General features: G+C 71.3%; 52 protein-coding genes (2 of these 52 only partly in view). 37 read left to right on the forward strand and 15 right to left on the reverse strand.

Annotation, left to right across the window (positions count from 1 at the left end):
- Positions 1-95 carry the 3' end of a YceI family protein gene (locus AB0I04_RS32450; protein WP_360893042.1) on the forward strand. The gene continues 202 nt to the left of window position 1, outside the view, so 95 of the gene's 297 nt are visible here — the last part of the coding sequence; the start codon falls outside the window, past its left edge; it ends in the stop codon at positions 93-95.
- Between the two features lie 53 nt (positions 96-148).
- Here AB0I04_RS32450 and AB0I04_RS32455 read toward each other — a convergent pair whose 3' ends face one another.
- The 3 genes from AB0I04_RS32455 to AB0I04_RS32465 form a co-directional block, all read right to left on the reverse strand.
- Positions 149-1909: a biotin carboxylase N-terminal domain-containing protein gene (locus AB0I04_RS32455; protein WP_360893045.1), complete on the reverse strand. Its 1761-nt coding sequence runs from the start codon at positions 1907-1909 to the stop codon at positions 149-151.
- A 139-nt stretch (positions 1910-2048) separates the two neighbouring features.
- Positions 2049-2774, reverse strand: coding sequence for a class I SAM-dependent methyltransferase (locus AB0I04_RS32460; RefSeq protein WP_360893048.1), 726 nt, complete (start codon positions 2772-2774; stop codon positions 2049-2051).
- A 95-nt stretch (positions 2775-2869) separates the two neighbouring features.
- Positions 2870-3307, reverse strand: a complete 438-nt coding sequence (locus AB0I04_RS32465; protein WP_360893050.1) for a hypothetical protein — start codon at positions 3305-3307, stop codon at positions 2870-2872.
- A 113-nt stretch (positions 3308-3420) separates the two neighbouring features.
- Between AB0I04_RS32465 and AB0I04_RS32470 the strand changes: the two genes are divergently transcribed.
- The 3 genes from AB0I04_RS32470 (at position 3421) to AB0I04_RS32480 (ending at position 6254) form a co-directional block, all read left to right on the forward strand.
- Complete coding sequence (locus tag AB0I04_RS32470) at positions 3421-4029, forward strand: hypothetical protein (protein ID WP_360893053.1); 609 nt, start codon at positions 3421-3423, stop codon at positions 4027-4029.
- A gap of 275 nt (positions 4030-4304) precedes the next feature.
- Entirely contained in the window at positions 4305-5555 is a 1251-nt protein-coding gene (locus AB0I04_RS32475) for an MFS transporter (protein WP_360893056.1), read from the forward strand.
- 429 nt (positions 5556-5984) lie between these two features.
- Positions 5985-6254, forward strand: a complete 270-nt coding sequence (locus tag AB0I04_RS32480; protein ID WP_360893059.1) for a WXG100 family type VII secretion target — start codon at positions 5985-5987, stop codon at positions 6252-6254.
- A gap of 66 nt (positions 6255-6320) precedes the next feature.
- Here the strand turns inward: AB0I04_RS32480 and AB0I04_RS32485 are convergent, their stop codons facing one another.
- On the reverse strand, positions 6321-10562 hold the full coding sequence (locus AB0I04_RS32485; RefSeq protein WP_360893062.1) for an FtsK/SpoIIIE domain-containing protein: 4242 nt from the start codon (positions 10560-10562) through the stop codon (positions 6321-6323).
- A gap of 437 nt (positions 10563-10999) precedes the next feature.
- Between AB0I04_RS32485 and AB0I04_RS32490 the strand changes: the two genes are divergently transcribed.
- The 10 genes from AB0I04_RS32490 (at position 11000) to AB0I04_RS32535 (ending at position 20637) form a co-directional block, all read left to right on the forward strand.
- The gene (locus tag AB0I04_RS32490) at positions 11000-11866 is read left to right on the forward strand and encodes a hypothetical protein (RefSeq protein ID WP_360893065.1); all 867 of its coding nucleotides are present in this window, start codon (positions 11000-11002) and stop codon (positions 11864-11866) included.
- Positions 11866-12759 carry a hypothetical protein gene (locus AB0I04_RS32495; RefSeq protein WP_360893068.1) on the forward strand — a complete coding sequence of 298 codons (894 nt, stop codon included), beginning with the start codon at positions 11866-11868 and terminating at the stop codon, positions 12757-12759. Before AB0I04_RS32490 ends, AB0I04_RS32495 begins: the two co-directional genes overlap by 1 nt.
- Positions 12740-14041, forward strand: a complete 1302-nt coding sequence (locus AB0I04_RS32500) for an ATPase, T2SS/T4P/T4SS family (RefSeq protein ID WP_360893071.1) — start codon at positions 12740-12742, stop codon at positions 14039-14041. The genes AB0I04_RS32495 and AB0I04_RS32500 overlap by 20 nt, the downstream gene beginning before the upstream one ends.
- Positions 14038-15003, forward strand: a complete 966-nt coding sequence (locus AB0I04_RS32505) for a type II secretion system F family protein (protein WP_360893074.1) — start codon at positions 14038-14040, stop codon at positions 15001-15003. The genes AB0I04_RS32500 and AB0I04_RS32505 overlap by 4 nt, the downstream gene beginning before the upstream one ends.
- Positions 15000-15914, forward strand: a complete 915-nt coding sequence (locus AB0I04_RS32510; RefSeq protein WP_360893077.1) for a type II secretion system F family protein — start codon at positions 15000-15002, stop codon at positions 15912-15914. The genes AB0I04_RS32505 and AB0I04_RS32510 overlap by 4 nt, the downstream gene beginning before the upstream one ends.
- A 41-nt stretch (positions 15915-15955) precedes the next feature.
- Positions 15956-16177, forward strand: coding sequence for a hypothetical protein (locus AB0I04_RS32515; RefSeq protein WP_252841020.1), 222 nt, complete (start codon positions 15956-15958; stop codon positions 16175-16177).
- A 7-nt stretch (positions 16178-16184) separates the two neighbouring features.
- The gene (locus AB0I04_RS32520) at positions 16185-16607 is read left to right on the forward strand and encodes a TadE/TadG family type IV pilus assembly protein (RefSeq protein WP_360893081.1); all 423 of its coding nucleotides are present in this window, start codon (positions 16185-16187) and stop codon (positions 16605-16607) included.
- Positions 16604-17071 carry a TadE family protein gene (locus AB0I04_RS32525; RefSeq protein WP_360893084.1) on the forward strand — a complete coding sequence of 156 codons (468 nt, stop codon included), beginning with the start codon at positions 16604-16606 and terminating at the stop codon, positions 17069-17071. The genes AB0I04_RS32520 and AB0I04_RS32525 overlap by 4 nt, the downstream gene beginning before the upstream one ends.
- Before the next feature lie 17 nt (positions 17072-17088).
- Positions 17089-17508, forward strand: coding sequence for a Tad domain-containing protein (locus tag AB0I04_RS32530; RefSeq protein ID WP_360893087.1), 420 nt, complete (start codon positions 17089-17091; stop codon positions 17506-17508).
- 66 nt (positions 17509-17574) lie between these two features.
- Positions 17575-20637 carry a hypothetical protein gene (locus tag AB0I04_RS32535; RefSeq protein WP_360893090.1) on the forward strand — a complete coding sequence of 1021 codons (3063 nt, stop codon included), beginning with the start codon at positions 17575-17577 and terminating at the stop codon, positions 20635-20637.
- Between the two features lie 21 nt (positions 20638-20658).
- On the opposite strand, the gene AB0I04_RS32540 is transcribed toward AB0I04_RS32535, so the two are convergent.
- The 3 genes from AB0I04_RS32540 to AB0I04_RS32550 form a co-directional block, all read right to left on the reverse strand.
- Positions 20659-21852 carry a hypothetical protein gene (locus AB0I04_RS32540; RefSeq protein ID WP_360893092.1) on the reverse strand — a complete coding sequence of 398 codons (1194 nt, stop codon included), beginning with the start codon at positions 21850-21852 and terminating at the stop codon, positions 20659-20661.
- A 288-nt stretch (positions 21853-22140) separates the two neighbouring features.
- Positions 22141-22356, reverse strand: a complete 216-nt coding sequence (locus AB0I04_RS32545) for an acyl-CoA carboxylase subunit epsilon (RefSeq protein ID WP_360893095.1) — start codon at positions 22354-22356, stop codon at positions 22141-22143.
- A gap of 10 nt (positions 22357-22366) precedes the next feature.
- A complete protein-coding gene (locus AB0I04_RS32550; protein WP_360893097.1) occupies positions 22367-23971 on the reverse strand; it encodes an acyl-CoA carboxylase subunit beta in 1605 nt (534 codons plus the stop codon).
- Positions 23972-24119: 148 nt separating this feature from the next.
- Here AB0I04_RS32550 and AB0I04_RS32555 point away from each other — a divergent pair, with 148 nt between their 5' ends.
- The 11 genes from AB0I04_RS32555 to AB0I04_RS32605 all read left to right on the forward strand — a co-directional run bounded on the left by AB0I04_RS32555 (position 24120) and on the right by AB0I04_RS32605 (position 37562).
- A complete protein-coding gene (locus tag AB0I04_RS32555) occupies positions 24120-26696 on the forward strand; it encodes a phosphoenolpyruvate carboxylase (protein WP_360893226.1) in 2577 nt (858 codons plus the stop codon).
- A gap of 47 nt (positions 26697-26743) precedes the next feature.
- Entirely contained in the window at positions 26744-27187 is a 444-nt protein-coding gene (locus tag AB0I04_RS32560) for a GNAT family N-acetyltransferase (RefSeq protein ID WP_360893100.1), read from the forward strand.
- A 72-nt stretch (positions 27188-27259) separates the two neighbouring features.
- Positions 27260-28228: an NYN domain-containing protein gene (locus tag AB0I04_RS32565; RefSeq protein ID WP_360893103.1), complete on the forward strand. Its 969-nt coding sequence runs from the start codon at positions 27260-27262 to the stop codon at positions 28226-28228.
- Between the two features lie 84 nt (positions 28229-28312).
- Positions 28313-29143: a biotin--[acetyl-CoA-carboxylase] ligase gene (locus AB0I04_RS32570; RefSeq protein ID WP_360893106.1), complete on the forward strand. Its 831-nt coding sequence runs from the start codon at positions 28313-28315 to the stop codon at positions 29141-29143.
- Between the two features lie 139 nt (positions 29144-29282).
- Positions 29283-29543 carry a hypothetical protein gene (locus AB0I04_RS32575; protein WP_360893109.1) on the forward strand — a complete coding sequence of 87 codons (261 nt, stop codon included), beginning with the start codon at positions 29283-29285 and terminating at the stop codon, positions 29541-29543.
- A gap of 103 nt (positions 29544-29646) precedes the next feature.
- Positions 29647-32193: an FtsK/SpoIIIE domain-containing protein gene (locus AB0I04_RS32580; protein WP_360893112.1), complete on the forward strand. Its 2547-nt coding sequence runs from the start codon at positions 29647-29649 to the stop codon at positions 32191-32193.
- Entirely contained in the window at positions 32190-32822 is a 633-nt protein-coding gene (locus AB0I04_RS32585) for a hypothetical protein (RefSeq protein WP_360893115.1), read from the forward strand. The genes AB0I04_RS32580 and AB0I04_RS32585 overlap by 4 nt, the downstream gene beginning before the upstream one ends.
- Before the next feature lie 49 nt (positions 32823-32871).
- Positions 32872-33381, forward strand: coding sequence for a PH domain-containing protein (locus tag AB0I04_RS32590; protein ID WP_360893118.1), 510 nt, complete (start codon positions 32872-32874; stop codon positions 33379-33381).
- The gene (locus AB0I04_RS32595) at positions 33382-34377 is read left to right on the forward strand and encodes an adenylate/guanylate cyclase domain-containing protein (RefSeq protein WP_360893121.1); all 996 of its coding nucleotides are present in this window, start codon (positions 33382-33384) and stop codon (positions 34375-34377) included.
- Between the two features lie 247 nt (positions 34378-34624).
- Complete coding sequence (locus tag AB0I04_RS32600; protein WP_360893124.1) at positions 34625-36694, forward strand: RNA degradosome polyphosphate kinase; 2070 nt, start codon at positions 34625-34627, stop codon at positions 36692-36694.
- Positions 36684-37562, forward strand: a complete 879-nt coding sequence (locus AB0I04_RS32605) for an NUDIX hydrolase (protein ID WP_360893127.1) — start codon at positions 36684-36686, stop codon at positions 37560-37562. The genes AB0I04_RS32600 and AB0I04_RS32605 overlap by 11 nt, the downstream gene beginning before the upstream one ends.
- A gap of 12 nt (positions 37563-37574) precedes the next feature.
- On the opposite strand, the gene AB0I04_RS32610 is transcribed toward AB0I04_RS32605, so the two are convergent.
- Positions 37575-38711, reverse strand: a complete 1137-nt coding sequence (locus tag AB0I04_RS32610) for an epoxide hydrolase family protein (protein ID WP_360893130.1) — start codon at positions 38709-38711, stop codon at positions 37575-37577.
- A 240-nt stretch (positions 38712-38951) separates the two neighbouring features.
- Here AB0I04_RS32610 and AB0I04_RS32615 point away from each other — a divergent pair, with 240 nt between their 5' ends.
- The 8 genes from AB0I04_RS32615 (at position 38952) to AB0I04_RS32650 (ending at position 46186) form a co-directional block, all read left to right on the forward strand.
- Positions 38952-39959, forward strand: a complete 1008-nt coding sequence (locus AB0I04_RS32615) for a DUF4331 family protein (protein WP_360893133.1) — start codon at positions 38952-38954, stop codon at positions 39957-39959.
- A gap of 171 nt (positions 39960-40130) precedes the next feature.
- Entirely contained in the window at positions 40131-41951 is a 1821-nt protein-coding gene (locus AB0I04_RS32620) for a helix-turn-helix domain-containing protein (RefSeq protein ID WP_360893136.1), read from the forward strand.
- A 473-nt stretch (positions 41952-42424) separates the two neighbouring features.
- Complete coding sequence (locus AB0I04_RS32625; protein ID WP_360893139.1) at positions 42425-43759, forward strand: ATP-binding protein; 1335 nt, start codon at positions 42425-42427, stop codon at positions 43757-43759.
- Positions 43760-43790: 31 nt separating this feature from the next.
- Positions 43791-44222 (forward strand): roadblock/LC7 domain-containing protein, encoded by a 432-nt coding sequence (locus tag AB0I04_RS32630; RefSeq protein ID WP_360893142.1) that lies wholly within the window; start codon positions 43791-43793, stop codon positions 44220-44222.
- A gap of 2 nt (positions 44223-44224) precedes the next feature.
- A complete protein-coding gene (locus tag AB0I04_RS32635; protein ID WP_360893144.1) occupies positions 44225-44590 on the forward strand; it encodes a DUF742 domain-containing protein in 366 nt (121 codons plus the stop codon).
- Positions 44571-45152, forward strand: coding sequence for an ATP/GTP-binding protein (locus AB0I04_RS32640; RefSeq protein ID WP_360893147.1), 582 nt, complete (start codon positions 44571-44573; stop codon positions 45150-45152). Before AB0I04_RS32635 ends, AB0I04_RS32640 begins: the two co-directional genes overlap by 20 nt.
- Positions 45153-45212: 60 nt before the next feature.
- Entirely contained in the window at positions 45213-45800 is a 588-nt protein-coding gene (locus tag AB0I04_RS32645; RefSeq protein ID WP_360893149.1) for a GAF domain-containing protein, read from the forward strand.
- Positions 45797-46186 carry an arabinofuranosidase catalytic domain-containing protein gene (locus AB0I04_RS32650; protein WP_360893152.1) on the forward strand — a complete coding sequence of 130 codons (390 nt, stop codon included), beginning with the start codon at positions 45797-45799 and terminating at the stop codon, positions 46184-46186. Before AB0I04_RS32645 ends, AB0I04_RS32650 begins: the two co-directional genes overlap by 4 nt.
- Before the next feature lie 90 nt (positions 46187-46276).
- Here AB0I04_RS32650 and AB0I04_RS32655 read toward each other — a convergent pair whose 3' ends face one another.
- Positions 46277-46705, reverse strand: coding sequence for a hypothetical protein (locus AB0I04_RS32655; RefSeq protein WP_360893155.1), 429 nt, complete (start codon positions 46703-46705; stop codon positions 46277-46279).
- A gap of 80 nt (positions 46706-46785) precedes the next feature.
- Positions 46786-47493: an SDR family NAD(P)-dependent oxidoreductase gene (locus AB0I04_RS32660; protein ID WP_360893158.1), complete on the reverse strand. Its 708-nt coding sequence runs from the start codon at positions 47491-47493 to the stop codon at positions 46786-46788.
- A gap of 102 nt (positions 47494-47595) precedes the next feature.
- Between AB0I04_RS32660 and AB0I04_RS32665 the strand changes: the two genes are divergently transcribed.
- Positions 47596-48435, forward strand: coding sequence for a helix-turn-helix transcriptional regulator (locus AB0I04_RS32665; protein ID WP_360893160.1), 840 nt, complete (start codon positions 47596-47598; stop codon positions 48433-48435).
- Positions 48436-48471: 36 nt separating this feature from the next.
- Here the strand turns inward: AB0I04_RS32665 and AB0I04_RS32670 are convergent, their stop codons facing one another.
- The 3 genes from AB0I04_RS32670 to AB0I04_RS32680 form a co-directional block, all read right to left on the reverse strand.
- Positions 48472-49653, reverse strand: a complete 1182-nt coding sequence (locus tag AB0I04_RS32670; RefSeq protein WP_360893163.1) for a DUF2786 domain-containing protein — start codon at positions 49651-49653, stop codon at positions 48472-48474.
- A 93-nt stretch (positions 49654-49746) separates the two neighbouring features.
- Complete coding sequence (bfr, locus tag AB0I04_RS32675; protein ID WP_360893166.1) at positions 49747-50226, reverse strand: bacterioferritin; 480 nt, start codon at positions 50224-50226, stop codon at positions 49747-49749.
- A 205-nt stretch (positions 50227-50431) separates the two neighbouring features.
- Complete coding sequence (locus AB0I04_RS32680; RefSeq protein ID WP_360893169.1) at positions 50432-50656, reverse strand: (2Fe-2S)-binding protein; 225 nt, start codon at positions 50654-50656, stop codon at positions 50432-50434.
- 134 nt (positions 50657-50790) lie between these two features.
- Between AB0I04_RS32680 and glgX the strand changes: the two genes are divergently transcribed.
- The 3 genes from glgX to treZ are packed head-to-tail and all read left to right on the forward strand — an operon-like array spanning position 50791 to position 56871.
- The gene (glgX, locus tag AB0I04_RS32685) at positions 50791-52884 is read left to right on the forward strand and encodes a glycogen debranching protein GlgX (protein WP_360893172.1); all 2094 of its coding nucleotides are present in this window, start codon (positions 50791-50793) and stop codon (positions 52882-52884) included.
- Positions 52877-55150: a malto-oligosyltrehalose synthase gene (gene treY / locus AB0I04_RS32690; RefSeq protein WP_360893175.1), complete on the forward strand. Its 2274-nt coding sequence runs from the start codon at positions 52877-52879 to the stop codon at positions 55148-55150. Before glgX ends, treY begins: the two co-directional genes overlap by 8 nt.
- Positions 55147-56871 (forward strand): malto-oligosyltrehalose trehalohydrolase, encoded by a 1725-nt coding sequence (treZ, locus tag AB0I04_RS32695; RefSeq protein ID WP_360893178.1) that lies wholly within the window; start codon positions 55147-55149, stop codon positions 56869-56871. The genes treY and treZ overlap by 4 nt, the downstream gene beginning before the upstream one ends.
- A 5-nt stretch (positions 56872-56876) precedes the next feature.
- Here treZ and AB0I04_RS32700 read toward each other — a convergent pair whose 3' ends face one another.
- Together AB0I04_RS32700 and AB0I04_RS32705 are read right to left on the reverse strand one after the other, a co-directional pair.
- The gene (locus AB0I04_RS32700) at positions 56877-57338 is read right to left on the reverse strand and encodes a hypothetical protein (RefSeq protein ID WP_360893181.1); all 462 of its coding nucleotides are present in this window, start codon (positions 57336-57338) and stop codon (positions 56877-56879) included.
- A 219-nt stretch (positions 57339-57557) separates the two neighbouring features.
- Positions 57558-57671 carry the 3' end of a helix-turn-helix domain-containing protein gene (locus AB0I04_RS32705; protein ID WP_360893184.1) on the reverse strand. The gene runs 903 nt beyond the window's last position, so only the last 114 of its 1017 coding nucleotides appear in the window; its start codon lies off the right edge, out of view; the stop codon is at positions 57558-57560.

A 57671-nucleotide genomic window follows, 5' to 3' on the forward strand; every position in this document is an offset into this window, starting at 1 on the left:
GAGTCGGCGACAACAGCCCACTGCCCGGCGGCGGCATCGGACTGAGCGACAAGGTCCAGATCACACTGGAGATCGAGGCCGTCCTGCAAAAGTAGTCTCCGCCCAGGGCGATCGCCCCGGGCGTGTCTCACGATCTACTGGACGAGCTCTAGGAGTCCTTGATCTCGCAGATGACGGCGCCGTTGGAGACCGTCTGGCCGACCTCCGCGGACAGCCCGGTGACGGTGCCCGCCTTGTGCGCCGTGAGCGGCTGCTCCATCTTCATGGCCTCGAGAACCACGATGGTGGCTCCCACCTCGACCGTTGCGCCGTCCTCGACGAGGATCTTGACGATCGTGCCCTGCATCGGGCTGACCAGGGAGTCTCCACCGGCGGCCGCCGCGCCGCCCTTCTTACCGCCACGTCGCCGGGCCGGGGTCGCACGGCCGGACCCGGAGGCGCCGGTGGAGGCGGTGGCGCCCAGCCCGGCGGGGAGCACCACCTCAATGCGCTTGCCGCCGACCTCGACGGTGACCCTCTCCCGCTCGGCGGCCTCTTCGGTCTCCACCGCCGCGTCGTACGGCGGGATCGTGTTGTCGAACTCGGTCTCGATCCAGCGCGTGTGCACCCGGAACGGCGCGTCGACGAACGCCGGATCCTCGATGACCGTGCGGTGGAACGGGATGACCGTGGGCATTCCGCCGACCTCGAACTCCGCGAGCGCGCGCCGGGCACGCTGGAGCGCCTCCGTCCGGTTCGCGCCCGTGACGATCAGCTTCGCGATCATCGAGTCGTACATCTGCGGGACCGTCATGCCCTGCTCGAAGCCCGAGTCGAGGCGTACACCCGGCCCGCTCGGGGAGCTCCAGCGGGTGATCGTTCCCGGCGCGGGCAGGAAGTTGCGGCCGGCGTCCTCCGCGTTGATGCGGAACTCGATCGAGTGCCCGCGCAGCGCCGGGTCGTCGTACCCCAGCTCCTCGCCCTCGGCGACGCGGAACATCTCGCGGACCAGATCCACGCCGGCGACCTCCTCGGTCACCGGGTGTTCGACCTGCAGACGGGTGTTCACCTCGAGGAACGAGATCGTGCCGTCCTGGCCGACGAGGAACTCGCAGGTCCCCGCGCCGACGTACCCGGCCTCCCGCAGGATCGCCTTCGAGCTGGAGTACAGGGTCGCCAGCTGCTCCTCGGACAGGAACGGCGCCGGGGCCTCCTCCACCAGCTTCTGGTGCCGGCGCTGCAGCGAGCAGTCACGCGTCGAGACCACGACGACGTTGCCGTGCTGGTCGGCGAGGCACTGGGTCTCCACGTGACGCGGCTTGTCGAGGTACCGCTCGACGAAGCACTCCCCGCGCCCGAAGGAGGCGACCGCCTCGCGGACGGCCGATTCGTACAGCTCGGGGACCTCCTCGAGCGTACGGGCCACCTTCAACCCACGGCCTCCGCCGCCGAACGCCGCCTTGATGGCGATCGGCAGCCCGTGCTCGCGAGCGAACTCCACGACCTCGTCGGCGCCCCCGACCGGGTCCTTGGTGCCCGCGACCAGCGGAGCGCCGACCTTCTGCGCGATGTGCCGCGCCTGCACCTTGTCGCCGAGCGCCACGATCGCGCTCGGCGGCGGGCCGATCCAGGTCAGCCCGGCGTCGATCACCGCCTCGGCGAACCCGGCGTTCTCGGCGAGGAACCCGTACCCGGGATGCACGGCGTCGGCGCCACTCTCCTTGGCGATCCGAAGCAGCTTGTCGATGTCGAGGTAGGTCTCGGCGGCGGTCTGCCCGCCCAGCGCGTACGCCTCGTCGGCGACCCGCGTGTGGAGCCCGTCCAGGTCCGGCTCGGAGTAGACGGCGACACTGCCGATTCCGGCGTCCCTGCACGCCCGTGCGATACGGACGGCGATCTCACCCCGGTTGGCGATCAGGACCTTGCGCACGTACGACTCCTCGCTCTTGCCGACCGACCGAGTTTAAGCAACCCGGCTTCTCTCATGCTCAAGGGCCGTCGGGTTATGGCGATCTCCAATGTAACCAACCACTTGCTCGGGCGTCCCGGCGGTCGCCGCCCACGGGGTCTTAGGCCAGGGCGATGAGCCGGTAGAGAGGGTCGGGCCGAGCCACCTCCTGGTCCGGCAGCGAGGCCAGCTCATCGGCGATCCGTGCCGGATCGGCCGCGCGAGCCCAGGGGATCCGGCCCTCCAGAATCCGCTCGCGCCACTGCCGCGGACTCCGGCCCTGCCCGATCCCGGCGAAGGTCGTCTCTCCGACCACCCGAAGACCGTGCCCGGCCGCCGACGCGACCACGCGGTCCACGTGGTCGGGCCCCTTCGGGACGTACGCACTCCGCACGGCCGCCGTCACCGCGGCGACATCGCTGTCGACGGCGAAGGCGGCCTGGTTCTTGTCCACCGTGGTGATCAGGACGCCTCCGGCCCGGAGCACACGCGCGGCCTCGGCGAGAACCGGCGCCGCGTCGTCGAGCAGGTGGAGCAGCCAGACGACCACGACGGCGTCCGCGCGGGCGGACCCGACCGGAAGACGCGCCCCGTCGCCCAGGGCCACGGCACCGGACAGCCGAGTCGAGGCGACTGCGGCCATGCCCTGTGAGCGATCGACGCCGACCACCCGACGCCCGGGACGGGTCAGCCGCCTGGTCACGATCCCGGTGCCGCACGCGACGTCCAACAGAACGCGCGTGTCCTCCGGCAGCAACCGCTCGACGGCCCCGGCGGCGGCCACGGCCCGCGCCTCTCCACCTCGGGACGCGTCGTACCCCGCGGCCTCGCGGTCATAGTCCAGCACGACGACAACGTACCGAAATCAGCCACTAAATGGCTTATCGGGTGTTGTACGGGCGCGAATCCGCCTTTTTCGGATGCTGAGTTCACCCATGGAGGTCAGCGGGAGCGCGAGGCGATGAGCTCCGCGTAGCGTTCCCGGAACTGCGGCAACCGCTGTGCGAGATCACTCAGCACCGACACCATCTCGTTCGCGTCACGAAAGGGATAGCACTCAGAGTGCAGAGCGAGGTGCACCCGTACGACGTCCTCCCCGTCACGCAACCATGACTCCAGGGTGCGTTGCATCGATGCGCCGTTCTCGGTGCCCGACCAGGCGGCGACTCCCAGATAGATATCCGCGTCGTCCAACGAGGTTCGCCCGGCGACCACGGCATCGGCGACAAGGTCCGCGATGTCCTCCGAACCCAGCACCACCATCAGGTTTTCGATGGCCGCACACAGCCCGTCGGTCGGCCCTCCATAGGGGCCTTCCTCCATCAGCGGGCGCACGGCCAGCAGCCTGCCGAGTGCCGCCTCCTGCGCCGACTCGATCATCCATACCTCCGTAGGCGGTCCGTTCCCGGCCGGCCGCAGAGCTTCGCGGCGGGTAATCCCGATGAGGCGGGATATCGTACGGGCGGGTGAAGCGCTTCGGCAGGAGACACCGCATGCCACGGACGTTCGCTGCCGAGCGCGGTTGGACCTGCGGCATCTCGCGCAAGGAGGAAAGCGCGCTCCTCGAACGACTTCGTGGGGAGCCGTTCCACCCACCTGAGCGGGCCCCGGACGCGTTTCCGTACCCGGTGCTCGGTCGCCACCGGCACCGGCTGTGGGACGTGATGCGCGGTGCGTATCGCGACCGGTCCGCGGTCGTCTTCGGATACAGGCGTGAGCAGGAGATCCTCGATGACAGCTTCGGCCGCCGCGGCTGGGAGAACTCGTCCTACTGGATCGCCGCCCTGCTTGACCTGCCCGCTCCGGTGCCGCGCCTGCAGGTGACGCCTCGCACGTCGGTGCCACCCGAGCGACCGGGTGTCGAGACCGGCGATCCGCGGGTGGATGGGCGATTCCACGTCCACACCAACGACCCCACATGGGCGGGCGGGGCGCTGCGCGAGCTGGCCCCGGTTCTGCTCGACGGGCCCGCTCAGGCGTGGCGCATCTCGGGCACGTCCATTCTGACGTGGAGTAATGCCGACGGCATTCCACTCGCCCACGTCGAGGCCACACTGGATCGACTGTCCACGATCGCCGGCCGCCTAGCGCCATCAGCCTGAAGCACGCGGTTCACGCGGCACCGGCCGTTTCTGGTCCTGTCCGCCAGGGCAAGGGCTCCCGCCGTAATTCTCCGTGTCCGCTCGAGGATTTGCCTTCGAGGCCTCCCCGGCAATGTGCCGAGCAAGAAGCTCGGAAACCAGCATGCGATCATGGTGATTTCCGATGCCATTCCGGTAATGCGCGACGCCGACCGTACTCGATGACCGAACTTCTCATCCGTCCATGACGAGCCCGCAGGTGCCATCGTCGGGGCGGGACGCCGGAGGGAGAAGTAATGCGCCCGAGTGCCGCCGGGGCGCTCGCCGTCCTGCGAGAACGTGACTTCCGGCGATTCTTCATCGGTCAGTCGGCGTCGCTGCTCGGCGACGGCATGGTCGGCGTCGCACTGGCGTTCGCGGTCCTCGGCCTCACCGGGTCGCCCGCAGATCTCGGGTACGTTTTGGCGGCTAAGACGATCACCCTCATCGCGGGCCTGCTGGTCGGCGGTGTTATCGCCGACCGGCTGCCCCGCCGCCGGATCATGGTGGTCGCCGACCTGGCGCGCTTCCTCGGGCAGGGAACGATGGCCGCGTTGCTGATCAGCGGTCACGCGACGATCTGGGAACTGGCGGCCCTCCAAGCCGTGCACGGCGCGGCGAGCGCCGTGTTCAACCCCGCGTCCACCGGCCTCGTTCCCGCCATCGTCACCGGCGGGCGCCTTCAACAGGCCAACGCGCTGCGTGGGCTGGCGATCTCGATAGGGAAGATCGCCGGTCCCGTCCTGGCCGGCCTCTTGCTCGCGCTGGCCGGCCCCGGATGGGCGATCGCCGCCGACGCGGCCACCTTCGCGCTCAGCGCGATCATGCTCACCCGGCTACGACCACCCGCGCACCGGCCGCCACCCGCTCAGTCCGTCGTACGCGACCTGCGGGAGGGCTGGACGGAGTTCAGCTCCAGGCCCTGGCTGCTGACGCTCGTCACCACGGCGTCGCTCACCAACCTGCTGTTCGCGGCGTTCTACGTACTCGGCCCGGCGATCACCGCCCGGTCATCCGGTGGGCCGGCGGAATGGGCCACCATCCAGGCCGTCATCGGTGCCGGGTCCCTCATCGGTGGCATCGCAGCCCTGCACCTCCACCCGCGACGCCCACTGCGTACCGGCGTGCTCGCCATCGCCCTCTGTGCGCTGCCCACCCTCGGTCTCGCCGGTCGCCTCCCCGTCATCGCCGTGGCCGGCCTCGCACTCCTCTGCGGCCTCGGGATGACGGTCTTCAACACCTTCATGGAGACGGCCCTCCAACACCACGTCCCCGCGGGTGCCCTGTCCCGGGTCAGCGCCTACGACTGGTTCGGGTCCTTCGCCTGTCAGCCCATCGGCCAGGCCACGGCCGGTCCGCTCGCGGCGGGACTCGGCGCCCACGCGGCCCTTTGGTTGACGGGCGTCCTGCAGTTCCTCGTCGCCCTGGGTGCCCTCACGGTCCCCGCGATCCGCCGCCTCCCGGCCGGAACCCCTGACGCGCCGACCCCCGTCCACCAAGAGTCCTGAGTACGGCTTTCGGGAACGAGTGAGTTTAGGTCGGCCGAACTGGTCCGAGAATCGGTGATATCACCTCGGTGGTCAGGCTGTGGAGTTATGTACGTCATGGCCGCTGTTGTTCGATCTTGTCGCAGGTCGGTGGCCGGAAGCGGACAGGGGGAAGGGTTCCGTGGGTGCGGCTGTCAATGCTTAATTGGCACGGCAATCTGAAAAGGGACCACTAAGAGTAGTGAGGTCACGTTCCAGATTGGGAGCGTCCCTCACTGCGCCGGCTCGGGCCGCCCCTGGGGTCGGAGCGATGGGGAAGCGCCGCGCTCAGCGTGGCCTGTTGCGACCTGGTCGTCCGCGGTGTCGCCCCGCATGGCCCGCACCGGTGCGACGGGGCATCGGAATCGACCGAGCGACGCGGAAGCGACAGCGAACGGAAGGAGATGGCTGATGGGTGGCATCTACGGCGGCGATCCCGAGGCCATGAAGAGGCTTGCCAGTCTCTTCCAGAAGCACGGCCACGAGCTCGACCAGATCATCAGAGACCTCAACTCGAACACTCAGAGCAGCCAGAGCATCTGGCAGGGGCCGGGCGCCAACCGGTTCCGCGAGGCATGGGCGCAGGCGAAGCCGTCGTTCGACAAGATGGTCATCGCCTTCCAGGAGGCGCACAAGGACATCAACAGCCGAGCCGAGGGCTTCCGAAACGTCGGCAAGTAGTCGCTTCCCGACACGGGGTGCCGCGGGCTGCGGCACCCCGCGCGTGCGTGCTGACCTGCAAAACGCTCAACGGTGTCCCTGCACGGCGGCTACGACGGCTTGGATGGGATTGGGCTGGCCCAGGCGGACGAAGAGGCCGCGGCCGGTGGGGCCGTCTACCGAGATCTGGCGCGGGAGGCGGAGGTTGAAGACGTCGCCGTCGTCGGGGGAGTTGACGGCGAGGAGGACGCCGGTGCGGGAGCGTCTCGTGTCGGCGATGTAGCCGCTGTAGCCACGCGCCAGGTCCTGGGTCGTTCCGCCGATGATGACCGCCTGTTCGGCGTCCCTGGCCTGCCGGAGAATGCGGACGAGCACGTCGTCGAACGGCGTCGAATCCAGGAGCTCCGCGTCGTCGACCACCACCACGTACCGGCTCACCCCGCCGACCACCTCCTCGAACCGGTGGGCGTCGTCCGGCGTCTCCAGCATCGCGAGCACACCGGGCTCGCCGCGCAGCTCCCGCAGCGGCGACCGGCGCGGACACACAAGAACCACCGGCACGGTGCCCTCGCCGATCTTCGGGTCGAGCAGCGACGTCACCATCGTCATGAGGACGGTCGAGCGGCCGGACCGCGGTGGGCCGGCGACGGTGAAGCCGGGGCCTTCGGCGAGGAGGTCGACGCCCACCGGGCCGAGTTCGTCGCCGCCCGCGCCCACCAGCGCCCACAGCGGGGACGGCGCGACGAAGTCGGGGTCCAAGGCCAGCGCCTCGGCATAGGTGATGCGGACCGGGAGTTCGTCCACGTGCAGCGGCCGCTGGGCGCGGGATGGGCGATCGTAGGACCGCTCGGCCTCGCGCGAGAGGCGTTGGAGGGCCGCGACCTGGGCGGTGCCGGAGGCGACCTCGGTCAGCAACGCTATCTGGGACTCACGCGGCGCGGCGCCACCAGGCCCGACCGGCTCGAGTACGCGGCCGGGCGGCATGTCGGACGGCACCTGGCGTTCGTTGACGCCCGCGTACGTGTAGTCGTTCGGGTCGGCCATGCGCAGGATGAGGCGGTCGTCGAACACCGTGGAGACCTGGCCGGTCAGGCCGGTTCGGTCGCCGGTGAAGACGGCGCGCAGGCCTACGGCGGCGCCTTCGCGGAGGAGGCGCAGGACGGAGTCGATGAGGCGGCCGTAGTCGTAGTTCTCGAAGGCGGCGACGAAGCCCTCCCAGCGATCCAGCATGAGGAGCATCCAGGGCAGGCGTTCGGTCGGGGCTACGGCGGTGCGTTGTTCGGCCAAGGAGGAGAAGCCGGTCACGGCGAGGATCTGCTGGCGGCGGCCGACCTCGGCGTGGAGGCGCGCCAGGAGGCGTTCTACGCGTTCCGGCTGGTCGCGGGCGACGACGGCGCCGCAGTGCGGGAGGGCGACCAGGGGGAGGAGCGCGTTCGCGCCGCAGTCGATTGCGTACAGGTGGACGTCGGCGGGCCCACCGGTCGAGGCGAGGGAGCCCGCGAGCGTTCGGAGGGCGGTGGAGCGGCCGGAGCGGGCCGCGCCCGCGACGTACAGGTGGCCGCCGTGCACGAGGTCGAGTGCGAGGACGGAGCGGGACTGAGCGGACGGCAGGTCGGTCAGGCCGTACGCGAGCGGTGGCACGTCGTCGTGGTCGGTGAAGATCGCGGGAAGGTCTTCGAGGGTGACGCGGGACGGCAGCGGCTCGAGCCAGGGCGGTGGCTGGTCGTCGAGGCCGGCGCGGTCGGCGGCCTCACGGATCGCGGCGACGAGTGCCTTGAGGTCGGTGACGGTCGTGGCCTCGTCCTCGGCGGCCTCACTCAAGGAAAGCGGTCGGCCGAGGCTCGGCCAGGGCAGTGGGACGACCTCGGCGGGGACCGCCGTGTGGGCGCCGGGGCGGCGGCCGCCGATCCGGGCCGACTGGACGGCTTGCGGAGCGGCGGCGCCGGACCGTACGTAGCAGCGGCCGGGTGTGGACTTGGAGATCCGGGCGGCGGACGGGTCGTCGATGACGTCGGCGGAGTGCTCGGGGCTGGTGACGCGCAGGGCGATCCGCAGGTTGGTGTTGGCGCGGATGTCGGCGGTGACGACCCCGGCGGGGCGCTGGGTGGCGAGCAGGAGGTGGACGCCGAGGGAACGGCCGCGGCGGCCGATGTCGACGAGGCCGTCGACGAAGTCGGGCAGGTCTTCGGCCATCGTGGCGAACTCGTCGATGACGAGGACGAGGCGCGGCATCCGGGACGCCGCGCGGGGGTCGCCGTCGTCGTACAGCTCGTAGTAGTCCTCGATGTCCTTGGCCCCGGCGTGCAGCAGGATCTCCTCGCGCCGTCGCAGCTCGGCGCCGAGGGACTCCAGGGCGCGTTCGGTGAGGTGGCCGTCGAGGTCGGTGACCATGCCGGCGACGTGCGGTAGTGACGCGCAGTCCTTGAACGCCGCGCCGCCCTTGTAGTCGATCAGCACGAACGTCATCTCGTCGGGGCGGTTCGCCACCGCGAGTGACGCGATGACGGTCTGCAACAGCTCCGACTTGCCCGCGCCCGTTGTACCGGCGATGAGGCCGTGCGGGCCGTCGACGCTCAGGTCGACGGTGAACACTCCGTCGGCGGACAGGCCGACCGGCGCGGTGGTCGTACGGCCGCCGGCCGCCCAGATCGCCTGGACGTGGGCGGCGGTGGGCGTCGGCATGCCGAGGATCTCGAGCAGGCGGGCCTCGCGCGGGACCATCGACTCGGCGTCGTCGCGGGACACGTCGCGTACGGGGGCGAGGGCGCGGGCCATGCGGTCGCACCAGCCGGTGGACACCTGGTCGGCCAGGATCGGGCCGATGGAGTCGAGTCCGTGGCCGCGCAGCCGTACGTGATCGGGGCGGTCCCAGTCCCAGACGGCGACGGCGGTGCACTCCTCCGGCAGGAGGCGCTCGTCGTCGTCGACGCAGATGGCGTGCAGTCCGACCATGGGCCCGCCGGACAGCACCTGGGGCATGCCGGGCACCCGGCGCAACTGCCGCGCGCCGTCCATGACCAGGAGGATGTCGTACGGGCCGGAGCCCTGGGCGGTGCCGCCGAGCAGCCCGCTCGAGGAGCCGTCGGCGGCGCGGCGGCGTTCGGTGATGCGGATCGCGAGTTCGGTGATGCGCCGGGCGACAGACTCGGGATCGGCGCCGATGAGGGCGACGCACTCCTCGCCTTCGCGGGGGGTGGAGTGGGGCAGCCAGCGCACCCAGTTCCAGTGCTCGGCGCCGTCCGGGTCCGACGACAGGACGACGATCGCCAGGTCGCGGGGGCTGTGCAGGGCGGCGGCCTGGGCGACCAGCCAGCGGGCGAGGGCGCGGGAGCGGTCGCGCGGTCCGGCCAGCCCGATCACGCCGAGGTCGGCGAGCGGCAGCGTGACCGGGACGGTGCGCGCGACGGGCGGCTCGGGCATGACGGGCTCGGTGTCGCCGCCGCGGCCCGGGGTGAGCTCGATGCGGGCGGGCAGGTCGGCCACGCCGACGCGCAGGTGCAGCGCGTCGGCGTCGGTGCGGCGGCGTTCCCAGAGCCGCCGCCGGGGGCCGGTGGCGGTCAGCAGCACCTCGGCCGGGTCGGGCGCGAGGGCGCGGCGGTCGTCCTCGTCGGCGCGCCGCAGGGCTTCCAGGGTCTCGTCGAACTCTGCCTTGGCGTGCCGGTAGTCCTTCATCGCCTTCTTGTAGGACCTGCGGCCGTACAGCCGGTCGCCGATCCACTCGCCGACCTGGATGACGGGGTACGCCAGGGCCATCAGCACCCAGTACCACTGACCGGTGACCACGGCCATGACGACGCCGGTCGCGGCGAACAGCAGGGATCCGAGCAGGCGAAGCCGTTCCCGCCGGCTCGGCGGCGGCTGCTGCGGGACCTCGAGCGCGGAGCGCCGCTCGGGCGGCAGCAGGCGCGGCGGCCGGTTGTAGGCGAGCCCGCCGTCCTCGAGGGGCGACAGGTGCGCGTCCGGGGCGGTGGACGGGACGTACGTCAGCACGGACGAGCCGACCATGAGGACTCCGCCAGGCGGCCACTCGACCGTGCCGTCGAGGGCGTGGCCGCTCACGGTGACGCGGTGCGACTCGACCGTGATCAGCAGGGCGTGCGGGGGCACGGACGGGTCGCCGAGGCGTACGTCCACGTCGGGACCGCTGCCGACGGTGGTCTCGCCGATACCGATGCGGTGCACCGCGCCGGAGGCGGGGCCGCCGGTCACGCGGATCTCGGCGCTCCCGGTGGGCTCGGTCAGGACGGTCGCGACGGCGTCGGCCGGGTCGAGGGCCACGAGCGCGCCGTCGCGCAGCATCCGCGCGGCGGGCGTGGCCGGGTCGAGCATGCGCCCGCCCGCCCAGAGAGGCGGCGCGGATTCCGTTACCCAGCGTGCGCTTGGTAGGTGAACGACTTCCGCGAGGGCCTCTTTGACCGGCTCGGTGTTCAGCGCCGTAATAAGTGATCTCGCAACGGTTTCTACCGTCATATCGGAATCACCGTTGATCACGACGTCACGGGGACCGTGATCGGTCATCACCGTGAGCGAGATTCGCATTACCCCTCCGGATTCGCCGTCTGCCGGACCAGGATAGAGAGGGTGCCGGGGTCTCTCCAGCGGGTCAGGCCGAGTGAGCGCTTGATCGCCTTACTAGTTGGTGACATCCGTGACCGAAACAATCTGTCGTTGCCGCATTGACGCCAGGCGGTAAGGGCGGAACGATGGTTCGCCGCGTACCCGTCAACGCCGACAGTCCGCAATCCCCCGAATTGGCGGAGCAGCCAGTGACGACGAGCAGTGATCGCAAGAGCGTCGCCGACACCTCCGGGCGGCCGTCGCTCGCAGTGGCGGCCGGCCACCGGATTCCCGTACCACCCCGGGAGCGCAAGCCGGCGATGGCGGCGCTGGCCGTCCTGCTCATCGTCGGAGGTGCGCTGGTCAGCGCCTATCTGGTGATGGCCAGCGGGCAGCGGGTCCCGGTCATCCGGGTCGCCCAGCCGGTGGCGGCGGGCCAGCGGATCCCGGCGTCCGCGCTGGAGGAGGTTCAGGTCTCGGCGACCGGCGGCCTCGACTACATCCCGTGGCGGGACCGCGCGAGGGTCACCGAGACGTACGCGACCGTCACCCTCGTCAAGGGCTCGCTGCTGACCAACGGGATGATCAGCACCGGCGCCTCGGCGGCCAAGGGCACCGTCGTCGTCGGGCTGGCCCTCAAGCCCGGGCAGCTTCCGGCGGGCGGCCTGCACCCGGGCGACCGCGTGGCGGTGTACTCCGTGGCGGTGCAGGGACAGACCGGCATCCAGGCCGGCGCCGTCCTCGCGCCCGCGGCGATGGTGTACGACGTCGCCGAGCCCGGCCAGAACGACGTCCAGAGCGACCAGGTCCAGGTGTCGGTGACCGTGCCCACCGACGAGGCGCCGCTCGTGACCCAGGCCGCGTCGGCGGGCGCGGTGGCGGTCGCCGTCCTCGCGCCCGGCGAGCAGGCGTCGGGAAAGCGGGCGCGGTCCACCGCCCCGCAGACGGCCGTCCCCCCGACGCCGCAGCAGTCGACGACGGAGCAGCAGCCGACCGGGCGCGAGCCGACCCCTCAGCACACCTCACGCCGGCCCACGGCGGGCACCTCGCACGGCGGCTCGACGGGCAAGCCCTGATGGCGCTCATCGTCCTGGCGGCGGACAAGGGAGCTCCGGGAGTCACGACCGCCGCCGTCGCGATCGCGGCGGTCTGGCCGCGTCCGGTGCTGCTGGCCGAGTGCGACCAGGCGGGCGGCGACCTGGTCTACCGGCTGCCCGGCGAGGACGGCGGCATGCTGAACCCCGCGCGCGGCATGCTGAGTCTGGCCGCCACCGCGCGGCGCGGGCTGCGCGCCGAGCAGATCTGGGAGCACACGCAGCGGCTCGTCGGTGGCCTGGACGTGCTCGTCGGCCTCACCAACGCCGAGCAGGCGCAGGGGCTCACCTGGCTGTGGGGGCCCCTCGGCCGCGCGTTCGCGGACCTCACCGTCCCCGGGTCTCCCGGGGACGTACGGGACACGGCTCCACCGGTCAACGGCGGTCCGCCCGCCACCACCCCGCCCGCGCCCGCGGTCGACGTGGTCGCCGACTGCGGGCGGCTGGGCGCCGGATCGGTCACGACCGATCTGCTCCGCGAGGCGTCCACCATCGTCCTGTTCACCCGCGCCACCCTTGAACACGTCGCTCACCTGCGTGAACGCATTAATTCCCTCGCATCGGAACTCGGTGGCCACGCTGCGCCGCCGATCGGTGTGGTCGTCGTGGCCGATCCCCGCGAATACCGCACCTCACTCACCGAGGTCGGCCGGATCATTTCCAATGCCAAATTGCCCGCGAGCGTTCTGGGGGGTTTCGCGCTGGATCCCAAGGGTGCTGAAATGCTGAGGGGGCGATGGGGCGGAAGGCTTGACAGATCACTGTTGATTCGTTCGGCCCGGCAGATCGCGGGCGGGCTCGCCGCGCGGGCCGCGGGCGGCCCGGAGACGGGCCGCGAGGGGCAGGGAGCGGCTAGTGGATCACAGTCTCGTTAAGCGACTGCGGCAGGAGGTGGGCGGGCGGCTCGCCGACCAGCGCCGCCTCGACGCCGCCAACGGCATCGCGCCCATGAGCTCGGAGGACGAGCGGCAGTTCGCCCGCGCCCTGATCGGGCAGGTCCTCGAGGAGTACGCCCGGTCGGAGATCGGCGCCGGTCGCCGCCCGCCGAACGCCGAAGAGGAGGAGCAGCTCGCGGCCGGCGTGCACGCCGCCCTGTTCGGTGTCGGCCGGCTCCAGCCGCTGCTCGAGGACCCCGAGATCGAGAACATCGACGTCAACGGCTGTGACCGGGTGTTCATCGGATACGCCGACGGCCGGGAGGCCATGGGCGAACCGGTCGCCGAGTCCGACGAGGAGCTCGTCGAGCTGATCCAGATCCTGGCGGCCTACAGCGGGCTGTCCAGCCGGCCGTTCGACTCCGCCAACCCGCAGCTGGACCTGCGGCTTCCCGACGGGTCCCGGCTGTCCGCCGTCATGGACGTCACCGTACGGCCCGCGCTGTCGATCCGCCGGGCCCGGCTGGGCAAGGTGTTCCTGTCCGACCTGGTGGGCAACGGCACGCTCAGCACCGAGATGGGCCTGTTCCTGCACGCGGCGGTCGCGGCCCGGAAGAACATCATGATCGCCGGGGCGACCAACGCCGGGAAGACGACCCTCCTGCGGGCCATCGCCAACGAGATCCCGACGAACGAACGCCTCATCACCGTCGAACGCGCGCTGGAGCTCGGCCTCGACCACTTTCCCGAGCTGCACCCCAACGCCGTCGCGCTCGAGGAGCGGCTGCCGAACTCCGAGGGCCAGGGCACGATCACCATGGCCGAGCTCGTCCGCCGCTCGCTGCGCATGAACCCCTCCCGCGTGATCGTCGGTGAGGTGCTCGGCGACGAGATCGTCACGATGCTCAACGCGATGACGCAGGGCAACGACGGCTCGCTGTCCACGATCCACGCCAACTCCTCGTGGGAGGTGTTCAACCGGATCGCGACGTACGCCCTGCAGTCCGACGAGCGGCTGCCGATCGAGGCCACGCACATGCTGATCGCAGGTGCCATCGACTTCGTCATCTTCATCGAGAAGCGCAACGACTACGTCCACGGCGGGCGGCTGCGCCGCTTCGTCTCCAGCATCCGTGAGGTCACCGGCTGCGACGGCCGGGTCCTGTCCAGCGAGATCTTCGAACCGGGCCCGGACGGCACCGCCGTGCCCGCCGCACCCATCGCCTGCGCCCAGGAGCTCGTGCCCTTCGGCTACGACCCGGCCCTCGGGGTCTCCTGGTGACGGGCGGTCTCGCCGACGTCGCCACGCTTCCGGCGATCCTCGCGGGCGCGATGATCGGAGGCGGCGTCTTCCTGCTCGTCGTCGCGATACGCGGCGTGCGGCCCCACCCGGGCCGGCCGTCCGGACGCAGCCGCGAGGAGCTCGTCCGTACGCTCAGCACGCGTACGGCGCTGGCGGTCATCGCCGGCGTCGCCACCCTGATCGTCACCCGGTGGCCGGTCGCCGCGCTCGGCAGCGGCCTGCTCGTCCTCGGCTGGAACACCATCGGCGGTGGCGCCGCCGAGGAGCGCCGTGCGATGGCCCGGCTCGAGGCGCTCGCCGCCTGGACCGAGTCACTGCGCGACACCATCGCCGGCGCCGTCGGTCTCGAGCAGGCCATCCCGTCGTCCCTGCGGGCCGTTGCTCCGGTGCTGGAGCCGCACGTACGGACCCTCGTCGACCGGCTCCACACCCGTGTCCCGCTCGCCGACGCGCTCCGCGGGTTCGGTGACGAGCTGAACGACCCGTCCGCCGACCTCGTGGTCGCCGCGCTCATCCTCAACGCGCGGCTGCGCGGCCCCGGCCTGCGCGACATGCTCGGGGCGCTCTCGACGTCCGCCCGCGCCGAGCTCGACATGCGCCGCCGCGTCGAGGCGAACCGCCGCACCACACGCCGCAGCGTCCAGATCGTCGTCGGCGTCTCGGTCGGCACGGCGCTGCTGCTGGCCGTCTTCAACCGGTCCTACGTGAAGATGTACGACTCATTCGTCGGCCAGCTCGTACTCACCGTGGTCGTCGGGCTGTTCGCCGCCGGATTCGTCTGGCTGCGCAGGCTCGCCAAGTACGAGATGCCGCAGCGCTTCCTCGGCGGGTCCGACACCGACCGGCCCGGCGTGCCCGGCGAGGTGCCCGAGACGGTCGCCCGCTGGCAGGGCCGTACCGGGACCGGCCCCAACCCCACGGTCAAGGGAGGCACCCGATGACCATCGCGCTGCTGGCCGGAGCGTTCTTCGGGCTGGGCGGATACCTCCTGTTCCGCGCCCTGTTCCCGCCACGGCCGGGCCTGGCCGCACGCCTCGCGGCCTTCGACGCCGCCCGCCGGCGCAGGGAGACGAAGCCCGAGCGCAGCGCGTCCGGCGACTCGGGCCGCTTCCCCGGGCTGCGCGCCCAGGTCGGCCGCTCCCTGGCGGCCTTCTACGAGGCCCGGGGATGGCAACAGCGCTCGGCCCGCGCGGACCTCGCCCTGCTGGACCGGTCGTTCGAGGCGTTCCTCGCCACGAAGTTCCTGCTGTCCGCGGCGGCGATCGTGTTCATCCCGATCCTCGTCGGCTACTTCGCCGTCCTGGGCCTGCGGGTCGCGGTGGCCGTGCCGGTGTGGGTGGGCCTGCTGTTCGCCCTCATCTTCTTCCTGCTGCCCGATCTTCAGCTGCGCCAGGAGGCGGCGGCGCGGCGCCGGGACTTCCGGCACGCCGTCAGCGCCTTCCTCGACCTCGTCGCGATGAACCTCGCGGGCGGGCGCGGCGTCCCCGAGGCCCTCACGACCGCGGCGAACGTCGGCGACGGCTGGACCATGCGCCGCATCCGCGACGCCCTGTCCAACGCCCGCATCACCGGCATCACGCCCTGGCAGGCACTCGGCCGGCTGGGCGAGGAGGTCAGCGTCGACGAGCTCCGCGACCTGGCCGCCGCACTGGCCCTGGTCGCCGACGACGGAGCGAAGGTGCGCCAGTCGCTCTCCGCCCGCGCGGCGAGCATGCGCAGCCGCGAACTGTCGGACGTCGAGGGCCGCGCCGGTGAACGCTCCCAGTCCATGCTCGTCGCGCAGCTCCTGCTGTGCGCCGGCTTCCTGATCTTCCTGGCCTATCCGGCGGTGATGCGGGTGATGGCCGCGTGACGTCGATCTCCACAAATCCCCCGCTGTGCGCAAGGAGTGCCATGCAGTCGCTCAATCCGATGAACGATCCCTTTGTCGCCTACGTCTGGTCGTCGGTGCAGCTGCGCATCCAGCGGCTCCGCGACGACACCGAGCGCTCCCGCGGGGCCTCGGCGATCGAGTGGGCGATCATCACCGGCCTCCTGGCGATGATCGCGCTCGGCGTCGGCGTCGTCATCTACCGCAAGGTCCGGTCCGCCGCGAACGACATCAAGACCAAGTGACCACCCGATGGACAGGCGGACGGATCGTGGCGCGAGCACGCTGGAGCTCGCGCTGCTGACCCCGGTCCTCCTGCTCGTCATCCTGCTGGTGGTCCAGTTCGCGATGGTCTACCACGCCCGGCACGTGGCGCTCGCCGCCGCGCAGTCGGGCGCCCGGGTGGCGCGCGAGAGCGGGAGCGGCGACTGGAAGGGGGAGTCGGAGGCGAAGGCGCGCGAGTACGTCCAGCAGATCGGCCCGGAACTGCTGAGCGGCGTCACGCCCCAGGCCGGCGGCGACCAGAACCAACGCTGGGTCGTCGTCACCGGTACGGCCGTGCGCGTCGTGCCGTTCCTCACCTTCCACGTCAGCCAGCGCTCGGGCGGACCGATCGAGTGCTACCGGCCCGACGTCGGCACCGGTGCCGCCTGCGGGGACCAGCCGCGCCCATGAGCACCCATGTGACGACGACGCCGCGACCGCGGTCGACCACCGGCACGGCAGAGGCCTCGCGCGGGGACGCGGGCACGATGTCGCTGGAGCTCGTGCTGCTGACGCCGATCCTTGTCGCGTTCATGATGCTGATGGTCGGGCTCGGCCGGATCGTGGAGGCACAGAGCCAGGTCGACGGCGCCGCCCGTGACGCGGCGCGGGCCGCGTCGGTCGCCCGTGACCGTGGGAGCGCGCGGGTCGACGCGGACAACGCGGCGAAGGCGACCATGAGCGGGAACAAGTGGTGCCAGGGCGGGCCGCAGGTCGACCCCGACTTCCGTGACTGGCGTCAGGGCGGCCAGGTCTCCGTCACGGTGCGGTGCGACATCGACCTGGGCGGCCTGTCGCTGATCGGCCTGTCCGCCTCGAAGACCATGGTCGGTACGGCGACGGCTCCCCTCGACACGCTCCGGAGGATCGATTGACCCGGTGGCGTAGGGCGGTGGACGAGGGCCGCGACCGGGGGACGGTCGCGATGTTCACCACGATCTTCGCCCTCTTCGTCATCGTGCTGGCCGGCCTGGTCGTCGACGGCGGCCTGGCGATCCACGCCCGCCAGCGCGCCGCGGACATCGCCGAGCAGGGTGCCCTCGCCGCCGCCGACGAGGTGGACCAGGGCGTCCTGCGGCAGACCGGCGAGGCGCGGATCACCGACCCGCGCGCGGCCTGCGCCCGCGCCGAACGCCTCGTGGCCACCTATCCCGAGGTGACGGGCCGGGCCAAGTGCCAGATCGAGGGCGGCCGGACCGCACGGGTCGTCGTGCAGATCAAGGTCCGGCTTCAACTGCTCGCGATCGTCCCCGGCTTCAGCGACTTCACGATGACGTCCGCGGCGACCGCTCACCCTCAGGAGGGGATCTGATGAGAAGGGTGCGCGACCGATGAGCGAGCGAAGCATGAGCACAGCGCCCCTGGTCAAGGAGGGCGCATGAGCGCCATACGGCGGCAGCCCGCGCGGATCGACCGCGGACGAGGGCCCGGTGACGTGGTCGTCGGCGTGCTCGCGCTCGCCGCCATCGCCGCGCTTCTCGCCGGCGTCCCGTTCGCGCTGCTCACCTTCTTCGGCTCGCCGATTCCGAGCCGGATGCCGTCGATGGAGACGTTCACGCAGCGCCTGGACACCACCGCGCTGATGCGCATCCTCGTCCTCGTCGTGTGGCTGGCGTGGGTGCAACTGGCCGCCTGCGTGATCGTGGAGGTGTACGCCGGGATCCGCGGGGTGGGCGTGCCGGCCCGGGTGCCGTTCGCCGGCGGCCCGCAGGCGGTCGCGCATCGGCTCGTCGTCGCCGCGCTGCTGCTGTTCACCGCGACGACCGTCGTCGTACCGGCGTTGACCGCGCCTCGCGCGACGCACGTCCAGGTCAAGGACCCGCCGCCGCGCCAGCAGCCGCGCCCGGCCGAACGCCCCGAAGCCGTCACCCGGCAGGCGCCGGAGCCGGACTCCGACGCGCCCGCCCCCATGGAGCACAACGCCGTCCGCAAGATCTACCGGGTCCGCCCCCCGGAGGGACGGCACCACGAGAGCCTCTGGGAGATCGCCGAGAAGTGCCTCGGCGACGGCCGCCGCTACCGCGAGATCTACACGCTGAACAAGGGCAAGCTGCAGCCGGACGGCACCCGGCTGACCATGGCGAGCCTGATCCGCCCGGGCTGGGTGCTCGACATGCCCGCCGACGCCACGCACGTGGAGGTCGTCCACCGGGGCCCGCACGACGGGCAGCACGAGCACGGGGTGCCGCACTCGGAGGTCCCCGGCGGGGTCCATCACCACGGCTCCGTCAACACCGAGAAGCAGGCGATCGAGGCAGCCCGGCGGGCGGCGCGCGAGGAGGCGCGGGAGGAGCACGCGAAGCAGGAGGGCCGTCAGGGCACCGGCTCGCAGAACGGACACGGCACCGGCTCCCAGGAGGGCGGTCAGGGTCCCGGCAGCCCCGGCCAGGAGACCGGTCGCCCACCGGCCGCACCCGCGCCGCACCCGACGGGCACGGCACCGTCCGCGCGGCCGCCCGCCCACGCGTCACCGCCCGCCCACGCGTCGCCGCGCGCCGAGCGGCCGGCCCCCGCCCACCCCGAGTCACCGCGGCAGCCGTCGCAGTCCCCCGCCGAGCGGCCCTCGCACCTGCCGGCGTTCGGGTGGCCCGAGGAACTGGCGGTGGCATCGCTGCTCGCCGCCGGGCTGCTCGCCGTGCTCGGCCGGCGGCGGCGCGAGCAGCTGTGGCGGCGGGCGTTCGGCACCAGGATCGCCCGGCCGGACGGGGAGGCCGCGCTCGCCGAGCAGGCGCTGCGCATCGGCGCGGACACCGACGCCACGCGCCTCCTCGACCTCGGCCTGCGGCAGATGTCGAAGGCCCTCGCCGCGGAAGGGCGCACGCTGCCCACCGTGTACGGGGTGCACCTCGGTACCGACAGCCTCGACCTGTGGATCGCCCCCGCCGACCGCAACCCGCCCGCGCCGTGGGAGGAGTACGACAACGGGCAGGTCTGGCGGCTGAACGCCGGCGCCCTCGACGGGCTGCCCACCGCGGACCTCGCGGACGTCCTCGCGCCGTACCCGGGACTGGTCTCGATCGGCACGAACGACACCGGCCGGATCCTCGTCGACCTGGAGACCGCGCACGGCCTGATCTCCCTGCACGGCCCGGACGAGATCCGCCGCGCCGCGCTCGCCGCCGTGGCGGTCGAGCTGGCGACGAACCGCTGGTCCGACCATATGCGGATCACGCTGGTCGGCTTCGGCGAGGAGCTGTCGCTGATCGCCCCGGATCGCATCCGCGCCGTCGCCACGCTCGCCGAGGCGCTGCCGGAACTGGAGAGCCGCACCGAGGAGGTGCGGCAGGCCCTGGCGGCCTCGGGCGCGGACTCCGTTCTCACCGGCCGCTGCCGCGGCGTGTTCGGCGAGGCGTGGATGCCGCACTACCTGATCATGGCCGACCCGCCGACGCCCGAGGAGGCCGAGCGCCTGGTCGCCCTGGCCCGTACCGGCCAGCGGATGGCGGCCGGGTACCTCGTCGCGGGCGAGACGCCGGGTGCGACGTGGACCTGGGACGTCACACCCGACGGGCGGCTCCGCGCCGGGGTCCTCGGGTTCGACGTCGAGGCGCAGCTCGTCCCCGAGCAGCACTATCGGGCGGTCGTCGAGCTGTTCCGTACCGCCGGGCGGGTGGAAGGCGTCCCGTACGGCGGCATCGACGCGGAGCCGGCCGTGCCGCCCGCGATGGGAGAGACCCGGCCGACGGTCGACATCCGGCTCCTGGGCCCCGTAGAGGTGGACGCGCCCGGCGTCGTGGAGGAGAGCCGCCGGGCGCTGTGCACCGAGGCCCTGGTCTACCTGGCGACGCATCCCGAAGGCGTGCACCCGACCGTGCTGGGCGGCGCGGTGTGGCCGCGCGGTGTGGCCGCGCCGGTGCGCGACGCGACGGTCGCCCGCGTCGCCGACTGGCTCGGATTCGACTCACGCGGCCGCCCCAACCTGTACCACGACGAGCGCGGCCGGATCCGGCTCGGATCGGAGGTCCGGGTCGACTGGGAGATGTTCCGCTGGCTCGTCTGGCGGTCGGCCGCCGAACCCGTCTCCGAGACGGCCTACCTGACGTACGCCCTCGACCTCGTACGCGGCCCGCTCATGGACGGTCGCCCGCGCGGCCGGTACGGCTGGCTGGCGGCCGAGGACCTGGAGTACGAGGCGACCGCGCGCATCGCGGACGTCGCGCACCGGCTCGTCCTCATGCGACTCGACGACGGCGACGCCCGGGGCGCGGTGTCCGCGGCCCGTGCCGGACTGCGGCTCGCGGTGGACGACGAGGGCCTGTGGCGTGATCTTCTGCGCGCCACCCACGCGACCGGCGACCACGCCGCGGTCCGCGGCGTCGTGGAAGAGCTGAGCGAACGTGTCAGCGCCGACCCGTTCGCCGCCCAGATGCAGCCCGAGACCGAGGCCCTGGTCGAGGAACTGGTCCCCCAGTGGCGCAGCGTCGCCGAGGGAGCCGGCTGAGCACGTCACACGGGCTGTGCGCTACCGGTAGATGCCGGTGTGCCCGAGCGAGAACCGGCCGGGTTGCGGGAAGACGCACAGCCCGTGCGGGGACGGACCGGCCGGGAGACGGTGGAGGATCCGCCCGGTCCGCGTGGACACGGCGAAGACCATGTCGGCCGCCCCGGCGGACAGCCAAAGCACCCGGCCGTCCGCCGACACCCCGCCCATGTCGGGCGCTGCCGGGACGCGCCAGCGGCCCACCACGCGGCGCTCGGCGAACGAGATCAGGGAGACGGCCCCCGTCCCGGTGACATAGAGGGTCGTGGCGTCCCGGCTGGGGGAGAGCCCGTCCGCGCCGCGTCCGGTGGCGATGAAGCCGTCCGTGCGCAAGCGTTGGGCGTCGACCAGCCACACGCCGCCGCGACCGGCGTCGGCGACGTAGAACGTCGCGCCGTCCGGAGACAGGCGGACGTCCCGCGGTCGCGATCCGGCCGCGAGCCGGAGCGTGCCCGTGACCCGGTGCCGGATCAGGTCGACGCGGACGAGCCACCCCGATCCGGAACATCCCACGAGCAGCGTGGACCCGTCGGCGGACAGGTCGGCGCCGGCCGGGTCGGGGCAGGGCAGGCGGACGGCCGACCGGAGCCGCATGGTCCGCGGGTCGCGGAGTTGGAGACGTCCCGGCCGCGCGCCCAGCACGAGGGCGTCCCGGCCGTCGAGGGTGAAGTAGAGGTCCACGGGGTTCGCGACGGGCACAGTACGGCCGAGGCCGCCGGTCCGCGGGTCGATCGGCACGAGCCCCGCCGCCTCGGTGACCCACAGCGTCCGCAGATTCCAGGACGGGACGACCTGCCGTGGCGCGCGGCCGACCGGGAGGCGGTGGAGCAGGCGGTACGTGCGGGCGTCGATGACGTCGATCACCGCGCCGCCGGCGACCGGGACGTACAGCCGGGGCGGCAGGCGCCGGGCAACGGGGCCGAGCATGCCCGCCTGGGTCGCGGCGTAGACGCCGGTGCGCCGGTCGGACGCGCTACGCCGGTCCAGCGAAGGCGAGGGTGTGACACGAGGCCGGATGTACGGCGCGGGCCCGCCGAGCGCCAGCACGGGGGAGTCACGCCCCGGCCGCCCGCGGAAGGGCACCGGCGACCGGCACCCGCCGAGGATCGCGCATCCGACGGCCAGAACCACGGCGACCACGATCCGGCCGCGCGCCGCCGGTCTACACCCCTCCATAGCTGCCCGACTGTAACCGGTTGAGGGCGGATCGTGAGCGGATAATCACGAAGAGGTTGCCATCGGCTCGAACGAGCATGCGCACCCAGCCCGGCATGGACGCACACCGCTACAGGAGGGGAAGAAGATGAGCTTTCGCCACTACCTGGTGTCCGGCCCTCCGTTCCCGGACGACTTCGACGACCTCATCGAGCGCGGCATGGACGATGGACGCGATGTCTCGTTCCTCTTTGAGGAATGAGGTGTCCTGTCGGAGCGCCGTGTTCGCCTGAGACGGCGTTGGACCGTTTACGGGAGGGTGCTGGTGCGCCAGGCGCCGGGGCCGTGCGGGAGGGGACGGCGGAGCTGCCGGGAACGGTCCGCCCACGCGGACCGGCGGGGCGGGGGTGTCGCTCCGGCGGCCTCGGCGGCCCGGGCGCGGGCGGTCAGCACCGCGACCAGCGCGGCGATCTCCTCCGGTGACGCGTCGCCGCGCACCACCTGCAGGAAGGGGCGCTCGCTCATGGATCCTCTCCTACAGCGGGATGTTGCCGTGCTTCTTGGGCGGCAGGGTCTTGCGCTTGTCGCGCAGCGCGCGGAGCGCCTTGACGACCTGGCTCCGCGTCTCGGACGGCTTGATCACGGCGTCGACGTAGCCCCGGGAGGCGGCGATGTAGGGGTTGGCGAGGGTGTCCTCGTAGTCGGTGATGAGCTCGGCCCGCCGGGTGTCCGGGTCCTCGGCGGCGGCCAGCTCGCGGCGGTAGAGGATGTTGACCGCGCCCTGCGCGCCCATGACGGCGATCTGTGCCGTCGGCCAGGCCAGGTTGATGTCCGCGCCGAGGTGCTTGGACCCCATGACGTCGTACGCGCCGCCGTACGCCTTGCGGGTGATCACCGTGACGAGCGGCACGGTGGCCTCGGCGTAGGCGTACAGGAGTTTGGCGCCGTGCCGGATGATGCCGTTCCACTCCTGGTCGGTGCCGGGCAGGAAGCCGGGCACGTCGACGAAGGTCAGCACCGGCACGTTGAACGCGTCGCAGGTGCGGACGAACCGCGCGGCCTTCTCGGACGCCTCGATGTCCAGCGTGCCGGCGAAGTGCATCGGCTGGTTGGCCACGATCCCGACCGGCCGGCCCTCGACGCGGCCGAACCCGCAGACGATATTCGGCGCGAACAGTGCGTGGACCTCGAGGAACTCCCCGTCGTCGAGGACGTGCTCGATGACGGTGTGCATGTCGTACGGCTGGTTCGGCGAGTCGGGGATCAGCGTGTCGAGCTCGAGGTCCTCGTCGGTGATCTCCGGCGGCGCCGGGGTGTCGTACGCCGGCGGGTCGGACAGGTTGTTCGACGGCAGGTAGGACAGCAGCGTCTTGACGTACTCGACGGCGTCCTGCTCGTCGGAGGCCTGGTAGTGCGCGACGCCGGACTTGGTGTTGTGAGTGTGCGCGCCGCCGAGGTCCTCGAAGGTCACCTCCTCGCCGGTGACCGTCTTGATGACGTCCGGTCCGGTGATGAACATGTGCGAGGTCTGGTCGACCATGACGATGAAGTCGGTCAGGGCGGGGGAGTAGACCGCGCCGCCCGCGCAGGGGCCCATGACGAGGGAGATCTGCGGGATCACGCCGGACGCGTGGGTGTTGCGCTTGAAGATCTCGGCGTACAGGCCGAGGGCGACCACGCCCTCCTGGATGCGGGCGCCGCCGGAGTCGTTGATGCCGATGACCGGGCAGCCGGTCTTCAGCGCGTGGTCCATGACCTTGACGATCTTCTCGCCGAACACCTCGCCGAGCGAGCCGCCGGCGACCGTGAAGTCCTGCGAGAAGATCGCGACCGGGCGGCCGTCGACCGTGCCGTGGCCGGTGACTACGCCGTCGCCGTACGGGCGGTTCTTCTCGACGCCGAAGCCGTGCGCGCGGTGCTGTGCCAGCTCGTCGAACTCGACGAACGACCCCTCGTCGAGGAACGCGTCGATTCGCTCGCGGGCGGTCATCTTGCCCTTGGCGTGCTGCTTCTCGACCGCGCGCGCGGAGCCGGCGTGGACGGCCTCGTACCGGCGGCGCTCCAGATCGGCGATCTTGCCCGCAGTGGTGTGGATGTCGATCTCGTCCGCGGGCAGGGGCTCGGGCGCTTGCGTGGCCATGAACGCCAGGGTAGCCAGCCCGCCGATCGCGGTTCCACGAGGGGCACGATCTCCGTGGGATCTCAGGGAGCGAGACGGGACTCTGACCACCTCATGTGGACGAACTACCCTGAGCTGCGTGTCGACTCGAAACTCCGCTCGGCAGGAGATGCCCGAGCCACTGCGCCGTGACGTCCGGCTGCTCGGTTCCCTCCTGGGGAACGTCCTCGTCGAGTACGGCGGGCAGGGCCTGCTCGACGACGTGGAGGCCCTGCGGCATGCGGTGATCGCCGCCCGCCGCGGTGAGACGTCCGTGGACGACGTCGCCGCGATCGTCGGCGGCTGGCCGCTCGACCGCGCGGAGCTCGTCGCCCGGGCGTTCACCGTCTACTTCCACCTGACGAACCTCGCCGAGGAGCACCAGCGGATCCGCACGCTCCGGGAGCGGGACACCGGCGAGACGCCGCAGCGCGAGTCCGTCGCCTCCGCCGTGGCCGAGATCGGCGCGGACCGCGTCCGCGAGCTGCTGGAGGACCTGGAGTTCCACCCGGTGCTGACCGCGCACCCGACGGAGGCGCGCCGCCGGGCGGTCGTCACCGCGATCCTGCGGATCAGCGCCCTCCTGAGGGACCTGCACGACCCGCGCGCGGGCAGCGGTGAGCGCGACGAGATCACCCGCCGGCTCGTCGAGGAGATCGACCTGCTGTGGCGCACCTCGCAGCTGCGCCGGACGAAGCCGGACCCGCTCGACGAGGTCCGCACCGCCATGGCGATCTTCGACGAGACGATCTTCCGGGTCGTCCCGGCGATCTACCGCTCGCTCGACGCGGCCCTGGCGCCCGGCACCGGCGAGCGGCCGCCGCTGGCCCGGCCGTTCGTGCGCTACGGCAGCTGGATCGGCGGCGACCGCGACGGCAACCCGTACGTCACCGCCCAGATCACCCGCGAGGCGATCGGCATCCAGGCCGACCACATCCTGCGCGCGCTGGCCAACGCCTGCACCCGGATCGGCCGCACGCTGACCGTGCACGAGACGACCACCCCGCCGTCGCAGGCGCTCACGGGCGCGCTCGCCGCCGCCCGCGCCGCCCAGCCCGACCTCGTCACCGAGGTCGGCAAGCGTTCGCCGGGCGAACCGCACCGGCAGTTCCTGCTCTACGCCGCCGAGCGGATCCAGGCCACGCGCCTGCGCGACGCCGACCTGGCGTACGGGAGCCCGGCCGACCTGCTCGTCGACCTGCGCATCGTCCAGGACTCCCTCGTCGAGGCGGGCGCGCCGCGTCAGGCGTACGGCGAGTTGCAGCACCTGATCTGGCAGGTGGAGACGTTCGGCTTCCACCTGGCGGAGCTGGAGATCCGCCAGCACTCCGCGGTGCACGAGAAGGCCCTCGCCGAGGTACGGGCCGGTGGCGCGCTGAGCGAGCAGACCGAGGAGGTCCTCGACACGCTGCGGGTGGCCGCATGGGTGCAGGAGCGGTTCGGCGTCGACGCGTGCCGCCGCTACGTCATCTCCTTCACCCGCACCGCCGACGACGTGGCCGCCGTGTACGAGCTGGCCGAGGCCGCCGCGATCGGCGGCAACGCGCCGGTCCTCGACGTCGTGCCGCTCTTCGAGACCGGCGAGGACCTCGACCGGTCCCCGGCCGTGCTGGACGGCATGCTCCACCTGGCGGGGGTGCGCCGCCGCCTCCTGGAGACCGGCCGCCGCATGGAGGTCATGCTCGGCTACTCCGACTCGGCCAAGCAGCTCGGCCCGACGACGGCGACCCTCAAGCTGTACGACACGCAGGCCGCCCTCGCGGCCTGGGCGGCCCGGCACGACGTCAAGCTGACGATGTTCCATGGCCGCGGCGGCGCGCTCGGGCGCGGCGGCGGCCCGGCCCACCGGGCCGTCCTGGCGCAGGCGCCCGGCTCGGTCGCGGGCCGGTTCAAGGTGACCGAGCAGGGCGAGGTGATCTTCGCCCGGTACGGCCACGCGGAGATCGCGCAGCGCCACGTCGAGCAGGTCGCCAACGCCGTCCTGCTGTCCTCCACCTCCGCGGTGCAGGAGAACGCGCTGGCCGCCGCCGAGCGGTTCCGGCCGCTGGCCGACCGGATCAGCGAGGCCGCCGAGCGGACGTTCCGGTCCCTGGTCGAGTCGCCGGGCTTCCCGGAGTGGTTCGCCTGCGTCAGCCCGCTGAACGAGCTGTCCAACCTCCGGCTCGGCTCCCGGCCGTCCCGGCGCAAGTCCACCACCTCGCTGGACGACCTGCGGGCGATCCCCTGGGTGTTCTCCTGGACGCAGACGCGGGTCAACCTGCCCGGCTGGTACGGCCTCGGCAGCGGCCTGGCCGCCGTGGACGACCTCGACGCGCTGCGCGAGGCGTACGGTTCCTGGCCGCTGTTCGCCGCGTTGCTGGACAACGCGGAGATGAGCCTGGCCAAGACGGACCGCGCGATCGCCGAGCGCTACCTCGCCCTCGGCGACCGGCCGGAGCTGGCCGAGACGGTGCTCGCCGAGTACGACCGCACGAGCTCCCTGGTCCTGCAGGTCACCGAGCACTCCCGCCTGCTCGAGAACCGCCGGGTGCTCTCCCTCGCGGTCGAGCTGCGCAACCCGTACGTCGACGCGCTGTCGCACCTGCAGCTGCGCGCGCTGCAGGAGCTGCGGGCCGGCATCGACGACGACGCCGAGCGCGAGCGGATCGAGGACCTGCTGCTCCTGGCCGCCGCCGGGGTCGCGGCCGGCCTGCAGAACACCGGCTGATCGCCGAGAATGGATGATTCTCGTCGATCTGACGGTTAGAGGGGTGCATGGGTATAAGGCTGGCCGAAGCCGTCGATCGTGAGTCGGTGGAGGCGATCGTCAAGGCGGCGTACGACCCGTGGATTCCGATGATCGGCATGGAGCCCGTCCCGCTCACCGCCGACTACGCGACGTTGATCGAGGCGGGGCTGGTCCACGTCCTGGAGGTCGAGCGGATGATCGACGCGCTGATCGTCCTGCGCCCCGAGGATGACGTGCTCCTTGTGGAGAATGTCGCGGTCAACCCGGATCGTCAGGGGCGCGGACTCGGGCGGCGGCTGCTGGCCTTCGCCGAGTTCCGCGCCCGGTCGCTCGGGCTGCCGGCGGTGCGGCTCTACACGAACGAGAAGATGACCTCGAATATCGGCCTGTACGAATCCCTGGGTTATCGCGAGACCGACCGGGCGGGAATCGACGGTCGCCGCGTCGTTCACATGCGAAAGCGGCTCTGAGCGGCGAGAAAGGCCGCACATCCGCGCCACATCCGAGGACGGGGGGCTGATCTTCACCTAAAGTCATAGGTGATGACTGTTCGCGAGCCTGTGTCTCACCTATCGCCGCTGCCGCGCTACGTGATCCTCGTAGACGTGGGGTATCTCTACGCCGCAGCGGGTGACCTCCTGTTCGGCGTCTCCTCCCGTCGCTCGTACCGGGTCGACGCCGAGGGGCTCATCAAGGCCCTGGGGGAGCACGCGGCCGCGTGCATGCGCGGAGAGTTGCTGCGCATCTACTGGTTCGACGCCGCGCGCGACCGCGTGCCGACGATCGACCAGCGGGTCGTCGCGCCGCTGCCCTTTGTGAAGCTCCGGCTCGGCAACCTCAACAAGCACAACCAGCAGAAGGGCGTCGACGCCCAGATCCGCGAGGACCTGGAGACGCTCGCCCGGCACGGCGCCGTGACCGACGCCATCCTGCTGGCCGGCGACGAGGACATGCTTCCGGCCGTCGAGGCCGCCCAGACCTACGGGGTCCGCATCCACCTGTGGGGCGTGGAGCCGCCGTACGGCACCAATCAGGCCGAGCGGCTGATCTGGGAGGCCGACACCGTCGACGTCGTCAACGCCGACTTCCTCAAGCCGTACTTCATGCTCGACGCCTCCCGCGAGGCCCCGCCGGAGACGCCGGTCACCCCGCCGATCCCGTCGCCCACGGCGGTCTTCGGCACCCGGCCCAAGCCCGCGCCGCCGCCCGTCCGCCAGCCCAACCCCGTCGCCAAGCTCGGCCCGAGCCGCGACCGCGTGGAGGAGATCGGCGAGCACATCGCGCACAAGTGGATCCTCACCCGCGGCCGCGACAACATTCGCGACCTGCTGCCCGGCCCGATCCTGCCCACGGTCATCGACAAGGAGCTGCTGATCGAGGGCGAGAAGGAGCTCGGCCACTCGCTGCGCCCCTACAAGGAGGCCCGAGACTGGCTGCGCGAGGGCTTCTGGGCACGCGTCTACCGCGAGTTCGACTTCAACGTCGGCGTCTCCGGCAAGGCCCCCCGCTGACCTGGGAGCCGGTGGATCTCCGTCCGGCTCTGCGGCGCCGCTCGCTACGAACCAGATCCACCGGACGCGCCCTAGGCTGGTGTGGTGAGCCACTCTCCGTACACCGATCTGGACCGGCCGCCGCTGAATGAGCGGTCGCTGAACCGTGCGCTCGTTCGCCCCGGCGGGTTCTGGCGCGAGATCCGGGTCGTCGCCGAGACGGGTTCCACCAACGCCGACGTCGCCGCGCTCGCCCGGCAGGGCGCCGACGAGGGCCTGGTGCTCGTCGCCGAGGCGCAGACGGCCGGGCGCGGGCGGCTCGCCCGGGCCTGGACCGCGCCGCCGCGTTCGGGGCTGGCCGTCTCGGTGCTGCTGCGCCCGCAGGTCCCGCTCGCCCGGCTCGGCTGGCTGCCGCTGATGGCCGGAGTGGCGGTGGTGACCGCGCTGCGCGGGTTCGTCGAGGTCGAGGGGATCGAGCGGGGCGGGATGGTCGACGCCGCCCTGAAGTGGCCGAACGACGTGCTCATCCATGACCGGAAGCTGGCCGGGATCCTCGCCGAGCGTGCGGAGGACGCCGTCGTGCTCGGCATCGGGCTCAACGTCAGCCTGCGCGCCGACGAGTTGCCGGTGCCGACCGCGACCTCTCTGGCGCTGGAGGGCGCTCCGGCCGACCGGGACCCGGTGCTCCGCGCGATCCTGCGCGAGCTGGCCGCCGGTTACGCCGACTTCTGCGGGGAGTGGGTCGAGGGCTCCCTGCGGGAGGCGTACCGCGCGGTGTGCGCGACGCTCGGCCGGCAGGTGCGCGTCGAGTTGCCCGGCCCCGACGGTGTCCTCACGGGCGAGGCCGTGGACATCGACGAGAACGGGCGGCTGGTCGTCCGCGCGGCCGACGGTGATCACGCGCTCAGCGCCGGCGACGTCGTCCATGTCCGATAAGCCGGAATCGGCGTCGGGCGCGCGGATCTCGCCGACGCACAGGCCCGGCGCATAGGCGCGTCCGGTACGCGGACCCAACTGGACCGGTCCGCGACACGCCGGTTTAATTGGGCTATCCCCATCCTCCGGAGGTCGTTGCATGGCCAGTGTGGCTGAGCTCAAGGGCGCCATCGCCCAGGCCGGCGAAGAGGCCGAGCAGGCCGTGCAGCTGCTCGTCCAGGCCGGCGGCCGAGCCGAGTCGGCGCTGCAGTACCTGATCGCGGTGGCCCAGGGGAGTGAGCACGACGCGCTCAGCGGCGCGCTGGGCGCGATGGGGCAGGCGGTCGAGAGCATCGAGGAGACCCAGAGCCAGATCGGCGCCGCGATCGAAGAGGCGAACGCCTACGCCGAGGGGCTTTAAAGCGCCTGCCACCCACGCCGAGGAGCTCAACGCGCCCGCCCGTCACGTCCCCGACCGAGGTACCCGCCCACCGCCGTCTGCGTGAAAGCCGCAGGATCCCCACATGACGCTCAAGCCCGGCGATCTCGTTGCCGCCGTGCGCAAGGACATCCGGCAGGCGCGCGGGGCGATCCGCGCCCGCCGGAGCGAGCTCGACGAGATGATCGCCAGCGCCGAGGCCGCGGTCGAGCAGGGCCGCCGCGACGTCGCCGCGACGAGCGGGCCGGAGACGGCCGCGGCGGTCGACGGCTGGCGGGAGCTGGCCGGTGAGGCCGCCTCCGGCGCGGCGTCCGCCGCGTGGTCCGACTGGCCGGCCGAGCCGGAGCCCGCCGACGCGGGGCCGTGCCTGTACCGGATCGGGACGGTCGCAGAGGACGTCCCCGCGCTGATCCCGCTGCTGGACACCGGCCACCTGAAGATCACCGGCGGCCAGACGCCGCTGGCCGACGCGATCGTCGACTCGCTGCTCGTCCGGATCGTGGCGACGACGCGGCCCGGCTCCGTGCGGGTCAGCCTGTACGACCCGCGGCGGCTCGGAGCCGGGCTGGGCGGCTTCCACGCCCTGTCCCGGCCGGGGCTGCTCACGGTCTACGGCGTGGAGGAGTTCAAGGACCTGCTCGGTTCGCTGGATCGTGACATCCGGCGGATCCAGCGCGACGTGCTCGGCGGCGGGCACTCCTCGCTCGCGGCGCTCGCCGCGGCCACGGGCCGGCGGCCGGAGCCGTGGCAGGTCGTGATCGTGCAGAGCCCGGTGCGCGGGTTCCGGGATGACGAGATCGCCCACCTCAACAGCGTGATGCACGCCGGGGCGGCCTGCGGCATCCACGTGGTGTGCCGTGACGTCCCCGTGGACGACGCGCCGGGCATCGAGACGGTCGACATCGCGGCGGACGGGCACGTCACGACCTCGATGACGGGTGGGCTGGAGGTGACGGTCGAGCCGCCGCCGGCCGAGCTGGTCCGCGCGGTCTGCGAGCGGGCCGCCCGCTGGGCGGGCATCGAGCGCGACCCGCCGCGGTTCGCCGAGCTCGTCCCGCACCGGATGTGGAGCGAGTCGTCGGCGGCCGGGGTCCGGGCGCCCATCGGCGAGGACGTCGACCGGTACGAACCGGTCGAGGTCTTCCTCGGCGACGACCCGGTGCACGCGCTCGTCGGCGGCCCACCAGGCTCGGGCAAGACCAACTTCCTCTACGCGATGATCGGGTCGATGGCCGCCCGCTACTCGCCGGACGAGCTGGAGTTCTACCTGCTGGATTTCAAGGAGGGCGTGTCATTCGCCCGCCTGGCCAGCGGCCGTACGGACAAGACATGGCTGCCGCACGCCCGACTCATCGGTGTGAACATCAACAACGACCGGGAGTTCGGCCTGGCGCTGCTGCGCTTCCTCGCCCGCGAGCTCGAACGCCGGGGCGCCGCAGCCCGCGAGCACGAGGTCACCAAGATCGAGGAGCTGCGGGCCGTCGACCCGGACGGGCACTGGCCGCGCATCGTCGCGGTGATCGACGAGTTCCAGGTGCTCATCCAGCAGCAGGACAAGATCACCGACGAGTCGCTGTACCTCCTCAACGACCTGGCCCGCCGGGGCCGCTCGCAGGGCATCCACCTCGTACTGGCCAGCCAGAACATCGGCGGCGTCCAGTCGCTGTGGGGGCGCGGGGCCATCCTCGACCAGTTCACGCTGCGGATCGCGCTGCCGAAGGCGCGCCGCATCCTCGCCGACGACAACACCGCCGCGCTCCAGGTCGCGCGCTTCTGCGCGGTGGTCAACGCCGAGTCCGGGGCGCGGCAGGCCAACCGCATCGCCCGGCTGCCGGACGCGGGGACGGCCGGGACGTTTGACGCACTGCAGCGGGAGCTGTGGCAGCGCCGCCCCGAGCACCTCGAACCCCCGCGGATCTTCGACGGCGCGCACGTTCCCGAGCTGATGACCGCTCCCACCCTGCCGCCGGGGGAGAGCGCGGTCGGGCAGCGGATCGACCTGGCCGGCAGCGCCGCGACCGTGCGCTTCGACCGCGCGCCCGGCCGCAACCTCGCGGTCGTCGGCACCCGCGCCGACGAGGCGTACGACGTGCTGGCCTCGGCGGTGCTGTCGCTGGCCCGCGGGCACGCGCCCGGGTCGGCGGTCTTCCGGCTGTACGCGCTGGACGACCAGCTGGAGCCGCGGGTCGGCCTGCTGCTGCGGCGCTTGGTCGACAACGGCCACGAGGCCGTCCTCGGCGGGGACCTGCCCGAGGTCGCCGACCAGGCCGTTCCCGAGTACCTCGTGCTGTTCGCGGTGGACGCCGGGACCACCCGCTCCGACGAGCTGCGCCGGTCGGTGCGCCGCCTGGTCGAGTACGGTCCGGAGCACCGTATGCACGTGCTCGGCTGGTGGCGCACGACCGACCGGCTCAAGGCCGACGTCGTCGAGCGCGTCGGGTCGGTGCGCAACATCGACGCGTGGGTCGCCCTGGACGTACGGGACAGCGAGCTGTCGCCGCTGCCGGGCGGCCAGATGCTGAGCTGGGTCCCGCGCCGCCGGCGCGCCCTGTTCCACGACCAGCGCACCGGTGAGCCGCCGCAGCCGATCATCCCCTTTGAGGTCATGAGCGAGACGGCGGAGGGCCGATGACGGATCCGCAGACGGCACGGCGGGCGTACAAGGAGTACGCCGCGGAGGCCGGCCGGAGGCTGCTCGCGGCGGAGGAGGCGCGGCGCCGGCTGGAGGAGGCCGAGGAACGGCGGACCGAGGCGTACGCCTCGGTCGAGCAGGAGTGGGCGCGCCTCGACGGGCTGGAGGAGCGGGCCACCGGCGTCTGGCGGGAGCTGACGACGCGGTTCGGCCCCCACGCGGTGGGCCCGCTTCCCGATCCCGGCGACGACGTGCGACGCGACCAGGAAGCCGCAGAGCTGCTGGGCGACGCGCACCGGCGGGTGCGCGAACCCGTGAACTACCCCCTCGCGGGCCGGTACATCCAGACGGTGGTGCTCGGGTTCGTCGCGGCCGTGGTGGTCACCGCGGTCGGCTTCGAGCTCGCGAAGGGCCTGCGCGACCTGGGGCAGGTGCGGCTCGTCCTGGCGTACGGGCCGGTGCTGGCGGCGCCGTTGATCGGGCAGCAGGCGGCCAAGGGGTGGATCCGGCTGCGGACGTCGCACGAGGAGCGGGAGTACGCCGTGGACACCGCGACCGGCGGGCTGGCCGGGGGCGGCGGCGTGTGGCTCATCGCGCTCATCTTCATTGTTGTCCACATTGTGACGTGATCGACGCGCTGAGCATCCACTGAGCGATCGTTTCTGCCAGGATTGCGCCATGGGTCTTGCGAAGAGCTCGTTGGGCGATGACGAAGAGATCGTCCTTGAATTTCACCCCCACTGGACGACGCTGGTCGGCACGATCTTCTGGGCGGTCGTCGCGGTCGCCATCGCCGCCGTCGCGATCTTCTTCATCCCGGACGGCAGCGCGCAGACGCTGATCCGCCTCATCATCGCGGCCGTGGGCCTCGTCGCGGTCCTCGTGGTCGGGCTGCTCCCGTTCCTGCGGTGGGTCACCACGTCGTACACGCTGACCAACCGGCGGTTCGCTCTGCGCGACGGCATCCTGTCCCGCTCGCACCGGGACATCCCCCTCACGCGGGTCAACGACGTGTCGTTCCAGCAGAGCCTGATCCAGCGGATCCTGCGCAGCGGCACGCTCACCGTCGAGTCGGGCGGCGAGCACGGCCAGCTCGTGCTGAAGAACATCCCCCGCGTCGAGTACACCCAGAACCAGCTCTACCGCATCGTCGAGGAGCTGACCGACGGCGACGGCGTACGCCCGTAGATGAGCGACGCGCCGGACCCGCGGCAGATCGAGGAGCTGCTCCTCGGCGGTGAGCTCCGATACACCCGGATCGACGCGATCAAACGGTCCGGGGTGTCAGAGGAGTTCACCCAGCGGCTCTGGCGCGCGTTCGGGTTTCCGCATCCCGCCGACGAGACGATCGCCTTCACCGAGGGCGACCTCGACGCCCTCGTCCGGATCCGGGAGCTCCTCCACGAGGGTCTGCTGGACGAGGACATGGTCCTTCGCATGGTCCGCGCGGTCGGCCAGACGATGGCGCGGCTCGCCGAATGGCAGATCGACGTCATCATCGGCGGGCTCACCGACCCCCTCGAGCCGCCGCCGCCCGAGATCGTCCGCCTCATCGTGGACCACGCCCAGAACCACATCGCGGCGCTGGAGCCTCTCCTCGTCCACGCGTGGCGACGGCAGCTCGCCGCCGCCGGCACCCGCGCGCTGACCGCGTCGACGGCGGAAGACGCCCTGCCGGGGCGGCCGCGGCGGGTCGTGGGTTTTGCCGACATCGTGGAGTTCACCGAGACCAGCCGGAACCTCGACGAGCGCGACCTGGCCCGGCTGGTCGAACGCTTCGAGGAGACCGCCTCTGACATCGTCGCCGAGCACGGTGGCCGGATCGTCAAGACCCTGGGCGACGAGGTTCTCTACACCGCCGACACGCCCGCGCTGGGCACGGAGATCGGGCTGCGCATCGCCGAGGCGGTCCGCGCGGGCGGGGACACGGACGTGCGGGTCGGCATGGCGTACGGCCTGGTGCTAACGCTGATGGGCGACGTCTTCGGCACGACCGTGAACCTCGCGAGCCGGCTCACCTCGATCGCCCGGCCCGGCACCGTCCTCGCCGACGCCGATCTGGCCGACGGCCTGCGCGGCGGTGACGCGTACGAGCTCATCCGCATCGGCCGCCGCCCGGCCCGCGGCCTCGGCATCATCCAGCCGTACGTCGTCCGCCGCGCGCGTTGGCGGGCACCGGGATGACGATCAGCGGTCGGTCGTTGCCGGTAGGAGGTGACCACGCCTCCCTGGCCGTCTCGCACGTCAGGTGCCATCCGTGATCTTGAATGTGCCGCGCCGGGCAGAGTGTTGACGTTCGGTGCACCCCTGGGCACGGATCTGCGGCGAAAGCCCCGTAAGCTGGGGTTTTAGTCTGGTTGGTGGCGTCAAGCAACTACCGGGCAACACTTTCTTAGCGTTCCGTTCACGAAAAATGGGGATCATATACCTCATGAGTGTTGAACCAGGGCATTTCGCCAGATCTGCGGACGGACTCCCCGAAGATCGTTTCCTTGACCGGGAGGAGAGCTGGCTCCGGTTCAACCAGCGCGTTCTGGACCTGGCGGCCGATCCCGCCCTGCCGCTGCTCGAGCGGGTGAAGTTCCTCGCGATCTTCGCGACCAACCTCGACGAGTTCTTCATGGTCCGGGTGGCCGGGCTGGCCCGGCGCATGGCAACCGGCATCGCGGTCCAGTCCGCGAGCGGGCGGCAGCCCCGTGAGGTCCTCGCGCACACGTCCGAGGTGGCGCACGAGCTGATGCTCAAGCACGCGGCGCTGTTCCAGCAGGAGATCCTCCCCGCCCTCGCCAAAGAGGGGATCGAGCTGCTGCGCTGGGACGAGCTGGCCGACACCGAGAAGGAGAGCCTCAACCGCCTGTTCCGGCGGCGGATATACCCGGTGCTCACGCCGCTGGTCGTCGACCCGGCGCACCCCTTCCCGTACATCTCCGGGCAGTCCCTGAACCTGGCCGTGCTGGTCCGCGACCCGGAGAACGGCGCGACGATGTTCGCTCGGGTCAAGGTGCCGCCGCTGCTGCCGAGGTTCCTGGAGGCGTCGCCGTCGCGGTTCGTGCCGCTGGAGGACGTGATCGCGGAGAACCTGCCCGCGCTGTTCACCGGCACCGAGATCCTCGAACACCACGCCTTCCGGGTCACCCGCAACCAGGACCTGGAGGTCGACGAGGACATCGCCGAGAACCTCCTGCAGGCCCTCGAACGCGAGCTGCTGCGCCGTCGCTTCGGCCCGGTCGTCCGTCTGGAGGTCGAAGAGTCGATCACCCCGGAGGTGCTCGACCTGCTGATGACCGAGCTGGAGGTCGACGAGCGCGCCGTCTACCGCGTGCCCGGCCCGCTCGACCTCGGCGGCCTGTTCGCCATCGCCGGCCTGGACCGCAGCGAACTGAAGTACCCGCCGTTCGTGCCGTCGGAGGCGGCCCTGCCGCACGACGCGGACATCTTCGCCACTCTGCGCGATCACGACGTCCTCGTCCAGCACCCGTACGACTCGTTCAGCACCAGCGTCGAGCGCCTCATCGAGGCCGCCGCCGCCGACCCGCAGGTCCTGGCGATCAAGCAGACGCTGTACCGCACCAGTGGCGACTCGCCGATCATCGACGCCCTCATCGACGCCGCCGAGGCGGGCAAGCAGGTCGTCGTGGTCGTCGAGATAAAGGCGCGCTTCGACGAGCAGGCCAACATCACGTGGGCGCGCAAACTGGAGCGGGCCGGCTGCCACGTCGTGTACGGCTTCGTCGGCCTCAAGACCCACTGCAAGGTCGCGCTGGTCGTCCGCGAGGAGTCCGACGGGGACCTCCGCCGCTACTGCCACATCGGCACCGGCAACTACAACCCCAAGACCGCCCGGATCTACGAGGACTACGGCCTGCTGACCGCCGACCCGGACGTCGGCCAGGACGTCAGCGCCCTGTTCAACCACCTCACCGGCTACTCGCGCGACACCGAGTACAAGCGGCTCCTCGTGGCCCCCGACTTCGTGCGCGGCGGCCTTGTCCGGCGCATCGAGCGGGAGGTGGAGCAACACCAGGCCGGCCGCCCGGCGCGCATCCGGTTCAAGTGCAACGCGCTGGTCGACGAGGTGCTCATCGACGCGCTCTACCGGGCGTCGCAGGAGGGCGTGCCGATCGACGTCTGGGTCCGCGGCATCTGCGCGCTCCGCCCCGGCGTGCCCGGCATGTCGGAGACGATCCACGTCCGCAGCATCCTCGGCCGGTTCCTCGAGCACTCCCGCGTGTACGCCTTCGAGAACGGTGGGGAGCACGAGGTCTGGATCGGCAGTGCCGACCTCATGCACCGCAACCTCGACCGCCGGGTCGAGACCCTCGTTCGCGTCACCGACCCGGCCCACTGCGCCGACCTCGTCGGCCGCTTCGAGCTCGCGATGGGCGTGGAGACCAAGTGCTGGATCCTCAACGAGGACGGCGTGTGGACCGGGCACGAGGGGGATGTCGACGTGCAGACCCAACTGATGCGCGCACGCCGCTGGAGGACTGTTGACGCCTGACCCCCCGGGGACCATCCGTGCCGCCGGCGCCGTGCTGTGGCGCCCTGGCCCGGACGGACGCCCGCTCATCGCCCTCGTCCACCGCCCACGGTACGACGACTGGTCGTTCCCCAAGGGCAAGGTCGACCGCGACGAGCACCTCGTGCGCGCCGCCGCGCGCGAGGTCTGGGAGGAGACCGGGGTCTGGCCGGTGCTCGGCCGCCGGCTGCCCACGGTCCGCTACCCCCGGGGCGATCGGCCCAAACGGGTCGACTACTGGGCGGCCACCGGCGACGAGAGCCGGTTCGTGCCCAGCGACGAGGTCGACCAGGTCGACTGGCTGCCGTTCGGCCAGGCGACGGAACGCCTCACGTACGAGCACGACCGCTGGGTCCTGCAGGCGTTCGCCGCCGGACCCATCCGCACGACGCCGTACATCATCCTGCGGCACGCCGACGCGCTGGAGAAGCGTGACTGGCAGGACGACGACCTGCTGCGCCCCCTCGACGAGGAGGGCCGCGCCCAGGCGCAGCGGCTCGACGACGTGCTCACCTGCTACGGCCCCACCCGCGTGATCAGCTCGGCGACGGCGCGCTGCCTGGAGACGGTGCTGCCCTACGCCTGCCGGACCGGCTCGGAGGTCCGCACCGACTGGGCCGTCACCGTCGGCGCCTCGAAGGCCCCGGGCGACCGCATCGCCGAGTTCCTCGCCAACGGCGTCCCCGTCCTGATCTGCACCCACGGCGAGCTCGTCCCCGAACTCGTCTCCCGCGCCTGCGAGGAGCTCGGCGCTCAGCCTCCAGAGGATCCCAGGCTCCCGAAGGGCGGCTTCTGGGTCTTCCAGGTCGCCGACGGCGCCCTCGCCTCCACCGAACACCACGCCTGCTGACCCGCCGGATCGTCAGCGCACGGTACGGAAGAAGGCGCGGATGTCGGCGACGAGCGGTTCGGGGGCCTGGAGAGAGGCGAAGTGGCCGCCGGTGTCGAACTCCGACCAGTGGGCGACGTTGTTCGACAGGGCCGCCAACGTCCGGATCGCGCGGTCGCCGACGAACTTGGCGACGCCGGTCGGCACTCCGGAGGAGGCCGGCCGGCCCCAGCCGTCGGCGGCGATCTCGCGGTAGAGGCGTGCGGCGGAGCCGGCGGTGGAGGTGAGCCAGAAGGCGCTGACGTTCGTCAGCACGGCGTCCCGGTCGGCGAGCGGCTGCCGGGTCCGCGTCGGGTCGTGGTCGACGAACCACTCCAGGTTCCAGGCCAGTTGTCCCGCCGGCGAGTCGTTCAGGGCGTACGCCACCGTCTGCGGGCGGGTGGACATCTGGGTGGCGTACCCCGAGTGGGCCTGCCACCAGGCCTGATTCGCCCGAGCCTGCTCGCGTTCGGTGTCGGAGAGCAGGTCGAGTTCGTGCGGGCCCGCAGGGGCCGAGGCCCCCACGAACGCGTTGAGGTGAACGCCGGCGACGTGCGCGGGGGCGACGCGGCCGAGCTCCGCGGAGACGATGGAGCCGAAGTCACCGCCCTGGGCGCCATAGCGGTCGTATCCGAGGCGGCGCATGAGCTCGGCCCAGGCGCGTGCGACGCGGTTGCTCCCCCAGCCCTTCTCCCGCGTGGGTCCGGAGAAGGGGAATCCGGGCACGGAGGGGGCCACGACGTGGAACGCGTCGGCGGGGTCCGCGCCATGGGCGCGGGGGTCGGTGAGCGGGCCGATGATGTCCAGGAAGTCGGCCACGGTGCTCGGCCAGCCGTGCGTGACGATGAGCGGGACGGCGTCGGGCTCCGGAGAGCGCGCGTGCAGGAAGTGCACGTTCTGCCCGTCGATCGTCGTGGTGAACTGCGGCACCGCGTTCAGCCGCGCCTCGTGGGCCCGCCAGTCGTATCCGTCGATCCAGTACTCGACCATCTCCTGGAGGTGGGAGCGGGCGACGCCGTAGTCCCAGCCCACGCCGGGGAGCTCATCGGGCCAGCGGGTCCGGGCGAGCCGGTCACGCAGATCGTCGAGATCCGCCTGCGGGATATCGATCTTGAAGGGGTTGATCTCCATGGGTCTCCTCGGCCGTCGATCGCACCGTCCGAACGAGGACACGGTAGGGACCACTCAGGTCAGATACCGACCGCATTACCGAGCCTGAGCTCCGCGGCGGCCGGTGACCAAGCGTTTCGAAACCGGGTTTCGGGATCGCTGTGCAAGGTAAATCTGGTCGTCGCTCCGACGTACGACCTATCGTCGAGCGGACCGGTTCCCGGCGGAATAGCCCCTCGTACCCCCAGTGACGGAGTAGTGATGTCCCACCATCTCGATTCGCCACTCGCCCGTCAGGATCCCCGCCTCGACATCAGCGATGTGTACATCTTCCGCGGCGGGAGCGGGACCGTCTTCATCATGAACGTGAACCCGCTTTCCGGATCTGGCGGTTTCCACCCGGAGGGCCGGTACGAGTTCAGGATCGACACGGACGGTGACGCGATCGAGAATCGCACGTACGTCGTGACCTTCCGGGACCCGGAACCCGATGGTGATCAGGCATTCGAGGTACGACGACTGGACGGCGCCGACGCGCGCGATCGGACCGCCCCCGGAGTCGTCGTGGGCCAAGGACGCACCGGCCGGGAGATCCGCGGGGCGGACGGGACGCGGATCTGGGCGGGCCCGGCGGCGGACCCGTTCTACATCAACGGGACCGTCGTCGGCGCGGTCAAACACGCGGTCGCGAACGGAACGCCGTTCGAGCCGTCCGCCGTGGACTACAGCACGTCGGCGAACCTTTTCGCGGGCACCAATGTGTGCGCGATCGTCATGGAGGTTCCGGACCAGGCGTTCGATACGTCCGAGATCGGGTTCTGGGGAACGACGGCGCTGGCGACCGACGCGGGCGGCTGGGGCCAGGTGAATCGCTGCGCCACTCCACTGGTGAACACGATCTTCAATCCGGACGACTCTCAGCGTGCCGACGACTACAACACCACCCATCCCAGCCACGACAGGATGGTGCACGGCCCGCTCGTCGCCCATCTGGTCGCCAAGGTCGTCACGGCCATGGGAACCAGCGACGACCCGGCGGCACACGCGCAGCGGGTGGCCGACGCCCTCTTTCCGGACATCCTCCGGTACAGGCTCGGCACCACGGCCGATTTCGGGTTCGCCGGCCGTAACGGGCGGGGCCTCACCGAATGCGTACCGGAGGTGATGTTCTCCCTGGTACTGAACAGGGCCGTCCCACTAGGCATCGACGCCCGGTCCGCGGCGGGCGTCCCCGGCGCGGACTTCCCCTACCTGGCTCCGGCGGTGTGACGCCGGCCGTTCGGGCGGGGACTACCGTTATCCGCGCGGACGCCGGACCGAAAGAGCGACCGGTTGCTTCGCACCACTGTGACGCCGGCCTGCGGCGCCCGGCCGGTCGACCGGCGGTCGCGCAGCGGACTGCGCGTCGGATGCGGTGGGCCGTGGAAGAAGAGGATTCGCGTGCCGACGCTCAGCGCTCTTGTGCACCAGCTCGAGCCCAGGTTGCGGCTCCTTGTGGAGCCTGTCGACGAGACCGCCGAGGTGGAGTCCGCGGTCGTGCTCTCCGACGGGGATCCGTTGGGATGGCCGGACGCGGACCTGGCCGCGCTCTCGGGCGTCCTGGTGATCCTTTCTGTTCGTGCTGAAACGCGCGGTGACGTGGCCGAGACCGTGCGGCGGCTCGGCGAGATCGGCGCCGCCGGTGTGGTCCTGGTCGGTGGCGTTACGGACCCGGCCGACATCGCCGAGTCCGCGCGTCGCCATCGCATCCCGTTGCTGGCCGCATCCGATGACCCGTCCCACGTGTGGGCGGCGGTCACAGCGGTGCTCCGGGAGGAGCGGAAGAACGACCACCGTCATGCCACGAACCTGCGGGAGCTGCACCGGGACGCGACACTGCCGGGCGGCCTGGAGCGCCTCGTACGTCGGCTCGCACAGCAGGTCGGGGGAAGCGTCGTGCTGCTCGATCAGACCGGCGAACCGCTGCACGCCTTTCCCCGCCTTCCCGGCGACGTCCTCGACCAGGTCGCCCAGGACCTCGAGCGGGTGCGGAAGGGCGTGGTCCGAGCCGCCGCCGCCGATCTGGGCACCGGCGTCGTTCACATTCAGTCGCTCGGCGAAGGAGAAGCGGGCACGATACTCGTCGTCGCGAGGGAGCAGCGGTTCTCTCCGGCCGTACGCAGCCTGATCATGGACGCGTCACGCCTCGTGGAGCTGCGGCGGCGGGTGGATGTCACCGATCTTCAAGGACGCCGCCTGAATCAGGCGGAGGCGCATACCCGCGAGGCGGTGCTCCATCTGCTCATGGTCGGTCAGGTCGAAGCCGCTCGCCGGGTCTCCGGGGCGCTCGGGCCTCCGCTCGCCGACAGCGTGCGCGTCTATATCGTGGAATGTCCGCCCGGTGTCCAGGGCCGCGTCGGCGCGTACTTCAACCGGGTGTCGGGCGGCCGGGCGTGGATCGTTCGGTGTCCGGTCTACACCGGGCACGTCATCGTCATTGGTCCAGCCGCCGACGAAGTCACCGAGGCGGAGGAGGAGGCGTTGCGGACCTTTGCCGCCTGCTCCGGCGGCATCCACATCGGTTGCAGCGGCATCGTCGCGCTTCGGGAGATCGCTTCGGGATATTCGCAGGCGTTCCACGCACTCGCCGTGGCGCGTGGCAGCGCCGGGCGCTACAGCCGGTTCAGTCCGCGTGGTGATCTGGCCGCACTCCTGCGCCCTCGCGCGCAGGCGTGGGCGCGGGAGGCGCTCGGGCCACTGTCTCAGTACCGCCCCGACCGGGCTCAGGATCCCGACGGGCCCGAGTTGACCGCCACCCTCCGCTCGTGGCTGGACTTCTACGGCGGCGCCGCACGTCAGATGAAGATCCACCGCAACACGCTGGCGGCACGGCTGCGTCATATCGAACGACTCCTCGGCAGTCCGCTGCATGACCTCCCGACCCAGGCGAGGCTGCACCTGGCGCTGCGCGTCCTCGACGGCGCGGGCGGCGGCGATCCCGTACCCGTCGACGTGCTCCTTGATGATCCCCACGTACGTCACTGGAGTCGGCTGCAGGTCTCGCCTCTGCTGGAAGGCGGCCGAGGGCCCCTGCTGCAGACGCTGCGCGTGTGGCTGGACCACGACGGCCGTCTCGAAGCGACGGCGTCGGCGCTCGGCATCTCGGTGCCCGGGACGCGGAAGCGACTCGGCCGGGTCGAGGAGATTCTTGAGCGCTCGCTGCTGCGCGGCCCCTCGGCACGTTATGACATGTGGTTCGCCCTCAGGGCGTACGACGGCTGACCGGATCCCTATCTGACGCAGCATTTCGTCACCAGGCCGGCGGCTCACCGTGCGAAGTGACCCTGGCTGGAGCGCCGACCCTCTCCTACGGTCTGACCGTGGCAGTTCGCAGGCGCGGCGAAGCAGCCCATGCCGACCGGCCCTCGCACCAAGGATGACGATTGTCCGACCTTCACCTGCCTCCTATCACCCCCGAACGCCGAGACCCCCGGCGTCACGCCAGGTCGCGTGGTCGCCGGGCACATCGACCGATCGACACTCGCACCTTCCAGCTGGGTGTTTCCGTCGTTCCCGCAATTCTCATGGCGTTCGTGGGGCTGGCCGCGGTGATGGGACTTATCGGGATGGGGGCCTCGCCGTCGAAGGAGCGGCCGGCTCTCGTCATCGCCGCTGTGGGAGCGGCGGTCGTCATCTCTGGCGCAATTCTCGCGGCGGGTATGGCGGCTCGGCGAGAACGGAGGATAATTGCCAGTTTGTCCATAGGGTCTGCGGACCTGCAGCGGCGACTCGGCGAACTCACGCCTTTGGTCTCTCGCGGCCGGGAGGACCTGCGGGTCCTGACAGAGCGCATCGCGGCCGGCGAGGTTCCCGCCCCCCGCGGCGTCGGCCCCCGAGCCGCCACGACCGCCGACCCGGTGACGTACCTCGCGCATGAGCTGCAGAGAGCGCATGAGGAGGCGTGGAACGCTCTCGTCAGTGCGGCGGGCCCGAAACCCGACGGCGGTCCCGCGCAGCGAGTCGAGGTCTTCGTCAACCTCTCGCGGCGGATGCAGACGCTCTCCCACCGGGCGATCCAGGGACTCGACGAGTTGGAGAACCAGGTGGAGGATCCGGATCTCCTCAAGGGCCTGTTCAGGGTCGATCACCTCGCCACGCGGCTGCGTCGGCAGGCCGAAAGCCTCGCCGTGATCGGTGGGGGCGCCCCACGGCGTCAGTGGAGCAGGCCGGTCACCGTGTACGAGGTACTGCGCTCGGCCATCGCCGAGGTCGAGCACTACAGCCGGGTCAAGGTGGTGCCGCCGGTCGAGGGCACACTGGACGGCGGCGCGGTCGCGGACGTCATCCATCTGCTCGCCGAACTCGTCGAGAACGCCACCAGGTTCTCGCCTCCGGAAACGCAGGTCTACCTCCGCACCGGAGCCGTGACCGCCGGCCTGGTCGTCGAGATCGAGGACCGCGGCCTCGGCATGGCGCGGGAGATTCAGCACCGGCTGAACGACCTCCTCGCCGGCGCGGAGCACATCGACACCGACGCGTTGGTGGAGGAGGGACGTATCGGCCTGCTCGTCGTAGCCGCTCTCTCGCAACGCCATAATGTCGCCGTCAGGTTGCAGACGAACATCTACGGCGGCACGCAGGCCGTGGTCGTGATCCCGAACGAGTTGATCGGTTCGGAACCGCCGAAGAGCAGCGGTCAACCGGCGACCCCGCCCGCGCCCGTGCCGGTCTCGTCAACCACGGCATCAGGCGCATTCACCTCGTCGCAACCTCTCTCCGCAACGGGATCGGCCGCCGGGGTCCGGCCCGGCGGCCGGTCCGAGGCGTGGCAGGACGGCAGTGCCGACGCGTCCGTCCGGCACACGGATCGACAGCCCGCCCCCGCATCTCCGGCGAACGATGATCGGCGCCCGGAACTGCCGAGACGTCGTGCCCAGGCCAACCTGGTCCCCGAACTGCGGAACGCTCCCGCGCCGCGGGACGACGACGCGGATGTCAGCCACAACCACGGGCTGATGGCGGCATTCCGGAAAGGGATTCGCAGCGGCCGGGACGAGGATCTGACGGGCGAGCCGGGTGGAACGGCTTAAAAGAAGATCACGAATCTGGAAGGAACCCGAATTGAGCGCCGTCTCGCCGAACCAGTCGACGGATCTCGCCTGGCTGCTGAAGAACCTGTCCCAGGAAGTCCCGGACATTCGGGGCAGTGTGCTGCTGTCCTCGGACGGAATGGTGAAAGCCGCACACGGCCTGGACCGGTCCGGCTCGGAATATCTCGCGGCACTCGCCTCCGGGCTCTTCTCCATGGCACGGAGTGCCAGTACCAAATTCGATGGCCGGGGCGAAGTCCGCCAGGTCGTAGCCGAACTCCACCCCAGCCAGCTGTTCATCTCGTGGGCCGGTTTCAACTCGGTTCTCGCGGTGCTGGCGAAGGGGGAGGCCGACCCGGCCGTCGTCGGCTACGAGGTGGCGCGCTTGATCAAAGCCGTCCGGCCCTTCCTGGACACGGCGGCCCGCGCACCGTCCGCCGCCCCTGCTGATCGAAGCCGATGAACATGGCAGCCAGTGACGATGAGGTCTGGATCGACCACGCGGCCGGCCCGCTGATCCGCCCGTACACGGTGAACGAGGGCCGCACCCGCCCCACCGTGGACCTGGATCTGCTCTCCTTGGTGGCCAGCACCGGCTGGGCCAGCCCGGACCTCGATCCAGAACACGTCAGGGTGCTCGAACTGTGCCATACGCCGCTCTCGGTCGCCGAGGTCGCGGCACGCATACGCCTTCCGGTAGTCGTCACGAAAGTTCTACTCGCTGATCTGGTGGACTGCGGAGCCATCGCCACCCAAGCCCCGCCCAGCCTGGCCGGCGCCGTCGACCGGGCCCTACTGGAGAAGCTGCTCGATGGCCTACAACGAATCTGACGCTTTCCCCACCCAGGTCAAAATCCTGATAGCGGGTGGCTTCGGCGTCGGAAAGACGACCTTCGTCGGCGCGACGAGCGAGATCGAGCCGCTGAACACGGAAGAGCTCATCACCGCGGCCAGCGCGGGCGTCGACGACCTCAGCGGGACGGAGGACAAGTCGACGACGACCGTGGCCATGGACTTCGGCCGCATCACCATCGATCAGCACCGCATCGTGCTCTACCTGTTCGGAACCCCCGGACAGGAGCGCTTCTGGTTCATGTGGGACGAGCTGTCCGCCGGAGCGCTGGGCGCCATTGTCCTGGTCGACACCCGTCGTCTGGACGAATCCTTCGCCGCCGTCGACTTCTTCGAGAGCCGTGGCATCCCGTTCCTCATCGCGGTCAACGAGTTCGACGACGCGTTCCACTACGTCCCTGAAGAAGTGCGAGCAGCGCTCGAACTCGGCCCGGGCGTGCCGATCGTGCTGTGCGACGCGAGGGACCCCCGTTCCGCGACCTCGGTCCTCCGGTCCCTGATCCAGCACCTCCTCACCACCGTGTACGTCCCGTCCGCCTAGACCATGTGAGCTTCCGCACCGGCAGTCTGCGCTATTTGATGATTTCTTGAGGAGTTCGTGATGAGTCTTCCCCCCACCCGCCGTCTCGTGTCTCCCATAGACACGGACGCGTATCGCCGTGCCGCCCGGCTACAGGAACTGGGCATCCGGGAAGAGCCCGATCCCGAGTTCGATGAATTCGCCCGCGCCCTGGCCCAGGATCTGGATGCGCCCTTCGCGATGGTGAACATCATCGGCCCGGAACGACAGTACTTCGCCGGACTGTACCCGTCCTCGCTCGACCGGGGCGTCGACCCGAGGACGGATCCATTCCGGACAATGGCGTGTGACGAGGGATACTGCATGTACGTGGTGACGCGGAAGCACGCCATGGCGCTGAACGAAGTAATGGACTACCACCTCTTCGCCGGCAATCCGGTGGTGGACCAAATCGGGGTACGCGCCTACCTGGGCGCCCCGCTGATGGACCAGGACGAAACCCTGGGCACCATCTGCGTCGTGGACACCAAGCCCCACGATTGGGGTTCGCAGGGAGTCGCGTTCATCAAGGCGCGGGCCGCCGCACTCGTGAAAAGGATCGAGCAGCGGGCCAGCCTACGGAACGGTCCCGGAACCCGTACGGCCGGGCGGACCGCCGAAAGAAGATGAAATCCACACGCCTGCGCCCGCGGCGTCCACCCGTCGTGACCAGCGGCGTCATGAACCGTCCGTCCGCGGGCGGGGTCGCCGACGCCGCCGCCCAGGACTCCTTCTGCGCCGGCACGAGCTGCGTCATCACGACGATCTACGACCAGTCCGGCCGGGGGAACAACCTGACCCAGGCACCCGGTGGCGGAGCGGCCGGCGGCCCGGACAACCTGGCCAACGCGACCGCGGCACCCACCACCGTGGGCGGCCACAAGGCCTACGGCGTGTACGTCGCCGCGGGCACCGGCTACCGCAACGACCGCACGAACGGCATCGCGACCGGCGACCAGTCCGAAGGCGAGTACGGCGCGGTACAGGCGAACATCGTCGCCGCCGGCTACCGCTGACCCCAAGACGGCCCGCCACCCGGACGCACCGACGGCGCACACCGCGTGAGTCACGACCTTCACGTGGCGTGCGCCGCGCCATGACCGTGGTCAGGAGTCGGGGAAGAGCCAGAGGCCCTGGTCGGCGGCGGCGCGTACGAAAGCGGCGAGGGCCTCGATGCCGCTCAGCGGGACGACCGTGGCGCCGTCCAGCTGGACCTTGTCCGTGCCTGCGGCGAGGGCGTCGGTCAGCCACCGGGCCAGGCGCCCGTCGAGGTCGCGGACCTGTGCGGGGTCGTGCAGTTCGTACAGGTTCATGCCGAGGGTGCCACTGACCCACTCCCGGTACACCTGGCCGCGGAATCCGGTGAAGTCGCCGTCGGAGGGCCAGAACAGGCCCTCGGGGAAGTCGCGGGGGATGTCCTCGAACGGGTCGAGGTCGGCAGGGCCATCCCACTCCCACGTGACGGGCGTCTCCAGCGTGTCGTGCCCCGTCACCGTCGGATCTCCCGGGCGGACGGCGTAAACATCGAGTCCCATGGTTCCCGATCGTCGCACATTGTGATCACTTGTGTGGGAAAACGCCACGCCGTCCTGGAGACGCCCGTCGACTCCCGGTCCTACCAGGGGAGGGGGCCGCCGGCGGCGAAGTAGCCTCCGGTCGGGCCATCGGGGCCCACCTGCGCCATGCGGACGATGATCTCGGCGCCCTCCTCGACGGTCTGCGTGCCCGTGTTCCCGTTCAGGTCCGTCTTGGTGTAACCGGGCTCCACGGCGTTGATCCGCATGTTCGAGAACGCCTTGGCGTACTGCACGGTGATCATGTTGACCGTGACCTTCGACGCCGGATAGGCGATGCCCGGGTAGGCGTACGTGGGTGTGTCCGGCGTGGTGACCAGGGTCAGCGAGCCCAGGCCGCTGCTGACGTTGACCACCACCGGTGAGGCGGACCGCCGCAGCAGCGGCAGGAACGCGTGGGTGACGCGGACCACCCCGAAGACGTTGGTCTCGAACACCTGTCGCATGGCGTCGGCGGTCACGTCCGCCGCGCCGATCACCGTGTTCCCCTCGCCGCGCGCTTCGATGCCGGCGTTGTTGACCAGTACGTCCAGCCCGCCGTCGGCCTCGATGGCCTTCGCCGCGGCGGCGACGGAAGCGTCGTCGGTGACGTCGAGTTGGACCAGCCGCGCGCCCAGCCGCTCGGCGGCCCGGCGCCCGCGTTCGGCGTCCCGGCTGCCGATGTAGACGGTGTGGCCGGCCGCGATGAGCCGGCGGGCGGTCTCGAAACCGAGGCCCTTGTTCGCTCCTGTGATGAGTGTCGTCGTCATGACTCCAGACTGCGGCGGAGCGATGCGGTCTGCCAGTGGCCCTGACTTCCTGGGACCATCGGTACCAGGAAGGTTCGTCGCCGGCGATGCAGACTGGTGGCCATGACGGCGACGGAGTTCGGGCAGGCGGTGCGCCGCTGGCGCGATCGTGTCCCGCCCGAGGCCGCCGGGATGCCGGCGGGCGGGCATCGGCGTGCGCCCGGGCTGCGCCGCGAGGAACTGGCCCTGCTGGCCGGGATCTCCGTCGACTACGTCACGCGTCTCGAACAGGGCCGGGCGGCCAACCCGTCGGTGCAGGTGGTCGAGGCCCTGGCCAGGGCACTCCGGCTGTCGGGGACCGAGCGCGCACACCTGTTCCGGCTCGCCGGGCTGGTGCCGCCGGGCCCCGAAGCGGTGCCCGCGTACATCCCGCCGAGCGTCCAGCGGATGCTGGACAGGCTGGCCGGGACGCCCGTCGCGGTGTACGACGCGTCCTGGACGCTGCTCCTCGCCAACCCGCCGTACGCGGCGCTGATGGGCGATCCGTCCGGCTGGCGGGGCCACCAGCGCAACGGTGTGTGGCGGAACTTCATCGGCCCGGGCAGCCGGGTCCGGCACACGCCGGAGGGCCGCCGTGAGTTCGAGGCCGCGCTGGCCGCCGACCTGCGCGCGGCCGCCGGCCGCTACCCGGCCGACCAGCGCCTACGGCGGCTCGTCGCCGAACTGCGCGCGAACAGTGACCGGTTCGCCGAACTCTGGGATTCCGGCGCCGTCGGCCACCACGAGTCCGCGCGCAAGACCATCGATCATCCGCGGGTGGGCCCCCTGACGCTGGACTGTGACGTGCTCACCGTGGAGGGCAGCGACCTGCGCATCATGATCTACACGGCCGAGCCCGGCACCGAGGACGCCGAACGTCTCGCCCTGCTCACCGTGCTCGGCACCCAGGCACTCGTCGAGTAGTGGTGCGGCATCGGATCGGTCGCCGGGGGCGGCAGGTCAGTGGATCGGGCGCCGGGCGCCGAGGTCGGCGCGGTCGGCGGCGGCCTGGCCGGACAGCCAGCCCTCCCGGTCGATGCCGGGGGTGATCCGGCGGCCGGTGAGCTGGGGGAACATCGCGTGCATCGCCTCGTCGACGGCTTGGTCGCGGGTCGCGAGGACCGGCAGCAGGTCGGTGCCGGGCATCTCGGCCGCGGCCCGGCGCTCGGCCGCGTCGGCGGCCTCGGCGAGGCGTTCGCCGATACGAGCGGCGTACGAGGCCAGGAAGGACCGGCGGAAGGCACGGGTACGGGAGCGCCCGCCGGAGCGGCCCTCGTGGGCGAGCGCGGAGTCCGCCTGCACGAGGAGTGAGGTGAACAGCAACTCGACGGCGTCCAGGTCGGCGGGGAATCCGAGCACGGTCGAGAAGCCGAGGGCCCGGGTCCAGACGGCACGGCACCGGTTGGCCTCGGCGACGGTGCCCAGGAGGGCCGCTTTGGGGGATTCGTACGGCGCGTCGATCGGCAGGCGGCGGCCGACGGGCCCGGCCGCCTGGCCGCCTGTGCGGACCTCACCGGACCGCGCGGCCAGGAGCGCCTGGTCGATGCGGTACCGGGCCATCAGCTGCTGGGCCCGCGCGGTAAGCGCCTCCGCCTCGTCGGGGAACTCCGTCGACTCCGCCTTGGCCAGCAGGGCCCGGATCCGGTCGAGCGCTCGCCGGTCGGCCCGGCCCGCCACCCGGTCCCCGGCCCGGCCGGCCGCCTGGTCTCCGGTCTGGTCCCCGGCCTGGCCGGTGGCCCGGTACCCGGCTTGGTCGCCGCCCGTTGAACGCCGGGCCTCGCCCGGCGGCGGAACGAGGGACTCCAGGCGGGGGAGGCCGCGCAGCAACGTGATCAGTTGGAGGGCGCAGCGGGTCGCCGTGGCCTCGTCGGTACCGTGGCGGTCCGCCCACGCGGTCAGGTACGCCTCGTCCCGCGCCCACCAGACCTCGGCGCCGAGTGCGGCCAGCTGGCCGCACCACCGGTCGTCGACGGTCGCCGCCGGGTAGGCGCGCATGGCGGCGGCGATCGCGTCGGTCATCATCCGGCCGGCCCGCCTGCCGTGCGTACGGACCGCGTGGCGCACCAGGTCGGCCGGCTGCCAGCCGAGCCGCCAGCAGGCCGTGACGCCGCTGGTCAGCGCGTCGGTCACCAGACGGCTCATCCCCGGCTCGCCGGGCCCGGGCCGGTCGGCGCGTCGGTCACCGGGCGGCTCATCCTCGGCTCGCTCGCGCCCTGGCCCATCGGCGGGATCGGCTCAGTCTTCGGGGGGCTCGGCGTAGCGCTGCAGGTAGAGGGGTTCGCCGAGCTTCTCGAGGAGTTCGAGCTCCGTCTCGAGGTAGTCGATGTGCTCCTCTTCGTCCGCCAGGATGTCCTCGAAGATCCGGGCGGAGGTGACGTCGCCGCGCGAGCGCATGAGCTCGATGCCGGGGCGCAGGCGTTCGACGGCCTCCATCTCGATGGCGAGGTCGGACCGGAGCTGTTCCGGCACGCTCTGGCCGATGCGCAGCGAGCCCAGGCGCTGGTAGTTCGGCAGGCCTTCGAGGAAGAGGATGCGGTCGGTCAGGCGTTCGGCGTGCCGCATCTCGTCGAAGGACTCGGCACGGGTGTGGCGGGCGAGCCGGGTGAATCCCCAGTTGTCCTGCATCTTGGCGTGCAGGAAGTACTGGTTGATCGCCGTGAGCTCGGCCGTGAGCTGCTCGTTGAGCAGACCGATGATGTCCCTGTCACCGTCCATACCAACGCATCGTTGCATGGCGGCGGGCTCAGGGAGCCGACCGACCCGCGGTCGAGCCACCACGGGCGCGACTCGGGCGCCGACCGGTCCACCGTCAAGCCGCCGCGGGCGACGGTTCGCGATCTGGCCGCCGCAGGCGACGTCCGGCGTCAAGCCTCTACGGGCGGCCGTCGGCGGTCAGGCCGTTGCGGGTGACGGTCCGTGATCAGGCCGCTGCGGCGGCGACAGCGTCGACGCGGTCGGCGAAGTGCTCTTCGATCAGGTCGCGGATGCGGCCCACGCAGGATCCGCAGCCGGGGCGCATGTCGCAGGCGGTGCGGACGTCCTTGGCCGAGCAGGCTCCGGCCCTCACATGGCCGCGCACGTCATCGTCCGTGACGGCGTGGCAGACACATGCGTACATAGGGGGAGAGCCTCTCACTTGATCCATTAGGTAAGGCTCTCCTAAGCTAACCCAGTGTGTGCGTGGCTGGCAATGTGGGTGGCGACACACCGCCGGTTAGCGGTGCAAACCGGTATGTAATTCCGCGTGTGAGACGATCACGGCAGGGAAGCTCAACCCATGTGATACGCGTATGGCCGGGTGATCCCTATCCTCTCGGGGCTCACTACGACGGCGCAGGCACGAACTTCGCACTGTTCTCCGAAACGGCCACACGAGTCGAGCTCTGTCTGTTCGACGACGAAGGGCGCGAGACCCGCCTCGACCTCCCTGAGACGTCCGCCTTCGTCTGGCACGGTTACCTCCCCTCCGTCGTCCCCGGACAGCGGTACGGCTACCGGGTGCACGGCCCGTACGACCCCCGCCAGGGACAGCGGTGCAACCCCGCCAAGCTGCTCCTCGACCCGTACGCCAAGGCGATCGAGGGCGAGGTCGACTGGGGTCGGTCGGTCTTCTCCTACCGGTTCGGCGACCCGTTCTCCCGCAACGACGACGACAGCGCCCCGCACATGCCGAAGTCCGTGGTGATCAACCCGTACTTCGACTGGATGACCGACCGGTATCCCCGCACGCCGTACCACGAGACGATCATCTACGAGGCGCACGTCAAAGGCCTGACGAAGCTGCACCCGGACATCCCCGAGGCGCAGCGCGGCACGTACCTGGGCCTGGCCCACCCGGCGGTGATCGACTACCTCCGGGAGCTGGGCGTCACGGCGGTCGAGCTGATGCCGGTGCACCAGTTCGTCCACGACGACGTCCTGCTGAGGAAAGGCCTGCGGAACTACTGGGGTTACAACACGATCGGCTTCTTCGCCCCGCATAACGGGTATTCCTCCACGGGGCAGCTCGGCGAACAGGTGCAGGAGTTCAAGCTGATGGTGCGGACCCTGCACGAGGCGGGGATCGAGGTGATCCTCGACGTGGTCTACAACCACACCGCCGAGGGCAACCACCTGGGGCCCACCCTCGGCTTCCGGGGCATCGACAACGCCCACTACTACCGGCTCGTCGACGGCGCGCCGGAGTACTACCTGGACACGACCGGCACAGGCAACAGCATCAACGTCCATCAGCCGCACGCGCTGCAGTTGATCATGGATTCGCTGCGGTACTGGGTGACCGAGATGCACGTCGACGGGTTCCGGTTCGATCTGGCGTCGGCGCTGGCGCGGGAGTTCCACGACGTGGACCGGCTGTCGGCGTTCTTCGACCTGGTCCAGCAGGACCCGATCGTGTCGCAGGCGAAGCTGATCGCCGAGCCGTGGGACGTCGGACAGGGCGGCTACCAGGTCGGCAACTTCCCGGCCCTCTGGACCGAGTGGAACGGGAAGTACCGCGACACCATGCGCGACTACTGGCGCGGGGCGGACGGTCGGCTCCCGGAGTTCGGCAGCCGGTTCACCGGATCCAGCGACCTGTACGCCGACGACGGGCGGCACCCGATCGCCTCGGTCAACTTCGTCACCTGCCACGACGGGTTCACGCTGCACGACCTCGTCTCGTACGACGGCAAGCACAACGAGGCGAACGGCGAGGGCAACCGCGACGGCGCGGACGACAACCGCTCCTGGAACCACGGCGTCGAGGGCGAGACCGACGACCCGGACGTCATCGGCATGCGCGAGCGCCAGAAGCGGAACATGCTGACCGCCCTCCTGCTGTCCCAGGGCGTGCCGATGCTGTCCCACGGCGACGAGGCCGGCCGTACCCAGCGCGGCAACAACAACGCCTACTGCCAGGACAATGAGATCTCCTGGATGACCTGGTCCGACTCGCCGGAGCAGGACATCCTGCGGGCGTTCGTGCGGCGGGTGACCGAGCTGCGCCGCGAGCACCCGGTGTTCCGGCGCCGCCGCTTCCCGACCGGCGACGGCGTCATCGCCTGGTACTCCACCAACGGCAGTCCGATGACCGACGCCGACTGGCAGACCCCGTACGCCAAGGCGATCACGGTCTTCCTCGACGGCGACCGCATCGCCGAGCCGGACCGGCGCGGCGAGCCGATCCGCGACGACTCGTTCCTGCTGCTGTTCAACGCCGCCGACCTCGACCTGAACTTCGCGCTGCCCGACACCGGCGGAGGGATGTGGACCGGCGTGCTGGACACGGCGGCTCCGATCGAGGTGTACGACGACCATGACCGGCCGGTGGTGAGCACCGGCGAGAAGGTGCTGGTCGAGGCCCGTTCGATGCAGGTGCTGCGGCGTGTCTAGGCACCCGAGCGCGACGTACCGGCTGCAGCTGCGCCGGGAGTTCGGCTTCGCCGAGGCCGGCGAGCTCGCCGGCTACCTGGCGGCGCTCGGCGTCTCGCACGTGTACCTGTCGCCGATCCTGCAGGCCGTCCCCGGCTCCGCCCATGGCTACGACGTCATCGACCACGCGCGGATCTCCGACGACCTCGGCGGGGAGGATGGCTTCCGGGCGATGGCGGCCCGGATGCGGGCGCACGGCCTGTCGATCATCGTGGACATCGTGCCGAACCACATGGCGATCCCCGCGCCGGAGAACCTCAACCGGGCGTTCTGGGACGTCCTGCGACAGGGGCCGGACTCCCCGTACGCCCGGTGGTTCGACGTCGACTGGTCCCAGGGCGTCATCGTGGTGCCGGTACTCGGCTCGCCGGACGACGAGCCCCGGCCGGACGGCGACGTGCTGCGCTACCACGACCACGTCTTCCCGCGCGGGGGCCGCTACCGCGCGACCCACTGGCGCGAGCCGGACCTGAACTACCGGCGTTTCTTCGACATCTCGACTTTGATCGGGCTGCGGGTGGAGGACCCGGAGGTCTTCGACGCGACCCACGCCGTGATCCTGCGGCTGGTCGACGAGGGACTGATCGACGGCCTGCGGATCGACCATCCTGACGGGCTCGCGGACCCGCGCGGCTACCTGCGGCGTCTCGACCGGCCCCGCGGCTGGGTGGTCGCCGAGAAGATCCTCGTCGGCGAGGAGACGCTTCCCGCCGACTGGCCGTGCGGCGGCACCACCGGGTACGACGCGCTCGGCATGGTCGGCGGGCTGTTCGTCGACCCGGCCGGGGACAAACCGCTGACCGAGGCGTACACCGCGCTGACCGGCGGCCCCGCCGACTTCACGGAGGTCGAGCGCGCGGCCCGGCGGTTCGCCGCCGACCGGATCCTCGTGCCGGAGGTGCGCCGCCTGACCGAGCTGCTGACCCGGGTCCTGCCGGACGAGGACCCCGACGCGCTGCGGGAGGTCCTGGTCGAGCTGCTCGTCGCGATGCCGGTGTACCGCGCGTACATCGTGCCCGGCGAGGAACCCCCGGCGCAGGCCCTGGAGATCGTCGCCCAGGCCGCGGCCGAGGCCCGCGCGGTGCTCCCGGACGGTGTCCTGCTCGACAAGGTCATCCCCCTCGTACTGGGGCTCGGCGGCCGTGACGCGGTCCGGGACGAGTTCGCCGTACGGTTCCAGCAGACGTCCGCGCCGATGACCGCCAAGGGCGTCGAGGACACCGCCTTCTACCGCTGGTCCCGGCTGGCCGCCCTGAACGAGGTGGGCGGCGACCCGACGCGGTTCGCCGTCTCGCCGGAGGAGTTCCACGCCTACTGCGCGCGGATCGCCGCCGACCGGCCCCGCACGCTCACGACGCTGTCGACGCACGACACCAAGCGGCAGGAGGACGTACGGGCGCGGCTGGCCGTCCTGTCGGAGCTGCCGGACGAGTGGGTCGCCGCCGTGGGCCGCTGGCGGTCGCGGGCGCCGGAGAGCCCCCTGGAGCCCGACCTGGACTACCTGATGTGGCAGACGATCGTCGGAGCCTGGCCGCTGCCCGCCGACCGGCTCAGGGAGTACCTCACGAAGGCGATGCGCGAGGCCAGGACCCGTACGTCGTGGACGGACCCCGACCCGGCGTACGAGGAGGCGGTCCTGGCCCACGCGGACGCGGTCCTGGCCGACCCGGCGCTCACCGCGGACGTCACCCGGTTCGTCGACCGGATCGCGCCGTACGCGCGTGTGGGCTCGCTCGGCCAGAAGCTCGTGCAGCTCGCGATGCCGGGCGTGCCCGACGTGTACCAGGGGTGCGAGCTCACCGGCCTGTCCCTCGTCGACCCAGACAACCGGCGGCCGGTCGACTACGCCCGCCGCCGGGAACTGCTCGCCGACCTGGACGCCGGGACCACCCCCGCCGACCTGGACGGCGAGAAGCTCCTCATCACCACGCGGCTGTTGCGGCTGCGCGAGAGGCACCCGGACTGGTTCGACGCCGGGCACGAGCCGGTGACGGTGACCGGTCCCGCGGCCGCCCACGCCGTGGCGTTCCGGCGCGGCGGCGCGGTCATGGTCGCGACACGCCTGCCCGCGGCCCTCGAACGGCGCGGAGGCTGGGGCGGAACCCATCTCGACCTGCCCGGAGGCCCCTGGCACGACGTCCTCACCGACCAGTCGTACCCCTCCGGTCTGGAGCTGAGCGGGCTGCTCCTCCTGCTCCCGGTCGCCGTGCTCATCGAGGCTCCGTGACGTACGAGGTATGGGCCCCGGCCGCCGAGACGGTCGAGGTGGAGACCTGCGGGATCCGGCACGCCATGACGCCCGCCGGGCGGCCCGGCTGGTGGACGGCGCGGATCGACGCGGGCCCCGAGGGACAGGACTACGGCTTCGTGCTGGACGGCGATGGACCGTTCCCGGACCCGCGCTCGCCCTGGCAGCCGAACGGCGTGCTCGGACTCAGCCGCACGTACGACCACGAGCGCTTCACCTGGTCCGACGAGGGATGGAGAGGGCGGCCGCTGCCGGGCAGCGTGCTGTACGAACTGCACGTCGGCACCTTCACCCCCGAGGGCACGTTCGACGCGGCCATCGATCGTCTCGACCACCTCGTCGACCTCGGCGTCGACGCCGTCGAGCTGCTGCCCGTGGCCGCCTTCCCCGGACGGCACGGCTGGGGCTACGACGGCGTCCACCTGTGGGCGGTGCACGACCCGTACGGCGGCCCGGACGGGCTGAAACGCTTCGTGGACGCCTGCCACCGGCGCGGCCTGGCCGTCGTCCTCGACGTCGTCCACAACCACCTCGGCCCGAGCGGGAACCACCTCGGGCGGTTCGGCCCGTACTTCACCGACGCCTACGCGACGCCCTGGGGTCCGGCCGTCAACGTCGACCAGGCCGGCTCGGACGAGGTCCGCGCGTTCATCGTCGGCAACGCGCTGATGTGGCTGCGCGACTTCCACGTCGACGGGCTGCGGCTCGACGCCGTGCACGCCATCCGGGACCAGCGCGCCGTCCACATCCTGGAGGAACTGGCCGAGGCGGTGTCCCGGCTCGCCGCCGAGACGGGCCGGGAGATGTTCCTCGTCGCCGAGTCCGACCTGAACGACCCGCGCCTGGTCGCCTCGCGCGAGGCGGGCGGGTACGGTCTCGACGCGCAGTGGAGCGACGACTTCCACCACGCCCTGCACACGCTGCTCACCGGTGAGCGGCAGGGCTACTACGCCGACTTCGGCGTGCCGGGAGCGCTGGCCAAGACGCTGACCAGGGTCTTCTTCCACGACGGGACGTGGTCGTCGTTCCGAGGCCGCACGCACGGGCGGCCGGTCGACACGCTCCGCGTGCCCGGCCACCGCTTCCTCGGCTTCCTGCAGAACCACGACCAGATCGGCAACCGCGCCACCGGCGACCGGATCTCCGCGTCCTTGTCCCCGGGCCTGCTCAAGGTCGGGGCGGGCCTGCTGCTCACCGCGCCGTTCACGCCGATGCTGTTCATGGGCGAGGAGTGGGGCGCCCGCACCCCGTGGCGGTTCTTCAGCGACCACCAGGAGCCCGAGCTCGCCCGGGCCGTCAGCGAGGGGCGGCGCCGGGAGTTCGCCGACCACGGCTGGGTCGCAGGCGACGTCCCCGACCCTCAGGACCCGGAGACCTACCGCAGCTCCGTCCTCGACTGGTCCGAACCCAGGGAGTCACGCCACGGGGAGCTGCTCGACTGGTACCGCGCGCTGATCGCGCTGCGCCGCGCCCGGCCGGAGCTCACCGACCCCCGCCTGACCGAGGTCGCGGTGGAGTACGGCGAGTCGTGGCTCGTCGTCCACCGTGGTTCGCTCCGGATCGCGGCCAATCTGGGCGCGGACCCGCTGCCGTTGCCGGACGGCGACGTGCTCCTCGCCTCCTTCACCGAGGCGGGCGAGGGCCGCCTCCCGGGCGAGTCCATCGCCGTCCTGCGAACGCCCGGCCGGGGCCGGAAGTGACCTCGTTACCGATTGCTCTTGGCGAGCAGGACCAAGCCGATGATCACCCGGATGCCCCCGAAGAGCATCGGTCCCCAGGCGACGATGTAGACCCCGCCGCTCCCAGAGGCGTTCGAGTACGTGAGCACGGTGATGAGCAACCCGATCACGAAGAACACCGCGCCGATGCCGATGGTCCGTGTGGCCCTGCGGCGCTCCCGGTCATCGACCCCCTGATAAGGCGCGCCTTGGAAGGGCGGGTTCTGCTGGTACGGCCCGTTCTGGGGCGGAGCCTGGTACGGCTGCGGCGCGTTCGGGTACTGCGGGTTCGGGTACTGCGGGTTCTGCTGGTAGGGACCCTGATCAGGCGCATTCGGATACGGCGGCTGGAAGCCACCGTGCTGTGGAGCGCCCTGGTATGGGCCGGCAGGCGGAGTCTGAGGGTGATTCGGCGAGGGCGGCACGGCGCCTGGATATTGCTCTGTCATCTTTTCCGCTCACTGGATGCGGCCGGGCTGATTCTGATCAGGACGCCCGTCACCGTAGTCGAGCGGCCGTCGCCCCTACGTGCTGTTTGACCAAGAAGACCGGATAGAGACTGGTCTTTTCGGCTGGTACCTCGGCAATCCTCGATGAGGTGACCTTGCCGTAGACGTGCTGTTCGCCCAGAACGGCCCGTACGAGGGTCAATGTCCCGCGTGCGGCCGCTACGAGGCTCCACCGGCGGCGTGCGCCGGGACGGGCGCGCCGTCGCCCTGTGGGTGGAAGGTGCGGCGGTAGGCCATCGGTGACACGCCGATCGCCGCGTGCAGGTGCTGGCG

Source organism: Actinoallomurus sp. NPDC050550 (genome assembly GCF_040655075.1).
Classification (GTDB): domain Bacteria; phylum Actinomycetota; class Actinomycetes; order Streptosporangiales; family Streptosporangiaceae; genus Actinoallomurus.

Coding starts and splice junctions, on each gene's coding strand:
- AB0I04_RS32535 (WP_360893090.1), top strand. CDS start 17,575: ATGAGCGCCATACGGCGGCAGCCCGCGCGGATCGACCGCGGACGAGGG.
- AB0I04_RS32525 (WP_360893084.1), top strand. CDS start 16,604: ATGAGCACCCATGTGACGACGACGCCGCGACCGCGGTCGACCACCGGC.
- AB0I04_RS32585 (WP_360893115.1), top strand. CDS start 32,190: ATGACGGATCCGCAGACGGCACGGCGGGCGTACAAGGAGTACGCCGCG.
- AB0I04_RS32655 (WP_360893155.1), bottom strand. CDS start 46,705: ATGGGACTCGATGTTTACGCCGTCCGCCCGGGAGATCCGACGGTGACG.
- AB0I04_RS32540 (WP_360893092.1), bottom strand. CDS start 21,852: ATGGAGGGGTGTAGACCGGCGGCGCGCGGCCGGATCGTGGTCGCCGTG.
- AB0I04_RS32700 (WP_360893181.1), bottom strand. CDS start 57,338: ATGACAGAGCAATATCCAGGCGCCGTGCCGCCCTCGCCGAATCACCCT.
- AB0I04_RS32645 (WP_360893149.1), top strand. CDS start 45,213: ATGAGTCTTCCCCCCACCCGCCGTCTCGTGTCTCCCATAGACACGGAC.
- AB0I04_RS32550 (WP_360893097.1), bottom strand. CDS start 23,971: ATGGCCACGCAAGCGCCCGAGCCCCTGCCCGCGGACGAGATCGACATC.
- AB0I04_RS32555 (WP_360893226.1), top strand. CDS start 24,120: ATGCCCGAGCCACTGCGCCGTGACGTCCGGCTGCTCGGTTCCCTCCTG.
- AB0I04_RS32640 (WP_360893147.1), top strand. CDS start 44,571: ATGGCCTACAACGAATCTGACGCTTTCCCCACCCAGGTCAAAATCCTG.
- AB0I04_RS32560 (WP_360893100.1), top strand. CDS start 26,744: ATGGGTATAAGGCTGGCCGAAGCCGTCGATCGTGAGTCGGTGGAGGCG.
- AB0I04_RS32470 (WP_360893053.1), top strand. CDS start 3,421: ATGCCACGGACGTTCGCTGCCGAGCGCGGTTGGACCTGCGGCATCTCG.
- AB0I04_RS32665 (WP_360893160.1), top strand. CDS start 47,596: ATGACGGCGACGGAGTTCGGGCAGGCGGTGCGCCGCTGGCGCGATCGT.
- bfr (WP_360893166.1), bottom strand. CDS start 50,226: ATGGACGGTGACAGGGACATCATCGGTCTGCTCAACGAGCAGCTCACG.
- AB0I04_RS32515 (WP_252841020.1), top strand. CDS start 15,956: ATGCAGTCGCTCAATCCGATGAACGATCCCTTTGTCGCCTACGTCTGG.
- AB0I04_RS32465 (WP_360893050.1), bottom strand. CDS start 3,307: ATGATCGAGTCGGCGCAGGAGGCGGCACTCGGCAGGCTGCTGGCCGTG.
- AB0I04_RS32615 (WP_360893133.1), top strand. CDS start 38,952: ATGTCCCACCATCTCGATTCGCCACTCGCCCGTCAGGATCCCCGCCTC.
- AB0I04_RS32545 (WP_360893095.1), bottom strand. CDS start 22,356: ATGAGCGAGCGCCCCTTCCTGCAGGTGGTGCGCGGCGACGCGTCACCG.
- AB0I04_RS32590 (WP_360893118.1), top strand. CDS start 32,872: ATGGGTCTTGCGAAGAGCTCGTTGGGCGATGACGAAGAGATCGTCCTT.
- AB0I04_RS32495 (WP_360893068.1), top strand. CDS start 11,866: ATGGCGCTCATCGTCCTGGCGGCGGACAAGGGAGCTCCGGGAGTCACG.
- AB0I04_RS32680 (WP_360893169.1), bottom strand. CDS start 50,656: ATGGATCAAGTGAGAGGCTCTCCCCCTATGTACGCATGTGTCTGCCAC.
- AB0I04_RS32565 (WP_360893103.1), top strand. CDS start 27,260: ATGACTGTTCGCGAGCCTGTGTCTCACCTATCGCCGCTGCCGCGCTAC.
- AB0I04_RS32635 (WP_360893144.1), top strand. CDS start 44,225: ATGGCAGCCAGTGACGATGAGGTCTGGATCGACCACGCGGCCGGCCCG.
- AB0I04_RS32480 (WP_360893059.1), top strand. CDS start 5,985: ATGGGTGGCATCTACGGCGGCGATCCCGAGGCCATGAAGAGGCTTGCC.
- AB0I04_RS32510 (WP_360893077.1), top strand. CDS start 15,000: ATGACCATCGCGCTGCTGGCCGGAGCGTTCTTCGGGCTGGGCGGATAC.
- AB0I04_RS32485 (WP_360893062.1), bottom strand. CDS start 10,562: ATGCTCGACCCGGCCACGCCCGCCGCGCGGATGCTGCGCGACGGCGCG.
- AB0I04_RS32475 (WP_360893056.1), top strand. CDS start 4,305: ATGCGCCCGAGTGCCGCCGGGGCGCTCGCCGTCCTGCGAGAACGTGAC.
- AB0I04_RS32595 (WP_360893121.1), top strand. CDS start 33,382: ATGAGCGACGCGCCGGACCCGCGGCAGATCGAGGAGCTGCTCCTCGGC.
- AB0I04_RS32575 (WP_360893109.1), top strand. CDS start 29,283: ATGGCCAGTGTGGCTGAGCTCAAGGGCGCCATCGCCCAGGCCGGCGAA.
- AB0I04_RS32580 (WP_360893112.1), top strand. CDS start 29,647: ATGACGCTCAAGCCCGGCGATCTCGTTGCCGCCGTGCGCAAGGACATC.
- AB0I04_RS32610 (WP_360893130.1), bottom strand. CDS start 38,711: ATGGAGATCAACCCCTTCAAGATCGATATCCCGCAGGCGGATCTCGAC.
- AB0I04_RS32600 (WP_360893124.1), top strand. CDS start 34,625: ATGAGTGTTGAACCAGGGCATTTCGCCAGATCTGCGGACGGACTCCCC.
- AB0I04_RS32650 (WP_360893152.1), top strand. CDS start 45,797: ATGAAATCCACACGCCTGCGCCCGCGGCGTCCACCCGTCGTGACCAGC.
- AB0I04_RS32520 (WP_360893081.1), top strand. CDS start 16,185: ATGGACAGGCGGACGGATCGTGGCGCGAGCACGCTGGAGCTCGCGCTG.
- AB0I04_RS32670 (WP_360893163.1), bottom strand. CDS start 49,653: ATGAGCCGTCTGGTGACCGACGCGCTGACCAGCGGCGTCACGGCCTGC.
- AB0I04_RS32660 (WP_360893158.1), bottom strand. CDS start 47,493: ATGACGACGACACTCATCACAGGAGCGAACAAGGGCCTCGGTTTCGAG.